43 protein-coding genes, 2 tRNA genes and 4 pseudogenes (1 of these 49 only partly in view) are annotated in these 57671 nt (G+C 43.2%); 22 read left to right on the forward strand and 27 right to left on the reverse strand.

Annotation, left to right across the window (positions count from 1 at the left end):
* The first annotated feature begins 940 nt into the window (after positions 1–940).
* The 3 genes from A0128_RS08210 (at position 941) to A0128_RS08220 (ending at position 4296) form a co-directional block, all read left to right on the forward strand.
* Entirely contained in the window at positions 941–3160 is a 2220-nt protein-coding gene (locus tag A0128_RS08210; RefSeq protein ID WP_069607061.1) for a sensor histidine kinase, read from the forward strand.
* A 38-nt stretch (positions 3161–3198) separates the two neighbouring features.
* On the forward strand, positions 3199–3606 hold the full coding sequence (locus A0128_RS08215; RefSeq protein ID WP_069607062.1) for a nuclear transport factor 2 family protein: 408 nt from the start codon (positions 3199–3201) through the stop codon (positions 3604–3606).
* Positions 3607–3717: 111 nt separating this feature from the next.
* Positions 3718–4296, forward strand: a complete 579-nt coding sequence (locus A0128_RS08220) for an NADPH-dependent FMN reductase (protein WP_069607063.1) — start codon at positions 3718–3720, stop codon at positions 4294–4296.
* Between the two features lie 5 nt (positions 4297–4301).
* Here A0128_RS08220 and A0128_RS08225 read toward each other — a convergent pair whose 3' ends face one another.
* The 5 genes from A0128_RS08225 to A0128_RS08245 all read right to left on the reverse strand — a co-directional run bounded on the left by A0128_RS08225 (position 4302) and on the right by A0128_RS08245 (position 9241).
* On the reverse strand, positions 4302–6374 hold the full coding sequence (locus A0128_RS08225) for a 7TM diverse intracellular signaling domain-containing protein (protein WP_069607064.1): 2073 nt from the start codon (positions 6372–6374) through the stop codon (positions 4302–4304).
* Between the two features lie 161 nt (positions 6375–6535).
* Entirely contained in the window at positions 6536–7414 is an 879-nt protein-coding gene (locus tag A0128_RS08230) for an alpha/beta hydrolase (RefSeq protein ID WP_069607065.1), read from the reverse strand.
* 136 nt (positions 7415–7550) lie between these two features.
* Positions 7551–7856 carry a hypothetical protein gene (locus A0128_RS08235; protein WP_156781799.1) on the reverse strand — a complete coding sequence of 102 codons (306 nt, stop codon included), beginning with the start codon at positions 7854–7856 and terminating at the stop codon, positions 7551–7553.
* Positions 7857–8079: 223 nt separating this feature from the next.
* Positions 8080–8385, reverse strand: a complete 306-nt coding sequence (locus A0128_RS08240) for a hypothetical protein (RefSeq protein ID WP_156781800.1) — start codon at positions 8383–8385, stop codon at positions 8080–8082.
* A gap of 235 nt (positions 8386–8620) precedes the next feature.
* Complete coding sequence (locus tag A0128_RS08245; protein WP_069607068.1) at positions 8621–9241, reverse strand: adenylate/guanylate cyclase domain-containing protein; 621 nt, start codon at positions 9239–9241, stop codon at positions 8621–8623.
* Between the two features lie 253 nt (positions 9242–9494).
* Between A0128_RS08245 and A0128_RS08250 the strand changes: the two genes are divergently transcribed.
* Positions 9495–10937, forward strand: coding sequence for a M20/M25/M40 family metallo-hydrolase (locus A0128_RS08250; protein ID WP_069609202.1), 1443 nt, complete (start codon positions 9495–9497; stop codon positions 10935–10937).
* A gap of 52 nt (positions 10938–10989) precedes the next feature.
* On the opposite strand, the gene A0128_RS08255 is transcribed toward A0128_RS08250, so the two are convergent.
* Both A0128_RS08255 and A0128_RS08260 read right to left on the reverse strand, forming a co-directional pair.
* Positions 10990–12351 carry a di-heme oxidoreductase family protein gene (locus tag A0128_RS08255; protein WP_156781801.1) on the reverse strand — a complete coding sequence of 454 codons (1362 nt, stop codon included), beginning with the start codon at positions 12349–12351 and terminating at the stop codon, positions 10990–10992.
* Between the two features lie 171 nt (positions 12352–12522).
* Entirely contained in the window at positions 12523–14061 is a 1539-nt protein-coding gene (locus A0128_RS08260) for an RCC1 domain-containing protein (protein ID WP_069607069.1), read from the reverse strand.
* Positions 14062–14258: 197 nt separating this feature from the next.
* Between A0128_RS08260 and A0128_RS08265 the strand changes: the two genes are divergently transcribed.
* Together A0128_RS08265 and lsa20 are read left to right on the forward strand one after the other, a co-directional pair.
* Complete coding sequence (locus A0128_RS08265) at positions 14259–15734, forward strand: NADase-type glycan-binding domain-containing protein (RefSeq protein ID WP_069607070.1); 1476 nt, start codon at positions 14259–14261, stop codon at positions 15732–15734.
* Positions 15731–16336, forward strand: coding sequence for an LIC11469 family lipoprotein adhesin Lsa20 (lsa20, locus tag A0128_RS08270; protein ID WP_069607071.1), 606 nt, complete (start codon positions 15731–15733; stop codon positions 16334–16336). Before A0128_RS08265 ends, lsa20 begins: the two co-directional genes overlap by 4 nt.
* Before the next feature lie 72 nt (positions 16337–16408).
* Here lsa20 and A0128_RS08275 read toward each other — a convergent pair whose 3' ends face one another.
* The 6 genes from A0128_RS08275 to A0128_RS08300 form a co-directional block, all read right to left on the reverse strand.
* Positions 16409–17134: an MORN repeat-containing protein gene (locus A0128_RS08275; protein WP_069607072.1), complete on the reverse strand. Its 726-nt coding sequence runs from the start codon at positions 17132–17134 to the stop codon at positions 16409–16411.
* Between the two features lie 44 nt (positions 17135–17178).
* Positions 17179–18888 (reverse strand): glycosyl hydrolase family 67, encoded by a 1710-nt coding sequence (locus A0128_RS08280; protein ID WP_069607073.1) that lies wholly within the window; start codon positions 18886–18888, stop codon positions 17179–17181.
* Positions 18889–19758 carry a DMT family transporter gene (locus A0128_RS08285; RefSeq protein WP_069607074.1) on the reverse strand — a complete coding sequence of 290 codons (870 nt, stop codon included), beginning with the start codon at positions 19756–19758 and terminating at the stop codon, positions 18889–18891.
* Between the two features lie 157 nt (positions 19759–19915).
* A complete protein-coding gene (locus tag A0128_RS08290) occupies positions 19916–20998 on the reverse strand; it encodes a fatty acid desaturase (protein ID WP_069607075.1) in 1083 nt (360 codons plus the stop codon).
* A 439-nt stretch (positions 20999–21437) separates the two neighbouring features.
* Positions 21438–22490, reverse strand: a complete 1053-nt coding sequence (locus A0128_RS08295; protein ID WP_245667217.1) for a helix-turn-helix domain-containing protein — start codon at positions 22488–22490, stop codon at positions 21438–21440.
* 181 nt (positions 22491–22671) lie between these two features.
* Positions 22672–22947, reverse strand: a complete 276-nt coding sequence (locus A0128_RS08300; RefSeq protein ID WP_002152104.1) for an RNA-binding regulator — start codon at positions 22945–22947, stop codon at positions 22672–22674.
* 47 nt (positions 22948–22994) lie between these two features.
* Between A0128_RS08300 and A0128_RS22470 the strand changes: the two are divergent.
* The 9 genes and pseudogenes from A0128_RS22470 (at position 22995) to A0128_RS08345 (ending at position 38307) form a co-directional block, all read left to right on the forward strand.
* Positions 22995–23215: pseudogene (locus A0128_RS22470) on the forward strand (hypothetical protein).
* 396 nt (positions 23216–23611) lie between these two features.
* Positions 23612–27157, forward strand: a complete 3546-nt coding sequence (locus tag A0128_RS08305) for a hypothetical protein (RefSeq protein ID WP_156781802.1) — start codon at positions 23612–23614, stop codon at positions 27155–27157.
* Between the two features lie 319 nt (positions 27158–27476).
* On the forward strand, positions 27477–30833 hold the full coding sequence (locus A0128_RS08315; protein ID WP_069607077.1) for an Ig-like domain-containing domain: 3357 nt from the start codon (positions 27477–27479) through the stop codon (positions 30831–30833).
* Between the two features lie 305 nt (positions 30834–31138).
* Positions 31139–31832 (forward strand): annotated as a pseudogene (locus A0128_RS22535) (7TM diverse intracellular signaling domain-containing protein); the annotation flags it as partial.
* Between the two features lie 137 nt (positions 31833–31969).
* A pseudogene (locus A0128_RS22540) lies at positions 31970–32731 on the forward strand (BTAD domain-containing putative transcriptional regulator); the annotation flags it as partial.
* A gap of 221 nt (positions 32732–32952) precedes the next feature.
* On the forward strand, positions 32953–33966 hold the full coding sequence (locus A0128_RS08325; RefSeq protein ID WP_069607079.1) for a hypothetical protein: 1014 nt from the start codon (positions 32953–32955) through the stop codon (positions 33964–33966).
* Positions 33967–34012: 46 nt separating this feature from the next.
* A complete protein-coding gene (locus tag A0128_RS08330) occupies positions 34013–35020 on the forward strand; it encodes a putative solute-binding protein (RefSeq protein WP_069607080.1) in 1008 nt (335 codons plus the stop codon).
* Between the two features lie 11 nt (positions 35021–35031).
* Positions 35032–37005: a TRAP transporter large permease subunit gene (locus A0128_RS08335; RefSeq protein ID WP_069607081.1), complete on the forward strand. Its 1974-nt coding sequence runs from the start codon at positions 35032–35034 to the stop codon at positions 37003–37005.
* 450 nt (positions 37006–37455) lie between these two features.
* Entirely contained in the window at positions 37456–38307 is an 852-nt protein-coding gene (locus A0128_RS08345; protein ID WP_069607083.1) for a HipA family kinase, read from the forward strand.
* A gap of 422 nt (positions 38308–38729) precedes the next feature.
* Here A0128_RS08345 and rktP read toward each other — a convergent pair whose 3' ends face one another.
* From rktP to A0128_RS08360, 3 genes are read right to left on the reverse strand one after another with little or no spacing between them, the layout of a single operon-like run.
* Complete coding sequence (rktP, locus tag A0128_RS08350; RefSeq protein WP_069607084.1) at positions 38730–39824, reverse strand: Arg-Lys translocation region protein phosphatase RktP; 1095 nt, start codon at positions 39822–39824, stop codon at positions 38730–38732.
* 1 nt (position 39825) lies between these two features.
* Positions 39826–40623, reverse strand: a complete 798-nt coding sequence (gene tatC / locus A0128_RS08355; protein WP_069607085.1) for a twin-arginine translocase subunit TatC — start codon at positions 40621–40623, stop codon at positions 39826–39828.
* Positions 40624–40634: 11 nt separating this feature from the next.
* Entirely contained in the window at positions 40635–40889 is a 255-nt protein-coding gene (locus A0128_RS08360; protein WP_069607086.1) for a Sec-independent protein translocase subunit TatA/TatB, read from the reverse strand.
* Between the two features lie 220 nt (positions 40890–41109).
* Here A0128_RS08360 and A0128_RS08365 point away from each other — a divergent pair, with 220 nt between their 5' ends.
* The 7 genes from A0128_RS08365 to A0128_RS08395 all read left to right on the forward strand — a co-directional run bounded on the left by A0128_RS08365 (position 41110) and on the right by A0128_RS08395 (position 48049).
* Positions 41110–41286 carry a hypothetical protein gene (locus A0128_RS08365; protein ID WP_156781804.1) on the forward strand — a complete coding sequence of 59 codons (177 nt, stop codon included), beginning with the start codon at positions 41110–41112 and terminating at the stop codon, positions 41284–41286.
* Positions 41287–41448: 162 nt separating this feature from the next.
* Positions 41449–42261, forward strand: a complete 813-nt coding sequence (locus A0128_RS08370) for a hypothetical protein (protein ID WP_069607088.1) — start codon at positions 41449–41451, stop codon at positions 42259–42261.
* 50 nt (positions 42262–42311) lie between these two features.
* Positions 42312–42626, forward strand: coding sequence for a thioredoxin (trxA, locus tag A0128_RS08375; protein WP_069607089.1), 315 nt, complete (start codon positions 42312–42314; stop codon positions 42624–42626).
* Positions 42627–42647: 21 nt separating this feature from the next.
* Entirely contained in the window at positions 42648–44807 is a 2160-nt protein-coding gene (locus A0128_RS08380) for a cAMP/cGMP-dependent 3',5'-cyclic-AMP/GMP phosphodiesterase (protein WP_069607090.1), read from the forward strand.
* A 17-nt stretch (positions 44808–44824) separates the two neighbouring features.
* Positions 44825–45955 carry an acyl-CoA dehydrogenase family protein gene (locus tag A0128_RS08385; protein ID WP_069607091.1) on the forward strand — a complete coding sequence of 377 codons (1131 nt, stop codon included), beginning with the start codon at positions 44825–44827 and terminating at the stop codon, positions 45953–45955.
* Between the two features lie 42 nt (positions 45956–45997).
* Entirely contained in the window at positions 45998–47155 is a 1158-nt protein-coding gene (locus A0128_RS08390) for an Lsa36 family surface (lipo)protein (protein ID WP_069607092.1), read from the forward strand.
* A gap of 282 nt (positions 47156–47437) precedes the next feature.
* Entirely contained in the window at positions 47438–48049 is a 612-nt protein-coding gene (locus A0128_RS08395; protein WP_069607093.1) for a hypothetical protein, read from the forward strand.
* A 316-nt stretch (positions 48050–48365) separates the two neighbouring features.
* Here the strand turns inward: A0128_RS08395 and A0128_RS08400 are convergent, their stop codons facing one another.
* The 11 genes and pseudogenes from A0128_RS08400 to A0128_RS08445 form a co-directional block, all read right to left on the reverse strand.
* Positions 48366–49676: an MFS transporter gene (locus tag A0128_RS08400; RefSeq protein ID WP_069607094.1), complete on the reverse strand. Its 1311-nt coding sequence runs from the start codon at positions 49674–49676 to the stop codon at positions 48366–48368.
* 76 nt (positions 49677–49752) lie between these two features.
* A complete protein-coding gene (locus A0128_RS08405; protein WP_427854335.1) occupies positions 49753–50112 on the reverse strand; it encodes a phasin-related domain-containing protein in 360 nt (119 codons plus the stop codon).
* 102 nt (positions 50113–50214) lie between these two features.
* On the reverse strand, positions 50215–50787 hold the full coding sequence (locus A0128_RS08410; RefSeq protein ID WP_069607096.1) for a bifunctional nuclease family protein: 573 nt from the start codon (positions 50785–50787) through the stop codon (positions 50215–50217).
* 55 nt (positions 50788–50842) lie between these two features.
* Positions 50843–52714: an alpha/beta hydrolase gene (locus A0128_RS08415; protein ID WP_069607097.1), complete on the reverse strand. Its 1872-nt coding sequence runs from the start codon at positions 52712–52714 to the stop codon at positions 50843–50845.
* A gap of 1440 nt (positions 52715–54154) precedes the next feature.
* Positions 54155–54228 (reverse strand) — tRNA-Ile (locus tag A0128_RS08420).
* A gap of 103 nt (positions 54229–54331) precedes the next feature.
* Positions 54332–54441: transfer RNA gene (locus A0128_RS22075), tRNA-Met, on the reverse strand.
* 60 nt (positions 54442–54501) lie between these two features.
* The gene (locus A0128_RS08425) at positions 54502–55026 is read right to left on the reverse strand and encodes a hypothetical protein (RefSeq protein WP_427854336.1); all 525 of its coding nucleotides are present in this window, start codon (positions 55024–55026) and stop codon (positions 54502–54504) included.
* Positions 55010–55441, reverse strand: a pseudogene (locus tag A0128_RS08430) (LIC_11959 family protein); the annotation flags it as partial. The pseudogene A0128_RS08430 and the gene A0128_RS08425, both read right to left, overlap by 17 nt.
* 71 nt (positions 55442–55512) lie before the next feature.
* Complete coding sequence (locus A0128_RS08435; protein ID WP_069607099.1) at positions 55513–56832, reverse strand: HEAT repeat domain-containing protein; 1320 nt, start codon at positions 56830–56832, stop codon at positions 55513–55515.
* Entirely contained in the window at positions 56774–57256 is a 483-nt protein-coding gene (locus A0128_RS08440; protein WP_069607100.1) for a response regulator, read from the reverse strand. Before A0128_RS08440 ends, A0128_RS08435 begins: the two co-directional genes overlap by 59 nt.
* Before the next feature lie 114 nt (positions 57257–57370).
* Positions 57371–57671, reverse strand: the end of a protein-coding gene (locus A0128_RS08445; RefSeq protein WP_083244093.1) for a 6-hydroxymethylpterin diphosphokinase MptE-like protein. 1079 nt of this gene lie beyond the right edge of the window; 301 of the gene's 1380 nt are visible here — the last part of the coding sequence; its start codon lies beyond the right edge, outside the window; it ends in the stop codon at positions 57371–57373.

Below are 57671 nucleotides of genomic sequence, written 5' to 3' on the forward strand. Positions count from 1 at the left end.
GCGGCATCGATGCTCGTCTTTGACGACTTTTCATGCTTAGAATCTTTGCACAAAATGAAAATCATTTTTTAAAAATCGGAACAAGTTCTGAACTTTTTTTTAAGAAAAGGAAGCCTGGTAAGTATATTATATAAATTAAATAATATCTTCGTGTCTTGTTTGAGAAAATGGTTTGTGAATCGATTTGTATTTTTTATATTCTTAAAATTTAAAAAAGAAGAAAGGCGATTTTGTTATAAAGGATGACCTCTAGTCCTTTGTGAATTTAGGAATTTAATATTCATTTCTAGTTCACTATATAAGAACCTTCGGTTCTACTTTGGAAAACGGATTTTTTAAGGAAGAATCGGTTTCTCTTGCAAAGAGGAATTTGAATTTGGATCGGTTTTATTTTCTTAGATTAGGATTTCTGATTATAAAAATCATATAACAAGTCTTAAATGGAATGCCGTTTAAAGACGGCAAAAAAAGAGAAGCGGTCAATGGTTTTGCGATCTAAAACACATATCATTTCGTTATCGGAGGATACAAACAAATCGGAAAACTATCATTCTCACTTAGGCTCTATAAAAACCGTCAATCTTTTCCGAGGTTCTTGACTTCTTAAACGATTCCATTTTCTTTTTTGATGCGGAGTTGTCTTTATCGGCCTTCTAATTTTATTCTCTATTTAAGAATGAGGATCAACCTTGTATTCGATTTCGAACGTATTTGGAGAGGTCCGGAAATAACGTATCGATTTGTTGTCAAATGAGGATTTCGGTTCTTTTGCGGTCTCATTTTATCCTCGATAGAATCCGTTTAAATACTCGGAAAACGGATTCTTCGGACTTTTGCGCTTGACCTTCCTTTTCTTTGAATCGAAAATATACGGCGTTCCTTTGAAGATTATCGACTGATAATACTCAAGTATTCCGAAATTCTAACATTCGATGAAGCGATGATTCACATTCTCCAAACGATTCTGGAACAAGCCCACGCGGGCTATTGGGAAAAGGATTTTGAAAAAAATACCAGCTACCTTTCTCCGGCTTGGAAATCGATGCTCGGATACGAGGCTCACGAATTAGAAGATTCGATTCGAACCTGGCAATCTCACATTTTACCCGAGGACTTGGATAACATTCGAAACGAGTTTGAAGGTTATATCAAGACCAATACGCGTCAACTCTACGAAGCCGACATTCGTTTTCGACATCGAAACGGAAGTATCGTCTGGTTTCGGTGCACTTGTAAACTCGTGGAAGTCGATCCAAAAGGAAAGCCGGTTCTAATGCTTGGGACCTATTTTAACGTCACAGAATCAAAAAGGATTGAGTCGGAGTTAAAACTCACGGTGGATCGACTCGCACTTGCGACAAAGGCCGCCAAGGTCGGAATCTGGGATTTGGATCTGATCGAAGATCGTCTAACGTGGGACGACGCCATGTATGAATTGTACGGAGTAAAGGTTGATACTTTTTCGGGAGCGTATAAGGCTTGGGAGGCGGGGCTTCATCCCGAAGACTTGGAACGTTGTAGGATCGAACACAAAAACGCGGTCGAAGGATTCAAAGATTTTGATATGGAGTTTCGAGTGATCTGGCCCGACGGAGCCATTCGACACATCAAAGCGATCGCAATCGTTCAGAGAGCCGCTTCCGGGAAAGCGTTTCGTATGGTCGGAACGAACTGGGATATCACGGAACATAAGGATTCGGAAACCGCTCTCAAGGAAAGTTACGAACTCACAAAGGTTTTTATAGAAAAGGCTCCTTCTGCCATCGCAATGTTCGATACTAACATGCGTTATATGGCTGCCTCGCAACAGTGGTTTGCGGATTACGGTTTGATAGGAACTCCGATCCTCGGACGTTCTCATTACGAAATTTTTCCGGAAATAGGAGAAGAGTGGAAGCAGATTCACAAGGAATGTTTGGACGGTAAGGTTCAAAGAAGGGATGAAGAACTTTTTGTTCGAAGAGACGGGAGTTCTCAGTGGATCATCTGGGAAGTGCGTCCCTGGTATCGATCTCAGAATGAGATCGGCGGTATTCTGATGTACACGGAAGACATCAGCGCGCTCAAACGCAAAGAATTGGAAAGAAGTCGATTGGAAGAAATTCTTACTCGAACAAACGAAGCCGCACAGATCGGTTCCTGGGAATTGGATCTCGAAACCAACACGAGAGTTTGGAGTAAGGTCGCGAAGGCCATTTTCGAATTACCGGAAGATTACATACCGAACGGACAGGAAGGAGCTCGTTTTTTTAAAAGCGAACTGGAAAGAAAAAGATCCGCCGAAATTCTCGCCGAGTCGATCGCTTCGGGAAAACCGTTTGATTACGAAGTGGAGATCGTTACCGCAAAGGGAAATTTTGTTTGGACCCGTTCTGTCGGGAAACCGGAGTATCTCAACGGAAAGTGTATTCGTGTTTCGGGTACGTTTCAAAATATTCAGGAACAAAAGGAACGAGAATTTGCGCTTCAGGGAACTCTGAATATCGTCAACGATCAAAACGAAAGACTATTAAACTTTGCTCATATTGTTTCTCATAACCTCCGCTCACACGCCGGAAACATTACGATGCTTCTCAAAATTCTGGAAGAGGCGACGACCGCCGCGGAAAAAGAAGAAATGATCGCGTATATTAAAAAGGCTTCTGATAGTCTGATGGATACAGTCTTGAACTTGAACGAGGTCGTATCCATACAAACAAATAAGAATATTCGAAATACTGAAATTTCTCTGAGGGATTATATCGAAAAGGCGTCTCAGACGATCAGCGGCGATATCCAAAAATACAACGTCCAGATTCGCAATCTAGTTTCGGAAGCGGTTCAAGTAAGATGTAACGCTTCCTATATGGAAAGTATTCTTCTTAATTTTTTAACAAACGCGGTCAAATACAGAAATCCTCAGAGAAACCTTGAAATCACTCTCACAGCGGAATATCAAAGAAGTCGCCTTGTCTTGAGTATCGAGGACAACGGGATCGGGATCGATCTGAATAAAAACGGGGATAAACTTTTTGGGATGTATAAAACCTTTCATAACAATCGGGACTCGAAGGGAATCGGGCTGTTTATCACAAAAAATCAGGTGGAAGCGATGGGCGGAAGGATAGAAGTAGAAAGCGCCATCAATCAGGGAACCGTCTTTCGAATTTTTTTTCCCTAAGGGTATATTAAAAAATTAGAATTTAGTAGAAGGTAAGAATGAGTCTTGAAGAAAATAAGCAGATCGTCCGGAACTATTTCCAATTTATGAATGAGAAAAATTTTTCGCAAGCCGTAGAATTGTTAAGCGACGAGCTCGTCTGGTGGATCATCGGTAAAACCAAGGTTTCCGGAAAAAACGACAAAAGAACCGTTCAACTCGGTTTCAAACTTTTACACAGAACGTTCTCCGATTTTCATTTTATTCTTCATGATTTTACCGCCGAGGACAATCGTGTTTCTCTCACCGCGGAATCTAAAGGGAAACATTCGAACGGAAAACTCTACAACAATCACTATCATTTTCTTTTTACGATCGAGGACGGTAGGATTCAGAGTGCAAAGGAATATCTGGATACGGAACACGCGATTTGGATCGATCAAGCCGAAACTCAGCCGATCTCATGAGGCGCAAATTGGTTTTCCGCCTTTTTAAATGCAATTCTGACAGGCAGGAAATGCAGTCTTAGGAATTAATTTTAGCCCGATCTTTGATTTTTCCGATCTAATTTCTACACTATGAAAGTTCTTGCGATCTCGGGAAGCCTCCGTTTTCAATCCACAAATTCCGCCTTACTTCGAGCCATCACAAAGGTGGCTCCGTCTGAAATGGAGATCATCACCTACGAGGAATTAGGCGAGCTTCCTCATTTTTCACCGGACATCGACGGAGAACATTCTCCGGAAGTGGTGGTAAGATATCGAGAAGCTCTTAAAAACGTTGACGGAGTTTTGATCTGCACTCCCGAATACGCGCACGGAATTCCAGGGGTTCTAAAAAACTCGTTGGATTGGGTGGTCGGTTCGGGCGAATACGTGGACAAGCCGGTGATGGCTCTGAGCGCTTCTCCTTCTTACATGGGGGGCGATAAGGCTCACGCTTCTTTATTACAGACTCTCAGCGCGATGAATGTGCCCGTCGTAGAGTCCGCTTCTTTTCCGATCACTCTGGCCCGTAAAAAGATGAACGATCAAGAAGAACTCGTAGATTCTGAAACCAAGGAAACGTTTCAAAAGGCTTTTGCCGAATTTGCAAACGCGATTCTTTCTTCGCAACGGGCTGCAGATAGAAACACGGAAACTACAAAGAGCGCATAACGTATTTATCCTTTTCTGAGCGCGGAGGTTTTACGCAACGCCTTGAGATAGGTCTCCGCTGCGTAATCGGTAGGATCGACTCGTAATACTTTAGCGAAAGAATCCTGAGCTCGATCGAATGCTTTCAATAGGAAATTTGTAACTCCTTTTTCAAAATCATATTTGGTTTCGTTGCGAAGATCGATTTGAAACTGAGAAAGTCCTTCGTAGACGTCGAAGATTACTACTTCGTCTTCTTTTCCTTTGACCTTGGCTCTTCCGATCAAACGCATCTTGTAATGGGTCGGGTCGGAAATCTTCTGCAATGTTTTTTCGCTGATCAGAATGGAAGAGTCGAATTTTTTTGTGAGTCCTTCGATTCTCGAAGCGAGATTGACCGTGTCCGAGATCACCGTGCCTTCCATTCTTTCTTCCGTGCCGATGGTTCCGAGCATCAGATGGCCCGTATGAATTCCGATTCCGATCTTAATCGGTTCGTATCCGGTTTTCAGACGGTGATGATTGTAGAGTCGTACTTCGGATTGCATTTCGATCGCGGCCTTGAGGGCGTCCTCTCCGGATTCCGGAAAGAGGGCCATGATCGCGTCTCCGATAAACTTATCCACAAAACCGCAGTTCTTAATTACGAGAGGATTCATTCTTTTGAGATAAGAATTTAGAAAATTAAAATTGTCCTTTGGATCCATCTTCTCCGATAGATTTGTAAAATGTCTTATATCGGAAAAGAAAATGGTCATCTCCTTGCGAGCTTGATCTCCCAATCGAATATCGATGATATCGTCTTTGCCGAGATGATTTAAGAACTGTTTCGGAACAAATCTTTCAAAAGATTGAGTCATAACCGTCTGCTTTTCCAGAGCTTCCTTCTGACTATCGATCAATTTTTTCTGAGCTTCTTCCTTTTCTTTTTTGAGAATGTTGATTCGATCCGCGAGTGCCAGAGACAATAGAAGAACTTCGAACGAAGAGCCGAATTGAATCGAATATTCCGTTACGAAGTTCGAAGGGAATAGGGTGAGAGTTTTAAGGATATAGGTGACAATTCCTAAGAGAAGAAATATCCAAGCGGAAAGATAAAAACGCGCTGCTCTGTATCCTTTTAAAATGGAAACGATTCCCGAAGAAATGAGAAGAACCACCATAAAAAATACATAAGCAATCGCTAATTTAATTCCTATCGAAAAGTTTAGCCCCAAACTCAAAACGGACGCAATCATTCCAAAGACGAAGTATGCGAGCAGGATCCGATCCAAGGTCGAATGATAAAACTTCATTCTTAAAAATTCCCTCGAAAACTGAGCTCCCCAACCTCCGCCGAAAAACATAAAGAAGGGAAGAGAAGAATTTGCCCACCAGATCGAATCGGGCCAGAGATATTGAAAGGCAAGACCGTTCAAACAGGCCTGAAATAGAACGTAACCGGTCAAAAACAAAACGTAAAAAAGATAAGATCGATCTCTTGTACCTACGAAGAGAAAGAGATTGTACGCCATCATGGCTATCATAATTCCGTAATAGAGTCCGAAAGTTTTTTGTTCATCCACGATATGATTGTAAAATTCATTGGAGGACCAGAAGGTCATCGGAAACTGCACCGAACTTTCAGTAAGGATTCTTACCATAATTTGGTAGTCAGTCTGAGCCGCGAGACGGATCGGAAAGATAAAATTCTGATGTTTGATTTCTCTGCTATCGAACGGAATTCTATCTCCGGCTATCGATTTTTGGATTTCACCGGTATCCAAATTCTTTACATACAATTCCATAGAATCGATGAGAGGATAGGATAGTTCGTAGAGATAGAGTTTACCGATCTTTTCTTTATTTTCGATCTTAAACCTAAGCCAGTGAGCGGAAGAGGAATAACCTAAGTTCACTTTGTTTACTTTTTCAAAGGAGACATTTTTTTGTTCCAAATCTTCTCGAGTGAGAATCGTCCGATTGTCTTCGTATCGTTCTACGATTCCTATTAGATTGGATTTTCGAAATTGAGAATCGACGATCAAGCTCTGTGATAAAAGGGGAAATTCGAAAAGGAAAAGAGAAAAACAAAAGGCGGGAAAAAACTTCGATCCCATGATTTCGCATCCTTAGCCAAAAGGTCGCACTTTCGCTCTAAACCTTTCAAGCGTAAAGAGATGGAAGTCCTATTTTATAAAAAATCAATAATAAATTGACTAAACGTTCGGAAAAATCCCCCGAATTTTTAGAGAAGCTTTATTAAACGAAATGAACGTTTCTATTTTTTCTTTTTCTTAGGTTTTGTTTGCTTCTTAGGAATCGGTTTTGTTTTTTTGGCGGATGTTTTTGTTTTGGAAACGTTTCTCACCGGTGATAGATAGGAATCGATCTTTTCAGCGACGTTCTCCCAACCTTCGTCCAACATAAGATTGTGACCCATGTTGGAAAAAATTTCGGGTTCTACGCCGTAAACCTTTGCAGTACGTTTTACTTCCCAAGGTGGAAAAAATCGATCCTTCTCTCCACCGATCACTAGGAGCGGCGTTTTCACTTTTTTAGTATTGGGAAGAGAGAGAATCAGCATTCCAAGGAAAGCAAAAAAGGATTCGTCTTGCAGACGGGAAGCGTATTGAAAAGCCTTTGTGTCGCTTATCAATTTAGAAAAGAAAAGTTCTTGGCTTAGTTTCGGATCTTCCACGAGAGGAAACAAAGAAAGAGTTCCGAGAACTCTTAAAAAACGAATCGGATGTTTGAGTAATAATTCCAGTGTGATCCTAAACACCCCGTGCGGAGGAACACTCGCCAACAACACCGCCTTTGGAATATCAGCGGTTTCTAATGTCTTTTGAACGACCAAACCACCCATAGAATGTCCGACTAAAACCGTAGATTCCGGTAATTGGTCTAAAACTTTTTGAACGTCTTGCACGTAGTTGGCGATAGAGGTCCAACGAAAGGAACCGATACTCGGACTTTTCCCGTGACCTCGGAGATCCAGAGTATAGACTTCGTATCCCGCTTTTTGAAAATAAGGAACAAAGTTTTCCTTCCAACACCAGGCACCGTGCCAAGCTCCGTGGACAAAAAGAATCGGAGGTTTATCGGATGAAGACGATTTAGAAGATTTAAGGGCGGGGTTGTGTTCGTAGTGGACCATAAGCGAATGAAATCTCTTCGATCCTATTTGGTCTGCAACGAAAAAACGAAATCAGAATGGGTCAGAATTTAAAAATAGACTCTTGCAAAATGTTCGAACGCGTGTTTGCTGGAGGGGACAGTGTCTTCCTTGGCGATTAAAAAAGAAACTCGTGTCCGGAAAACCTTCCCTCCGTAAAAACGTAACGCTCCCAGTCTCCATTTTCAAATTCTACAATCACGTGATGGCGATTTCGATCCGTGATTCTCCCCTTTAGGAGTCTCGGAATGGAATCGACGGGCGACTGGGAATCCAGTCTCGCAGTGACAAAAATTTTCTCCCCTTCCTGTTCGATTAAGATAAAGAGATCTACCGGTTCTGCGTTCGGAGACGAAAGAATTGGAACCGTGTAGGTTCCAGTGAGATCTGGAAAAGGGCCTTCCGTATGGATTGATATGCTCATCTGTCTTACCACCATCTAAAACAACAGTTGGAGCCGTTGAAATTTGATCTTAGATTGTGTGAAAGACTTAGAATTGTATTGAAGAATTCGATCGATTTGTAAATGGAAAGAAAAATGGCATAGGGTTTTGCCCTATGCCGTCTCATGATGCTTGAGATAAAAGTGTGAGGGGAATATTTAAAAAATATTCAATGTCTGGAAGAGTTGATTTTCTCAATCTATTTTAGATCGGACAATTTTTTGAGTATGTCCCTTGGATGAGTTTTTCCCCTTTCTCCGCGAGATTGGGAAACAACCGGATATTGATTCCGTATTTTTTCTGAGCGTCTTCGAGTTTTCTCAAACAGATGGAAACTTCTTCCGATTCGGCGCCTTTGGCTCTTTCGATTTTTTCACATTCACATTTGGTTTCTCCGAGCACGGTCGCGTATTCAACGAGCGCGGTAAGCTGAGAATCCGACTTCGTTTTACAATTTCCACAAAGAAAGATCGCAAAGACGATACAACAAAGAGAGAAAAATTTTCTCATTCTCGAGTCCTTATCCAATTTTATATTTATGACGGTCGTCCAAAAGATCGGATCGATCAACTATCTGATGAAAAAGAAAATCGACCGATGGGAGCGCTTCAAGACGATACGCTTTTCTAAAAAGGAGTCAAGGAGGAATCCAACTTTGGTTTCGATTCCAGAGTCGAATGACATAGGGCCTTTCACCCTATGTTCAAGGGAGATAGTATCTATATTCTAAAATTAGAATATAGATTTAATAGACGAGTCGGTAGGCTTTCGGGGTTCCAGCAGGAGCTTCGGGTAATTCTTCAAAACGAAGGTGTTTCTCCCGGACTTGTTCGAAGACGGATTGTGTGACTAAAATCTCTCCGGCTTCGGCCGTATCCTCTCCGAGTTTGCTCGCGGTGTTGACTTCGGAACCGAAAACGTCCGTATCTCCGATCTTTAAAACCTTTCCAAAGCCGAGTCCGACGCAGAGAAGGATCTTTTCTTCCGGGATCTTGTCTTGGTTGTAGTTTACAAGAATCTGTTGCATCTTGATCGCGGATTCGATTCCCTTTCCAACGTTTCGAAAGATCACGAGAAAACTATCTCCTTCCGATTTCAAAAGGATTCCGTCGTGGTCTTCGATGATCGGAATCAGAATTCTTTCGGATTCGTGGATGGTTTGCAAAAAGTGAATGATTCCAAATTTTTCCACTCCTCTCGAAAAACCGGAAAGATCCGTGAACATGACACACCATTCTTCGCCGAAAAGATCCCAGATCCTCTGATCGACTAAGGTTTTGTCGGCTCCGGGTTGCAATCGATCTTGAATCAATTTTTCCAATCTATCTTCGGAAGCGCTTGCTCCGATCGTTCTTCGAAATGCCATAAAACCTCTTAGGAGAATTTAGAGATGAATCCTGGAGAATTCAGAATCCAAACGTTATATTCAGAATTCTCTTTCTGTCAACGGGAAACTGCGATCTACGCCGAAAAATGAATTTTTGGATCTATACTTTCGAATTCCACCCCTGATCTCTCGTGCGCTTTATCTATCTGAAATTTTTCGAGTTCAATTTTGGATCGATGAAAATTCGAACGAAGATTTGATTGTCTCTTTGATAAAAGATGGAAGGTACATTATGATTTTCGTTCGCACATCTTCGTGGATCCTGTGTCTTACTTTGATCGGTTGTTTTTATTCTTCTCCGATCCGGACGATTCCTCTCAAACCCAACGCGGTTTCCGTCAACTGGGAAGAACGAACGAACGAGGCGGTTCAGATTCTTCAGGATTTGATTCGGATTCGAACGGAACGAAAAAACGAAATCGAAGTCGTTCGTTATCTCCAAGCCCTTTTACAAAAGGAAGGAATTCCTTCTAAGATCTATGCTTCGAAAGAACATCCCGAACACGCAAACTTAGTCGCGGTTCTCGAACCCAATAAGAAAAGTTCACTCAAAGGAATCATCTTAGGAAATCATAGCGACGTAGTGGAAGCGGACGCATCGGAATGGACAGTTCCTCCTTATTCCGCTCAGATCGTAGACGGAAAAATTTACGGAAGAGGGGCTTTGGATATGAAAGGCCTCGCCGTGATGCAACTCGTCGCGTTCCTAGAATTAAAACGTTCTAATATAGAACTCAAACGAAAAATAATGTTTTTATCCCTCGCAGACGAAGAAAGCGGGAGTCTCTGGGGTGCGCGTTATATGGCGAAAGAGCACAGAGATATATTCGAAAATTATGATACAATGTTAAACGAAGGCGGGGTCGCAACCAAGGACGTGGGAATTCCGGGTTCAACGATCTTTAACATCCAATACGCTGAAAAGGGAAACCTCTGGTTAAGACTAAGAGCAAAAGGTCAGAGCGGTCACGGAAGCGCGCCGACTTCCGACTACGCCACGTTGAATCTGATTCGGTTTTACGAAGAAGTTTTAAGTTACGACGTAGGAGTAAGAATCACGGAAGAGACCAGGGCTTATTTCTATCAGTTGGGAAAGGTTGCTTCCTTTCCTACTTCCTTCTTTTTAAAGAATGCGTCCAATCCATTGGTCAAACCGCTTCTCACCGGAACTCTCAAAAAAAGCAAACACCTTTCCGCGATGACGAGCAACACGAAAGCGATCACTGGAATTCAATCCTTGGAAGGGAGCGGTTACAACGTTCTTTCCGGAGAAACATTAGGAAAATTGGATATTCGAGTGCTTCCGGGTTTTGATACGAAAGAATACTTCGAAAAAATTAGAGAACTCGCCAAACCGTACGGAGTGGAAGTCGAAATCGAGGACGAGATCGGACCGGATGATTCTCCTCTCGAAGACGAACTCTTTCAGATTCTGGCGAGTGTTTCCGTTTCTAAGGTTCCAGGAAGTGTCGCCGCTCCGTTTATGTCTTCGGGAAAGACGGATAACGCGCGATTTAGAAGAATCGGGATTCGTTGTTACGGACTCAATCCTGCGATCCTGACTTCGAAGGATACGGAAACTCTTCACGGAAAAGACGAAAATATCAGCATTGAAAATTTAAAACTGGGATCTCAGATTCTTTTTGAAACGCTCTATCAGTACGTTACTCCTTAGAGGCTTTTCAAGCGGGCGCGGAAAATTTAGGCTTGGTTTTTTTCCGCGCTTCTTACAAGGATTTTAAAAAGTTTAGAAGATGGGTTCTTTCTCTGATATCTAATTTTAGAACGTAGTTTTTACTTTTTTCAGCTTCTCCTCCGTGCCAGAGAATCGCTTCGGTCAAATCTCTCGCTCTACCGTCGTGCAGATAACGAGTGTGACCGTTGACTTCTTCAAAAAGTCCGATTCCCCAGAGGGGAGGAGTCCTCCATTCTCTTCCGCTCGCTTCTTCGTCCGGTCTTTGATCGGCGAGACCTTCTCCCATGTCGTGTAACAAAAGATCCGTATAAGGACGGATGGTCTGGTTCGAAATTCCGGAAAAACCGGCATCCGGACCAGTTAACATTTTTGGAATATGACAATTCTTGCAACCGGCTTTGAAAAAGATTTCTTTCCCGGAAAGGACGCTTGTGTTCGAAGCCTTTCTTCTCGCGGGAACGGCGACTAACTTCATATAAGTCGTGATCGCTTCGATCTTGGACTGAGGGACTTCCGGAGATCCTCCGTTAGCGGCCGATTGGCATTGAGTCTGGCCGGTCATACAATTTTCATTGGGAAAAAGGGGGGATGTGATTCCCAAATCGCCTAAGAATGCTGCGGAATTTTGGCGGATCAGACTCGGATTATTCGCTTTCCATCCAAATCTCCCTAAGCTCGTACTAGAACCGTCGAGATTCGGAATATAATTCGGTCTTCCCGAAATCCCGTCCCCGTCGAGATCATCTGGATCGGCAAACGAAAGAATCGTCTTTTCGGGGATCGCTTCTAAAAGTCCGAGACCGATCACTTGTTGAGGAACCCGCAGGGAAGTTTTAATATCGTTTGCGAGAGGACCGTATGCTAAATTCGAAAAATTGAATATAGGAGAACGAAGGGCGTAGGCGGAACCGTCTTCAAATTTTCCTTCGATTTCTTGGTAGGTAAGAATCACGGTGCCTTCCTTGGAAACTCCCGAAACCGAGTTTGGTTGAAACTGACCCCCATACTGAGGATCGGGAGAATGAGAATCCGAAGCCGAGCTCAGGCGTACAAGGCTGAACGTAAGAGGTTCACCGTCCTCTTCTAAGGCTCTTCCGTTTGCGAAGTGACAACTAACGCAGGAATTGGAATGAAAGAAGGGACCTAATCCGTCTCGATCCGGTAGAGAAGCCGAAAAGCCGGGGGTCCAAGGAACTTCAAAGACGGCTTGTCCGACCGTAAATTCCGAGATCACGTTCAGAGAAGAATCGGGAGCAAACTGACGAAAGGCGGAACTTCCCGATTGAAAGCTCGTCATTCCGGTTCCTCCTTGGTATTCTTCTCCCGCCTCGTAATCCCAAGGATTGGTAGAAGGAAGATTGTTCAGAACGAACCATGCGGCGGTGAGTTCCATACAAGATGGGTCATAGGAGCAATTTTCTTCCTTCTGAGTTTGGCAACCCCAGAAAAGAAAAAAAAGTAAAACTCCAAGGGGAAACCGGATTCTCCCTAAAACGTGAGCTTTAGAGAGAACGAATGAAAGTGTTCGAATTACGTTCTTAAAATACATTCTAAAAATGAAATATTAGGGAAGGTTGATGGAGACAGGAGTCGCCGCGCCCCAGTTTGTCTGAAGATCGGGTCTTCCCAGAGAACCTTTGAAATTCCAACCCCAACCATAAACGGAGCCGTCCCCTAAAAGAGCAAAGTTATGAGTGGCTCCGCATCCAAAATGAACAAGACCTTTGATTCCGATAACGGCGCTACCGGGCGCGTAAACCTTGGACGTAGTAGTTTCTCCGATTCCAAGATTGGCGGTGGTCCCGTTGGCTCCCCAGCCCTTTACGGTTCCGTCGTTTAACACCGCGAAACTCTGGGTTCCTCCCGCCCAAACGGATACTGCATTTTGAATATTCAAAACTTCTGTTGGAGTTGCGGTGGGTCCGGGAGATCCGCTTCCTCCGATTCCCACTTGTCCGCTTGCGTTCAAACCCCAAGCAAACACCTTTCCATCCGATCGAACCGCGAGAATATGATCTCTTCCGTTTGCGATCTGTTTGATTTTACTGAGACTTGCGACTTTGATAGGGGTGGATTGAATCGCGGTCGCGGTATCGATCACTCCGTTTCCAAGATTTCCGAATTGATTTCTACCCCAGACATAAACGTCCCCGTTTGCTGTAAGCGCCGCAGAATGTTGAGAACCGGCGATCACTTGAATTACATTGGTCAAGCCGACGACCGGAACCGGGTTCGAAGAGATGGTGGTCGCGCTCATCCCTGTGGCTCCGTTTCCTAACTGGCCCACGTTGTTTAAACCGAAGGAAACTACGGTGCCATCCGATTTCAAAACGAGTGCGTGATCAAAACCGTAGGCGCCCATGACCGCGTCGTTGATACCGGGAACTTCCGAGGGCGGCAATCTGGTTCCCGCCGCAGAAGGAGTCGCGGGATCGGTATTGTTGCTTCCGATTCCTAACTGACCGTTTGCGTTGGTTCCCCAGGTGAAGACCTTTCCGTTTTTTTGAATCGCCATCGAACTGTTCTGAGCAAAGTGAATGCTCGAAATATCTGTGATCGAATTTAACTTTGTGATACTATCGTTGATCCCGTCTCCGGTCGATGTTCCGGTTCCTAACTGCCCAAAGTTATTTCTTCCGACCGTATATACGTTTCCGTTTTTTAAGAATCCGGAATGGGCCGCACCCGCAGTGAGTTTTGTCCCAAAGTAAACACGAATTTCTTTTTGTAGGATCTCCCCGTTTGGACGTTTCCAGCGAAACTGAATCGTATTTTCTCCGTTTGTGGGTTTGAAAGCGGGGACGTTGATCCTGTTCTTCCCATCCGAATTTACGGATTCAGCGTTGATAGAAACGATTTTCTCTCCGTTTCTAAGAACTTCTAAAGTTCCGCTTTCCTTTGTGGAAACGGAAGTCTCCAATTGATAAACGGAAACGATATCTCCGTCCTTTGGGGAAACGATTTCTAAGTCTCCGGAACTTGCCGACGCGTTGGCCGGGCCCAGGGCGAGGCCTAAGAATGCCAGAGAACTCGGATCGGATGATTTTTCCCCACAACTGAGAATCCAGAGAAGGCTCAAAAGGAAGAGTAATTTGGATTTCATGATTTCCTCTTTATAGATTGATATCGAGAATGAATCTCAATATCAATCTAGCCATTCAAGGGAAACCACATCTAACGTCAAGGGTTTCTTTCAAGAGGGAAAAGGGGAGAATCGTTTTTGACTCTGGATTCCTTTGCGTTTGACAGGCGCAAGAAGATCCCTAAACTCGTGAAAATTCTTTCCTGGAGAATTCTTAGATGAATCGTAAAACCGGTATTCTTATCCAAATCCTTCTTTTGGTATTCAGTCTTTGGAGTTGTAAAAAAGAACTGAGCGTTTCGATGGCGACTTCGACTTCGTTAAGCGACAAACTCGCGTTCGCTGCGTTAGGCGGCGGTTCCTGGAAGCCGGAAGCGGGCGCAGAATTTGTAAAGATGCATTTTTATCCCGACGAAGGCTTTCAATTGAAAAAAGTGGAAGTCGATTCTTGTAAGGGAGAATTCAGCGACGCTGTGACGGCTTACATCAACTTTGACGAGCTCAGCGCATCCGCAACGTTAAGCGGAACCAAGGCGATCGTCTCCTTTGAAAAACCCGTCTTCTCCAGATCGGTGACGATCAACTTTCGAAAGAACAAGGATCTCTGTATCGGAGAGATTCGTTTTTATGACGAAAGAGACAAACCATTCTCCCTGAAACTTCCTAAGATCGTGGAAGGTTCGGCGAAAGCCTCCGAAACCGCAAACCCCGTTTTATCCTATGACGTGATGAATCTTTTTGATTCTCGTTACGAGTATGCCTGGGCCTCGGATAAAAAGGGAAAGGGGGTAACTCTCGATTTTAAATTCAACGAACCTCAGAAAATCAATACGATCAAGATCTGGAACGGTTATCAAAGATCGGATCAACACTGTTATTCCAACGGAAGATTGAAGACTGCAACTCTCACGGGGGACAACGGTTACGTTCAAAAGATTCAAGTTCAGGATATCCTCGGTCCTCAAGAAATCTCTCTGGAAAAAACCTTCGAAGGTTCTTCTCTTCGTCTGACAGTGGATGATATCTACGCAGGAAAGATGTACAAAGGATTGGTGCTCAGCGAGATCCGATTCGGAAAGGATAAAAACTGGATTCTTATCAATCCGATTTCAAGATCTCAGAGTATCGCCGAGCAGAATCATCTTCAATTTACTCCTCCGGATTTGGATACGATTCTAAATCACGGACTCAGAGGAACCGATGTTTCTACTCTTCCGGAAGAAATTCAAAGTACGGAAACCGTCGCTGAAGCGGAACCCGCAGCCGCCACGGAAGAAACCAACGGAGTAAGAATCGAATCCAACTGGTCTTTGAGGATGCGTTCCGACGGTTCCTTTTTTATGGAAGGAAATACACAGGATCAGAAAAGCGACGACATGGGTTATGTAAACAAGACGAGTAAGTTTTACGCGATCGGTAACTACGAAGTCAAGGAATCATCTGCGGATTCTTTGAAGTTGAGGGTCTTTGGGTATATGCGAAAATACTCATCTTCTTTTGAGGAAAAATACGGAGATATGGACTGCAACGGTTGTGGAAGAGACTGCAATATGGCGGAAACCGATCCGGATAAAAAGGAAATCATCTTTCAGGATTTTATCACGATCAAAAAGATCAACGGAAATATCTACGTTCAGAACACGAGTCCGAGTCGTAAACTCGACTTCAAAACCTTGGAGATGGCTCTGGAGTGAAGTCGTTTCAAATTTTCATCGGGATCTTTTTTTCTCTCCTTCTCATCTTAGAATGTAAAAAAGAATCTTCTAATTCCGATTCTGAAAAATTGGTGCCGGCAGAAAGTGACCCGAATCGTCAGATCCAAGTTTCGGTTCTCTGGGAGAAAAAAGAATTTCCATTCGAGATGGAGCTCTTCGAAGGAGCTTCTCAAAGGCCCGTGGATCTTTGGGCTACGGGCACGGTGAAAAGTCTTTCAGAGGCTCCGGTTTCTTCACCGATCGACGGGAACAATCTCTTTCTCAGGCCGGGTTCGAAAAAGAAATTTGTCTTGGTGGTACGGAATACGAGCGATCGAGACTTTTACTTTTTTGCGGCCCCACACTCGATGGAACCCGCTGAAAGTTCTCTGGGTTTTAAGTTCAAATGTCTTTGTATCAACCACGCGTTCTACATTCCTCCGAAAGAAACCTGGTATCGGGTCGTTGAACTCAGAACCGGCGCCGAAGCCTTGGGAAAAGAATTAAGAATTACTCATACACTCGTCGGAATGGACGAAAACAGGATTCAACTCTATCAAAAAAGGATGGGATCCGGGACATCTTCCTCGAACGAGGATTAAAATTTTGTTAAACGAAGTGGGAAAATCGGTCTTCAAACGGACTTTACAGCCCGTTTTTCATAAAATAGGAAATCAATTTTTTCCGTAAGGGGATTCTGCTCCGCGTCCGCCGCCGCAGAGGACGATCTTATTTTGGATTCTGCAGTTTTGTTTGGATCCGTCAAAGGAAGAACTCATCGTTCCTTCCGCGGAGTTTCTTTCGTCTTGAAAGTCGCCTTCATAAACGCTTGTGTCCGGGAATCGAACCTTTCCCGGTCCCATCATGGAACCCGCTTGGAAAGTGCCTTCTAAAAGAGCCCCGTTTCTAAAGATATAAGTGCCTTTTCCTTCTTTCTGATCGTCTTTAAAACTTCCGTCAAATCTGTCTCCGTTGGCGTATTTGATTCTTCCGGAACCGTTTCTGAGATCGTTCTGAAAGGAACCTCTGTATTCATCCCCGTTATCGTAGACATAAGTTCCTGTTCCGGAGCTGCAATTTCCCTCGATACAACCTTTCGTCGGTTTTGCATCCGGGTCCACGTTGGCGGAACGATTGGAAGCCGAAGAATTTGTTTCTTCTTCTTGATTGTTCTGTGCTTCGTCTTCGGCGTAAGCGGATCTGCCGGCGCCGCTTGCGGATTCGTTCGGTGGGGGCTTCTTATCTCCCGAGGAACACTGAGTGAAAAGAATCAAAAATACCAATGCACTAAGAAGCGTAGTTAACTTAGAATTTTTTAAAGAGACAAAACGAGTCTCAAAAGCTCTAAAGAGAATCATAATTTTCGAATACTGAATGGAAGCGTTTCTACCGGAGTTCATAGTCAAAATATTATTAAGTAACCCGAAATCTGTCAAACCGATTTCTATTTCAAGAGTTCCGAGACGGGCATCGCTTGCTGATTGATAAACGAAGGAAGTTTTGAACGTATCTTTTGATATAAGAATAAATAGAAATGTCTCATTGAAGGAGAAAAAAGAATTCGATCTAGGATTCTCGTGTCTTTCTGTCTTCGAATAAATAATTTCAGTAAAAGTTTAGACATAAATCCAGGAATTTTTCTGCGGGAAAGAATTCTAAATTTATACGCGTTCGGATAATTTTCCGCGTAGATCTTTGCAAGATGAATCGTCTCCTCTAAAAGGTAGTTCTGTCTTTCCGGATCGGGAAGATAGAGAAGTTCCCGACAAAAAGCAAAGAGCTGAAACGTATCGTATTGAAAACGAAAATCATACGAGAGAGAAATTCGTTTTGCGATCCTTCCCATTTCCTTTAAACTTTCAATCGATTCGTATCCCTTTTTTACAGAAAGCTCTTTGTCTTTGCAAAAAGAATCATAGAGAATTCTAAAATGATCGCTGATCGTAACCCGATCCCAGGTGATATGGAGCAGGGGTGGAATCCTGACTCTGTGAATATAGAGTTGTTGATCCGCAAATTCGGGATCATAGAGAAGATTCAAGATGACACGATCGGAAAGCCGTAAGAATCGAATCAACTCTGTGAGATTTTTCTTTCCGTAAAACTTACGAAGACTCTTTTTTACACTCCAATCTTTTTTGAAAAGACCGAGACATACGAACGTATTGAGTTCGTTCCAATAGGAAGTATTCTTTAAAAACGTAATATTCTGAAAAGAGGACCAACCCCCGGTTTGACACCAAACGCTGAATCCCACAAGGTTTTTTGCTTTTTTTAGTTCTTCTTTGTAGGACGCGTATTGCCAGCCGACAAAGGAAGGAAATTCTCCAAAACCCTCGTATTCCCTTCTTGCTTGGAATTCCACGAGTTTGGGTCTTTCGTCCTGAAAGAAAAGAGGATTGAGTTTCAGATATCGAAAAAAATCTCCTTCTCCATATTTCATAGAAATGATCAAATTTTCCGTTGGAATGTTTTGAAAAACCTTTTCGTAGGTTTTCGGATTCCAGATCAGATCTCCGATCGGATACGCGCCAATCGTCCAAGTTCTAAATATTAGAGTTTTAGAATGTTTTTTGAATACGGGTAGAATTTCTTTCAGAAGTCGATTGGCGTCTTCCGGAGTTTTTAAAAAAAGTTTGCTTCTGAAGTCGCCTTTGACGTCGACTCCGTCCGATTCTCCGATCCTTAAAATGATTCCGTCTATGTTTTCAAATTCGGAAAAAAGGTTTTCAAGAACCAGACGAAAAAAAGAAACAACTCGATCAAATTCTCCTTTCGTTTCTTTTTCAATATAAGAATTGGAAAAAAGAAAGTCACTCGTAAGAAAGACCTTCATCCCATTCTTCTTCGCCGTCTTAAAAAGTTTGCGATATGATTTTTGATAGGATTGAATTTTGGAACGAAGGTTGTCCGGATAAAAGGAAAGATCCGTAAGAAAGGAAAGTTCGTCGATGGAAACCGCGTTGTATCCCATCTTACTCACTCTTTTTACGTAAGAATCAAAATTCTCCCGTATTCTTTTGTGAGTTTTTTTTCTGAACTCTTGATTTTTTTCCAAAAGTCCGATCGGAGCCTTGGACCAGTTCTGCGATCTGCCGGGCGCCTTTACAAAAAAGGGCGCGCTGGAATCGATAAGAGCCAGATCCAAGTTCATCTAAGGACCGTCCTTTTTAAAACGAATCGTTTCTAAGGTTCCCGCGATTAAAATCAAAACACCTCCCGTGATTTCTCGATAACCCGGAATGTCGCCTAAGATGATCCAGGCGAGAAGAATGGAATACACGGGTTGAATACTCGAAAGAATCCCGGCGGTCTTTAGTTTTAATTGAAACATGGATTTCACGTAGAGCGTATGAGCGAAGGCCGTGAAAAAAAATCCGAGCAAAACCATAAGACCTAAAGAATGAAAGCTCGTTGGAATCGGATCCCAGTAACAAACGGGAGCGAGAAAGAACCCAGCGGTAAGGGATTGTAAAAACATCACCTGCGCGCTTCCGTGATGGGAAAGAAATTTTTTTGTGATCAGATTTCGATACGAAAACGTAAACGCGGAAAGAAGTCCGGAGAGAATTCCTAAAAACAAATCGTTCCCGGGTTTCAATTCGGGGATGAGAATTCCCACTCCCAAAAGAACCAGAAGCGCCAGGAGAAGATCCGTCTTTCTGGGACGAGTCGCAAAGTAGATCGGCTCTAAAAAGACTGTGATGACCGGATGTGTAAACAATGTGAGAACCGCGATCGCGGGCGAGGCGAGTCTCGCGGAAGCAAAAAAAGTGATCCAGTGAACCGCCAAAAGAATTCCACTTCCGAGAGAGGCCAGATTCTCAGTCTTGGAGGTAAAGAAGACGGGTTTGCCCCTCCATTTCAAAAAGAGATAGAGGCCTGCGCTTGCAAAGACCGTTCGGCTGAACGTAATCATCCAGACGCTTTCGTCGATCAACTTTGCAAAGAGAATGTTTCCGCTGATGAGAAGCATCGCGAATTGAAATTCGAGGAACGTTTTTGTTTTGGATTCGGAGGACATGGTGCGGACTCTTCAACCAAAAGACGAGAAAGCTTTCTCCTGGAAAACAAAATAGATTTTTTTAGAACGAAAGAAAATCGAAAAAGAGAAGAAACTGTTTTGAATTTGTAAAACTGACTTTCCCGCTTTTGGATAAAAACGGGAAAGCCCGGTTGTGTTAGGCGACTTGAGATTCGGTCGGATAGTAACGATTGGCGCGGAGCATACTTTCAAAATCGTTAAAACGAATTCCGTAACGTTTCATCGCTGGATGAACAAAAGGAGCCACCATCTGCCGGAGATAGAAGGGTTGGTTTACGACGAAGTGATGGATTCCGTGAGTGCTTCCGAAATTAAAACAAAAAAGATGAAGAGGGGCCAAGAACCAAACGTTCAAGACTTGAGTCTGTTGATTGATATTCTTTACGTCTCCGTAGTAGTGCATATTGGAGGAAACGATTTGAATGCTCGATTGACGGATCCAATTGGGAATCATATAAACGACCGCCGCGACGTTGAGAAAGGAACGAGCCGATTCTAAAAGTTCAGGAAAGGGAAGAGAAAACGGAGAACCTAAGAATTGATTTCCAAAATGGAGAAGATTGAGTCCGAGAAAGTTGTACCAGAGAGTGTAGTAGACGACGAGCCAAGGCCAACTTTCTCTTACGATTTCCTTTCTTTTAAACTTGGGTGCGTCCCTGACGAGCTTTCTAAAATTAAGAATCGCTGAAATGTTTCCGTCGATCATCGCAAAAAAACGGAACCAACCGGCCTTCATGCCGTTGCCGATCAGTCTTTCTTCGATATCGTCTTTGTTTCCGGAAACCTTGTGATGTAAGGTATGAATCATTCTTCGATACCAGGGGCTGATCGTATTTCCACGAAAGATCCATACGGTCCAAAAAAGAAGGTTCTGCATTCTTTCGTTGTCTTTGAAGTAGAGGTTGTGGATCGTATCGTGTTCGATTTCGTGTAAGAGTGAAGCAAAGATCGCATTTGCGACTATAGCCGTCCAAGCCGGAATTACGTTCGCGACGTAAAGTCCCGCGGTGAAAATCATCATCGCAGCCGAGCCGAAAGTGATCGATGCTCCCAAAAAATCCTGGTGTTTGAGAATCGAAAATTTTTTTCTTAGATTTCGATCTCGAAATCGGATCCAACGCATAATCTTAATATTCTTTTCGCGTAGTTCGAGGGTTTCCCATTTTTTTGGTTTTCTTTTTGGAAGAATTTCATTTTTCGCAATTGTCAGAGTGTTCATCTGGACCTCTTTTTCGTTTGAAAGTTGGATTGATCTTACTCCCGTTTCCTAAATCAGTCGTCCCATTCTATCGATTCGGTCGGTGGACAAAGTCAGAATCGATAAATTGCCCCTTTGTAAGTCGGTCCATTTTTGGAGTTTTGAAAGAGAATGCTGTGAAGTTTGCTTTTTATAGGAGTTCCTACGAAGAACCGAGGACAGAATTCTACTTGCGAAAATTAGGATTCTGTGATAGAGGAGAGTTGGCCCGGGGTTTTCCCGCCTCCGCTCCCCTCCACCCAAGTTCAGGGCGGGGCGCGCGAGTTTCACGGAGGATTGTCGTTGTTCCGACAAATTGCCCTTGCGATACAATTTCTTTGAAGGAAGAATTTAGGCAGATTACAAAAGATTTTTTCTTCTCTCCGAATTCTAAGATTCAAATGTCTTCGATTTTTAAAATTCAGCTTTGGTTTTCTTGCAGGGACTTCGAACGGAACTCACTCGGCGTGACTCCGGTATGTTTTTGAAACGCTCGATTGAACGAGGACTTGGTTCGAAATCCTACGGAATAGGCGATATCCAAAATACTCTGTGCAGGTTCCGTTTTGAGAAGGTTACAAGCTTCGGAGACTCGGAAGTCGTTCACGAAGACTGAAAAATTTTTACCCAATTCTTGATTTAAGAATTCGGAAACCTGATGTGTGGAAAGCGCGAGTTCGTCGGCGAGATCGCCGAGTCCGAGGTCTTCTTCCCGATACAAACGATCCCTCTCCATCAACTGAAGTAAGTTTTCTCTTAAGACATCGCGATCGATTCCAACAAGAAGAGAACGTGCATACTTTTCTCTCGTTGCTTGTGTGACTTCTTGGAGTTTCTGAAAAAAACCGGGATTTCTATGACCGATCAGATACGCCGCGCAAAGAGCGAATCCCATTCCTCCGGTCGTCAAAATCAGAAAGTCTGGAATCTTTGTTATAAAGAAGCATGCTCCGAGTATAAGATGCAAAAGGGAGGTTACAACGAGGAAGCTGAGAATCCTCGCGGTGGGTTCCGATTTCCAAATCTCCCATCTCCAGAGATCCTTGGAACTTTTCAAAACGAGAGAAACATAAAATCCGATTCCAAAAACGGCGGGAAGTAAAATCCAATCGAGAGGGCTGGGAAAGATTCTCTCTACAAAAGCTCTAAAGAGAATCGAGTGAATGTCTTGATAGAAAAAGAAAATTCCGAAGTAGATGAGAATTCCCAAACTGGGAAGAATGCTGTGAAGCGCACCTTTGATCTTAGAAGACGGAAAGGATTCTCCCGTACTCACTTTGTAAATCCCGTATAAGATCGGACCCACGGAGTAGAGCGCGGGGATATGGAGAAGAATCAGCCAAGAAAAAGAAACATCTTGCGTGGAAAGAATCGAGATCGAACTTCCTTGCAAAATGGACATTCCTAGGAAAAGAATTCCCAATAAATAATTGAGTCGATTTTTATGAAGTAGAACTATCTGTCCCAAAAACATCAGACAACCGAGAGAGGTTCCGAAGATTCCCATCCAATAAAATATAGAATGAACAGTTTTGGGGAGAAAATGAACAGACTGCAGGAAGGGGAAGCCAAACTCGGACACAATAGCGAAAGCTAAAGGGTTGAGTGACTTCTGTCAAGGGAGAAACGCGAGAGCTTCTCCCCCTTGAAAAAGATCAATATCTAGATCGAGATTTTTCTGGAAAAGGTTTCTTAGGAAGGGCTTCGTTGACTTTGATTTCTCTTCCACGGATCTGAGTTCCGTTTAAGCCGTCAATCGCCGCATTTCCTTCGTCTTTGTTCGCCATTTCCACGAAAGCCAGTCCCCGGGATTTGCCGGAAAGTTTATCAGTGATGATGCGTACAGAGGTTACTTCTCCAAAAGATTCAAAAGCTTTTCGGAGATCGTCTTCGGTTGCCTGATAGGCGAGGTTGCCTATGTAAATGTTCATGAGAAAGGGTCCTTACAAAAAATTACTGGCTTTTAAATCTGAATAGGATACTAGGTGAGACCAATCAATCAGCGGGGTTCGAGAGAGAGATGACCTTTCCTGGTTGCTTACATAGTTCAAAAGTTCTCAACTGACCCGGGAAAAGGCAGCTAAAAATTCCAGTCGCGCTCACAGTAGTCATAGTCAAAAAAATGTCAAGAAAATCTCACATTTTATGTTCGGAACTATGAAAAATCAAATTCAGAATGATTCTTTTTTTCAATTTTAAGAATGAAATCGGTCCTATGTCTCTCATACGCGAGTATTTACTCTCGTTTTTTCTAAACTTTTTACAAAGAATTTCGATTTCAAAATTCTAAAATTTTTTCTCCCGAGTTCGATTCCATTCTTTCCATCGATCTTTGTTTTTTTAGAAATAAAAGATAGGGGCTTTTATATCAGAAAAATGGAATCTCTTTTTATACATTCAGATTTTTGTGAAAAACTCTCCGGATTCTAACTCGAATGTATAAAAATATCGGTCGTTATATTTAAAAGAATCCGAGTAGAACTGATTTCCCTTTTCCATTTTTTTTTCAATTCTTTCGGAATATAAGCCTGAAATAAGAGAACTGTATCCGATCTCCGTATTCTTTCCCATGCGATTTGAAATGGAGATTTGAAAATGAAACTCTTGTCTTGGAAATACACGGCAGTCCTTTGGATCGTTTGTGGACTTCTTTCCTGCAAATCAGAGGATAAGAAATTTGATGCGCTTTCCTTTTATGACAACATAGCCGACGACGGGGGATTGAAACTTTTCAATCTTCTTAACGAATATCCTTCTCTAAAAGCCGGGTTTCAGAGTCTCCAGCCGGAACAGTTCAACGTTAGGCTGGACAGTTCTATGAGAAAACCCGCTCGTCAGGATATCACCGGTTTTTTAAGAGTTTCTTCGGACATGCTTTTGAAGCCGGAAGCTCGCGTCAGAGAATCCCTTCTCAAAGCAAATACTCTCATTCATCGTCTGAAAGACGCTCCTTCCGGCGCCTTCGAAGGAATCATTCCTTGGTTGGAAAGAATTCGCAGATATCCCGGTCAAGTCGTCCGCAATCTTTCTCCGATCAGTCAGAAGGCTCTGATCTATCTCTATAACACGTTTAACACGGGTGATACAGAAACCAAATACAAGGAACTCGCTTCGGCGCTCGCCGATCCGGATATGATCGAATTGTTTCAGGATTTGGAAACGATTCTTCACAAAGCCTTGGTTCAAAATGCAAACGCGAGAAACGGAGTGGAATCGATTCTCAAAGGAATGATCGATCCTACCTTGAGCGCGGACAAGGTTCTCAAAAATCAGATGATCAATCTGATCGCCGAAATCGGAAATACGTTTCAGCAAAGAGCTGGGTTTAGCGATTTCAAATCTTCCGATACGGCTCTAAAAGATCTGATCGTAAATTTAGAAAAATATTATACGATCGGAGGAGCGGTTCACGATTCTCCGGGGATAAACGATTATCGAGATCCGGATTATCCTTCCGATTTCGCGATCGTCCTTACCGAAGTTTTTCGTTATCTGCGACCCATGTTGACCACGGGAGGAGTTTATACAAAAGATCCTAACGTTCTTTTAGGAAAAGAATTGAGTAAGAATCTTTTCAATCTCGGTTTTCTGACTTCGATAGAGGGCGTCGATTTTTCTCTGAAAGAATTGATTCGTATGGATTATCTCGGCAGAGATCGCGCATACGGAGGTTTTGAATATAAGATCTCGGCTCTGGAGCATTTGATGTTTCTCCTAACGCTTGCGGATACTTACGGTTTTCGATGGGAGAATCCTGCGGATACTACGATCATGAGTTTGGAGCCGAGCGCCGGCAACGGCGGTCCGATGACGGGAGGTGTTCTCACCGTTGGAGACAGTATCTACGCTCTGGGTTCCGCGATGACGGGCAACCTCGGTGTCAAAGCATTCTTAAATCAAAGCTCGAACGATCAAGCGGTCTTTCGAAATGGGGACGCAAGTTCTCCCGTACCTTTTACGATGGGAATCAACACTCCTACGTTAGCTCTTCTCGAAGCTCCCGATCCTTCCACCGTTCCATCCGCTAACGATCCGGTATTTACAAAGACCATTCCGTTTATGATGAAGTTGATCGCGAACGTGGTCCTATCCGGAGGTGGTCCATACTATAACAAAAATAGAAAGGATACGAACGGAAATATCTACAGCCTCGACGGAAATCTTTATATGGATTCGTTAGGCAACGATCTGATTTATAAATCTTCTTGGTCCAGTTCCGAGTTTAGAATTAAGGTTTCGGACACGGGTTCCGGCACTTGTACAAACGGTAGTCTTTGTCGTTGGGTCGGTCCGGGAGGAAGAGAGTCTAACGCGAGTTATCTGAACAATCAATTTACTTCCGTGGCTTCCGGCGCCAATGCGAGCGGATCCAAGGGTTGGAGTATTCCCATTTGGGAAATTGAGAAGTCTAGTTCAGAACGAGCTCTGGAAACTGACGAAGAAGTGATCTATAAGAATTTTCAGTGGCTCCTTTCAGAAAAGAGAATGGTCGCCGTGATTCCTCTCCGTGCTTCCTTGGGTCCGGGGGTTCCGTATAAGATGGCAGCCTTTGTTACCGTGATCGCAAACGGACTCAAAGGATTGATGGGCGCAAAACCTCAGTTTCAAGACGGAGGGAGTTGTGCTTCTAAGATCAATGGAAAGTGGAATCAACTCGGTTCTCTCTGGAAACCTGGATGTGCTTCTTCGACACAACCGAATTTTAGAGTCGCTGGAATTCCAGTTCTTGAGGAGAATTTTTCAAGTCTTCCCGGAGATAGTATGTTCTTTTTGGAAGCGTGGGATTACGGAACGAGCGGGAGTAATCCGATTACTTTCAATAGTTTAGGAGATTCTAATGTTTATAATATCTTCTACCCTCCGAGTTCTCAATACGGGGTTTTGCCTCCCGTATTTGCTTTCAATTTTCCCGTTATGGAAAGACTATCCTTTCTTACTCCCGATTCCGTTACGCCGTCTCAAGTAAATACCTATTGGGATCAGAGAAATAAACTTCTTCCTTTGATCGTCTCTCTCGCAAAAGTCCTCACCGATCAGAGCGATTCGCTTAACAATAAAAATCCATTTCAACTCCTGACCGGACTGAGCGCCGCCCTGACTCGTCCGCTTCTTACAAAGACCGTCGATTTAGAAACAAATTCCGGCGGAACTACGATTACGATCGTAAAGACCGCGTTACCGAACGGAAAATTTCGAAATCGACTCGCCGGACCCGACGAATATCTTTTTCGTCAGAGTGATCCGATTACGGAGGAGCCGATTCGAAGTCCGCTCTCAGTGCTGATCGAAAAGGAAAGGGGTTTTCAAGACGGTCTTTTGAATCTTGTCTCCAAGACAAAACTCTTAACCAATCTAGTTCAGATGCTCGCTGAGATGGGAAGACCGAGCAGACAGACTGGAGCCGATTTGTTTTTTGCGGGTCTTGCTTCTCTTTGCGGTGAAATTAAAGTTTCTTCGGAAAACCCCACGCAAGTTCAGTTCAATCTTCAGACATATCTTGAAAGATTAGGAAGCGACTTGGCCGTCTATCCTGATACAAGACCGACTAACGTATATGATCCTCTTTGGGACGATATGGGAGTTGTGGCAGTAAGACTGAGGGATTATCTTTCTCGGGACTCAGTTTATTCATTGATTCCTATGATGGACTTTTCAATGGATCTTGTTTTGGAAGTGACTCCGAGCCAAGAAGAGATCGTATATCTTCTCAATCTTTTGGGTTCTATCTTTCAAAACACTTCCGGTAATAGGGATTTTCTAGTAACCTCTCTTTTGACTTCCGATACTTCCGCGCTCGTTCAAGTCTCGGCGCCCTATGGAAGAAGTATCAACGGAGTTCTGATGGGCCTTTCACTCACGGGAGAATTTTTCAGCTACTTGGAAGCGGATATGAACACGCCGTATACGATTCGTGATATTTTTGACGATTTGGAAAGACTCACGATTTCGGATATGGTGCAGAATCGTTCTGGAAATCGTTCTCTTCTCTATAACGCCGGGATCTTGATGAATCTTTTTGCAGACATTACGGAGAAAGGTCGAAAGCCCTTTCCGGACGGAACTGTATTTTGGGATCGTTTTAATAAGAATGAAGATTCCACAACATACTGGGATAATTTGACCAGTATCTTTACTCGCTAAGTGATTGTATTTACCTCAATCTAAATCTCTAAAAGTTTAACTGCGTAAAGCCGGTCTCCGAAAGGGGCCGGCTTTTTTTTGGGGGAATGGGTTTCTGGCCCTGAATTCGGATTCTGAATGGATTGTTTTGTTGTTCTTGTAAGAGGAGTGGAGGAGTTCCTACTTTTTTCTTAAAAAAACAAACGTTATAAATAATCTTTTTTATTCGAACATTCGAAAAAAAACCAAAATATAAGTACTCCATAAGTATGAAATCGATCCGGTCCGTATTCTTACTCTTGTTTTTAAGAGAAATAGAACGAGACGGACGGAGTTTCAGATGCTAATTCAGAAAAATAAATTCATCGGAATCTTAATCTTTTTGAGTATCCTTTGGGTCAATTGCTCGGACAAAAATAAAGATTCGGGTTTTGATCTTTTGGCGCTTTTCGATTTGGGTGGTACGTCGGGAGGACAAAGCCCAAACGCATCCGTGATCCCCGCATACAACAATGTGGACAATAACGTCGCGACGCTTCCGGCGAACTTCGGACAAACCGGACCACAGGCTCATCTTTTTATCAACTCTTACGAAAACGTAAATCGATACAAGGACTTGGAGATTCAATTTTCAAAACCGATGAACCGAGCTCTTACCGAAGCGAGCATAACGTTGCAAGGAACGACCGGACCTTTGGCGGGCCCTGGAATCGGAGTGGAATTTTACTGGGCAAGCGAACAAAGATTGATCCTCAATCCTTATAGAGAATTGAAACCCGGTGAGAAATATACCCTTTCGATCAATCCGGACGCATTGACCGTTTCGAACAAACCTCTCATTGCTTATTCTCAAGAATTTAAAACGACATTGAATTATTCACTCAACAATTCGATCGTTCAAGGTCCGATGACCCGCGCCCTCAACGGAACCGATGATATCTCCTTGGACACTTCCGCCGACGTTACGATCAATTCAACGTTTCAAAATCCGGTGAGTGGAGAGAATCATATCGATTCCGTATTTCTAAAAAAGAGCGGAAGCGGTTCTTCCATCAAGATTTGTCCGAGCGCGGCGCCGGGTTCGACGTGTTCCATGAATCCGATCAGTCTGAATCTTTCGAGTTCTTCACTTCCTCCTTCGATCGGAGGAAACACATATTATTATGAGATCCAGACCAAGTTTGGGCCGAGTTACAAAAAGTATTTTAGTTTCAATTTCGGAAACTTGACAAATCCGAACAATCTTCTCGCTAACATTTCCAACGGGGTCATGGATGAGGCGCAGATGCTTCCCTTTCTTGGAAAGGTGATTCAAAAATTTACGACGGGCGCGTTTAAGGTGCAGGACATCAATGGAACTCCTCGAACATTTCAAGAATTTTTAATCGGACTTCCGGATCATTCCAAAAAGAAATTTTATGACAACGGTCAATGGAATATCGGAGAAGCTTGTATTCGTCCAGGACAAGCCGGATCCGGCGGAACCAACAAGATCGATGATTTTAAGAATCAAGAATTTATTTCTGTGTTAGGTGCGAAACCCGGCGCGGAAGGAAGAGGATATTGTTGGGTTCCTTCTTCCACTTATCCAACGTATCCGACTTCGATCGTAGGACCTAAGGGCGCTGAAGACCAAGGAGAATGGGCCTTTGATAAATGGCCGAAAGCGGCGGCGCCGTTTAGCAGATACAATGCACCCTTGGAAGATTCTTTAGGGGCCGCGAGTATGACGATGGATGTTTACGTGACGGACATGCGACTTCCATCCTTTGTGAAGAATTCCTCCGGAACTCAATTGGGAAACATCGCCGCGGATCTTAAAGTAAATCCTGGAACTGCAAACACGGCTCCCGGTCTTGGGTTGGATTTGAGTTCACGTTATGTGGAAGTGGATCTTTTTATCGTTTCTCGATATGAGGACTGGTATACGATTTTTATTTCACCGGGCACGCTCATGTATTTTAAGACGACGGCTCGTTTGAACTGGGATCCGAACGTGGACCCAAACTTGAACGGAGGAAACAATGTTCTTCCGAATATTTATCTGACAACTCCTTCTTTAAGAATGGCAAGGGCAAGAAACTCAATCACCGTCGATTCGACCGGGACGGTTTCTATGGCGGTGAGATCTCCATTTGCGGTAACCAATTCTATCTTTCCGAATTTTCCAACCAACGCGGACATCGATTCAGTAACTAATAACTTCTTTGTTTTGCCTTGGTCCAACCCGACCTTTCTTCCTATGGGAATCTATTCCGGCGCGGAGGATACAAAGGATTTTATGTATACGGCTCCTATGGAATACATCGCTTCCAACGAAGGAGGTGTGGACAATATCCTCGTTCCTCTGATCGGAAGGGGAACCGTACAGAACTTGGCCGGAGGAACGGTTCCTTACGTAAAAGGAATCATCACTCAGTATATGTTAAAAGATATCGTTCAAAGGATTGCGCCTAACGTGTTGAATTCGGTTGTGGGAGCTCTGAGGGACGACGGAGTTACGATTCAACTTCCGAGTTATTTGCCGGCGCCTCTGAAGAATTTTCCTCTCACGGTAAAGATGAAGCTGAGAGAGGAAAGTGTGATCAAACACGACGGAACCAACAAGGGACTCGTGAGTAATCTGGATCTTTCGTTTTCCAGCAACTACGTGGATCCGCAGGGAAGGGGACTTAGGACACAAGCGGCGAAATCAGGAATGATTCTTACTCGAAACTCGGCAACTCCCTTTCCTTCGACGTATCAATTTACGCAGAGCAATGCAAACCCGGGGTTTTTACTTTCCCTCCATTCGGATACGATTTCGCAAGCGGCCTTTCATCTCTGGCAAAGAAGGGGCTTGGACATCAATATGAACAAGGCATTTATCGATACGATCAACAGTTATTCCGGAGGCAATCCGCTCTTTCAGTTGACCACGACCTTGCTCAAGGCTTCTCCGATCATAACGATCTTGGCGCCGGGCCGTGAAAAGTTACAAGGTCTGAACGGATCGAATGCCTTGGCTCCTGCGGCAAAACCTTACGACGATATCGAGATGATCATGGAACCCGTTCTAGCTCCGAGCGTAAAATTCAAACCGATGACGGGGCCGGGAATTCCAAAACTGCGTCTGTATTTTACGGAAATGCAGCTCAAGATCGTAGCCAAGAAACCTGCGAGTTGTACGGGACTCACCGGGGCTGAGTTGACCGATTGTGGGAACGATACTCGGCCTAACGGTTATTCTTACACGTTAGGCGCCGTTCGTATCAGTCTTTCCGCGGACGCAGATTTTAAGTTTATCACATTCTCCAATCCGAACAACGATCCTAATTTACAAAACTTGAATGCGCTTCAAGTGGTTCTTTCCACATCGAACTTGGATTACACAGTGGAAGTATTGGAAGGTCAGACATACAATCCTTTCGGATTGGATCCCGACGGAATCTTTAGCGTGATCGAACCGTTGGTAACTTCCCTCGTAGTTCCTCTGATCAACAGTATCTTAAAAGAAGTTCCGCTTCCGCCGCAGATCAATTTTCCGAAACTTCGACATCCGACGAACAACACCGCGTGTGCGATCAACGCGAAAAGTAATGTGATACAATTCTTTACTCTTGCAACGGAGAATACGTCCGATCCGTATATGTTAGGCGGGATGCGATTTGTAGGAGCTGCGGCAAGTGATCCAAGTTCTTTGATCATCTGTCCGTAAAAGATCCCGATCGATAAATCGGGATCTTCGTGAACTTTATCGAAGAGGGATCCTAAGAATGGTTCCCTCTAAATCCAATGCTTGCTCGAATGCAGGAAGTCCTACCTTTATCTACAGAGAGAACAACGTTCATTTTGTTATTAGCTCTCTTAAAAAAACGTAAGTTTCTCTAAAAAACTAATTTCAAAATCAGAATTCTCTGCATTCTAATACAGGCGAAAGAATTTTGGTTGATTAAAAAATCATGAGCATTTATTCACAATTTAACTGAACGGTTGTAAGATAAAAAAGGTATTTGAAAATCAATGAATATAACGCTCTATCAAATCTCGTGCTACTTAGTTGCGACTATACTAGCCTATAGAACCCTCCATAATTTATTCCTCTTTTATAAGAATAGAAAACAAATCTACCTCCTTCATTTCGCATTTCTCCAAGTTGCGTATGGATTTTATCTCTTATTTTTCACGAGAACGATCAATGCGGTCAGCGCACAAGACGCTCTGATCTGGGAACGTTTTGAAAACGCGTGTATTCCGATCTTTGGAATGAGTTTGGTTCTTTTTGTAAATAGTTATCGAAGAATTTTTAGTAAAGACTTTGTATATCTCTACATTCTTCTCAATGTACTTTTATCGGGTGTGATTCTTGTGGATCCGAATTCCTATCATATCGGACTTGCTCACGAACGAAAGTTTCCGGCTCTGGGAATCGTAATCTATGAAACGGATCAACCGCTTTTAGTTCAGTATTTTTATCTTTCCGGAATTCTTATGATCATCTGGACCTTGTTCAAGGTCATCACTCAGTTTCTTCGAAATCTATTTCGGAATCTGTTTCTTTTGATCGGTTTGATCATCTTCTGCACGAACGTTTTGTTGGATATCTTGGTCGCAATGGACTTGCTTCCGATTCCATACACTTCTCATTTTAGTTTTTTGATTCTTATGTTTTCAGTGGATTCTTTTTTAACCCTAAACAAATCGGGAAGAGAGATTCGAGAAGAATTAAAACAAGCCTTGGTTTCTCCGGAAGAATTTGAGTTGAATCCGGATAAGAGGACGACTCATTCAAAGACAAAAGCAGAAAACATTAACACCACTTATGCGAAGATCGGTTCTTCGCAAGGGGAAGGAGATCAGATTTTTATCCGCGCTCTAGGAAGTTTAGAATTGGAGAAGGGCGGAGTTCGAATTCCTCAGACCGAAATTTCCAGTAAGAAGAAGATGCTCAAACTCGTGAAAATTCTTCTGATTCGTTTTGAAAAAGGCATTCATAGAGAAGAACTTTTAGAACTTTTGTGGCCAGGAATGACCGATAAGAACGCGCTCAACAGTCTTCACGCACTTTGTTTTCGTTTGCGGAGAATCATCGGAAATCCGGAGGCCCTTGTTTTTTCGGAGGATCGTCTTTTTTTTAGACAAGATCTTGTTCAGACAGATTTTCAGATGTTCGAGAAACACTACGAAGGCGGGGCCAAAGCGCTTCGAAAAGGCGACACGGAGTTGGCGATTCAAGAATTTCGTTTTGCAAGAGCCTTCTACCGAGGAGATTTTTTCGACTTCGATCTTTACTTTCCGGAATCGGAGATTCGAAGAGAATACATACGTAAAAGTTTGATCGAAATCTTTCGTTTTCTTTGCGAGAAGGACGTGGAAAGAAAAGAGATGGAAGGACTTTTGGAAGATTCTGCGAGTTGGATTCGTTTGGATGATCTGGATGAACGCGCTTGGAGATTCCATTTCGAAGCGCTCTTGCAATTGGATCGTAAAAATGAAGCCCTTCGGAAATACGAAGAGTTTAGAAAATCCCTTCGAAAGGAATTGGGTGTGGACCCGGAATCCGAAACTCTCAGTTTGATTGAAAGAATTCGCTCGGGCGCGGTGAGTCGTGCTTAACGAATTGTAAGTCAGGAATCTTTATCGTTCTCGATGCTTTCCTTTGCGGAAGGGGAAGCATTTCCTGGAAAGATAACGACCGTTCTTCTATCCGGATTCTTCCGGTCAGTTTATAAAGAATGACTCTGAAATAAAACGACCATTCTATAAAAAAATCATGGACGGATCCGACGCCGTGATTAAGTTTCATAAAAATCTCTTAAGCGATAAATGTGTCCCGAATGAAAATTCAAAAGTTAAAATTTGGTTTTTTCTTATTTGTAACGATTGTTACAATAAACGCAGTCTCCTGTTCCTTGGTTTACAATGTCACAGGAAGAACGATTTCTTCTTACGCAGAGGATCATCTGATTCCTTACATGCTTCAATCTAAGGATTTGGATTCGGTTTGTAGCGCCGGAGTCAGCCTGGCCCCGCTGATTGCTTCTTTTGAAAGAGTTAGCAGAAGCCCCGATCTTCCGGTTTTAGTTGCGATGCTCGGCGCCGGAATGTGTGCGGAGAAAAATGCGCAGGAAGCCGAACTCCACTATCTCGCAGCCGTTCGCAAAGGAAAGGGCGACGAAGCGACCGATCACCAAGCCGTGGAAATTCGAAATCACGGTCTCGCCGCGAAACGATACGGAGAAGCGTATCGTAGATTCAATTTATACTTTGGAGAATGGAACGGCAAATGTCCTTCGCTTTCCAAAGACGATCAGTTCTATTATTTAATCGGACTTTCTGCGAGTCTTCTCGCGATTCTTCACGACCGTGCGGCGCAAGGTGTGGGTAACGTTTCCACGGATATTCCTTCAATCGTGTCTAACGCGTCCAAATGTCTGGATCCGGAAGAATGGTGGGGAGTTCCGATTGCGTTGGAAGCTATCATCTGGCTTTCGATTCCTGGCGCGACACCGCCGGGAAAAGATCCCTTCCAACAACTCGATCGTGCCGTCGCGTTAGGCGACAAGGCCGGAGTCAGTCTTTCCCGAGCATTTCAAATCCAAGCTCTGGCCGGAAGAGGAAACCAAGACGCGATCAAGAAGGCGGTAAAAGAACACGCCAAGCTCTTGGAAAAAGGTCAATCCAAACCGGACTATCAACTTTTGGAAGCCTACGCAGAACAACTTTCGAGACACGAGTCCGATAAGATCTGGATCAAGGAGAAGGGACACAGAGGTCCTTTGCTTCTCGGAAGTTTTCCACAAGGAAAACGAGACATGAAAGAAGACGACGATCTTCTGAAGGGTCTTTGATTTTTTACGCCATTCTAATTTGAATTCAATTGAAAGGAGAATATCCATGAAAAGAATCCGTATCTTTTTAATCGCGACTTTAGCTCTTCTGCTAACGTCATCCGTCTTTGCGGCAGATCCGATCAACAAAACGATCTGCGTCTTTGATCCTTCCGGAACACACGGTGATATTTTTAAGTCCGCTCTTCGTTACCAAGCTCAGGCTCTAAACTGGGGAATTCGTTTGGAACCGAAGGCTTATACCGACGAGGTCGTCGCGAATTCGGACTTCAAAGCGGGGAAGTGTAACCTCGCTCTTCTCACGAGTCTTCGTGTTCGCGGTTACGTTCCTCAGTCGGGTTCGCTCGAAGCGATCGGGGCTCTTCCTTCTTACGATCTTCTAAAAAGAACGATCGACGTTTTGTCCAATCCGAAGGCAAGACAACTGAACGTTTCCGGAGAATACGAAACGATGGCGATGTTTCCCGGTGGCGCAGTTTATCTTCTTTTGAGAGATAAGAATCTTCGTTCGATCAAGGACCTCGCCGGTAAAAAGATCGCGACCCTGACCTATGATCAAGCTGCGACTACGATGGTGGACGTCGTCGGTTCTTCCATGGTTCCCGCGGAGATCGCTACGTTCGCTGGAATTTTTAATAACGGACGCGCGGATGCTTGTTATTCTCCGGCGGTAGGTTTTAAACCTTTGGAGCTCATGAAAGGTGTTGTGCCTAACGGAGGAATCGTAAAGTTCCCGATCGGACAACTTACGTTTCAGATCGTCGGAAAGACGGCGGATTTTCCCGCAGACTACGGGAATCAATCCAGACAGTGGGCGGCGACTCAGTTTGAAACGATGCTTGAGTTGACTAGAAAAGCTGAGAAAGAAGTTCCAGCAAAGTATTGGTTGGAAGTTCCGAAAGAAGAAATCAAAGGTTACTTTGAAAAATTCAGAGAGGTTCGTATTAAACTTAGAGATAAGGGTGTATATCACGCATCGATCTTAAAACTGATGAAAGGTGTTCGTTGTAAGGCTGACGCTAACGCGCAAGAATGTTCTGATTCCTTAGAATAAAACAAAAAAACATGGCAAAAAAAATCGTATCTTGGGCAGTACTGCTCTTTCTTTTCGTACCTCTGGTTCAAAGTTTCGGTCAATTGGTCCAAGCTCGAATGCTCGAGCTCGGAGAAACCATCTGGCCGCGTTATGCGGAGATTAGAATCAGTTGTATCGCTTCTGAAATCAATTCCTTGGAAAAAGTCGAAGTAAGCGCTTCCGATTCCGCGCTTTTAGAAGAATTGGATTTGGGCTCCGGAAGCTCCACGAGTTCTCCAAAAAAAGAGAACGTTCCCGCGACGGCGGTGTTGACTCCGTTGGAATTGACTTTCGGACAAAAACTCTATTGTGGAACGGAAAGAAAACTTTCTACGATTACGATTTTTGCAATCGACTACATTCCGATGACGATGGTGATTCTTCTCCTTGTTGCGGGGATCGTATCCACCACGAGGCGTTATCATATCGCTCTGAAAAATCCCGAGAATCGAAAGGAAGAATTAGCTTCGGAGATCAGTCAGATCGTTGCCAATTTGATTTTGGTTCTTTCGGCTTCTTATATGCTTCCGTTTAGCAAGGGTGTGGAGGCCCAGATTCAGATCCTTTGGATCGGAGGATTGCTCTTCCTTACCGCATTGAATGTCAATAATATTCGAAATTCTGAATTTAAACATCTTTCGGAAGGTCAGGCGACGAGTAGGTTTTCCGAAATTCTTCTTGCGATTCCTTTGTATTGCTGGATGGCTCTTATTTGTGGAATTTATTTTACGTTGATCGAACATCATCCTGCGGGTCTTGCTATCTATCTTCAAAAGTTGACGGCTCACGCGACTCTTTATATTCAGATCGGTCTTTACGTCTGGACTGGAATTTTACTCAGAGATACTTCTTTAGGAAGAAGGTTCTTTGATCTTTTGAAACCGTGGAAACTTCCGGCGGAGCTTTTGGCCGTGATCGTAGTGATCGCCGCCGCGCTTCCGACCGCTTATAGCGGGGCTTCCGGAATCGTCGTTTTGGCGTTAGGCGCTACGATCTTTGTGGAACTCAGAAGAGCGGGGGCTTCTCAGGAAAGAGCGTTAGCCGCCACAGCGATGAGCGGAAGTCTGGGAGTTGTGTTGCCTCCTTGTCTTCTTGTGGTCATCGTAGCTTCCTTGAACTTGGACGTTACAACGGACGAGCTTTTTCATTGGGGTTGGAGAGTCTTCGCGGTTTCGACGACTCTCTTTTTAGTGGTGAGTTGGTTTTTGAGAAAGGGTTCTTGGAAAATTGAGCCGGAAACTAACGCTCTTGGAAAAACATGGGCGGTTTTTAAACCGTTTAGCCTTTATATCTTGATCGCCGTGGTAATCGTTTTTGTTCTTGTGTTCGGTTTGAACACTCATTTTGACGAGCACACGGCGCCATACATGCTTCCCATCGCAATGCTCGCATTGATCTTCTGGGATCATAAACAAAGTCAAAAGGAACATCACCCGGCATCGGGAGCAAGAGACGTGATTAAGATTTCAAGAACTTCTTACGATACTGGTTCCCATCTGGGAGCGCTCTTGATGTTGATGGGTCTTTCCGCCTGTATGGGAGGCGTGTTTGAGAGATCGAACGTCATCAATCTTTTTCCGACTCAGTTAGGTTCTCCACTTTCTGCGATGATCATTCTTACTTTTGTTCTTGTGATCATAGGAATGCTCATGGATCCCTACGGCGCGGTGATTTTGGTTTCCGTGACTCTCTATCCGATTGCAAAGGCGAATGGAATTCATCCTCTGAATTTTTGGATGACTGCGCTTGTCTCTTTTGAGTTGGGATATTTGACTCCTCCCGTGGCTCTCAATCATCTTCTTACTAAACACGTAGTCAGGGATTATCTTGAAAAGGAACCGAACCTGCACCACGCGAGCTTCTTTGCCAGATACGAAAGGGTTATCGTTCCGATTATCGTTTTATTTTTGACTTTGATCGTGACTGCGTTTGGTCCGCTCTTATATCAGAGCTGGAATTCTTAAAAAAGAGACTGCATAAACATATTCTAACTTTCTAAAGTGATTTAAGAATCGAACCCGGATTTTCCCAAAAAAAGTCCGGGTTTGTCGTAAAAAAATGCGGTGTGATGAAAAGCTTGATCATTTTTTCTGGTTAGAAAAGATCGAAGAATTCCTATTCAAGTAAACTTTTTTCTTTCCATCAGTCTGTATCTTTTCTAAATGAAATGAATACGCAGAATTTTCCGTGATTGTATCTCTAACGGACTTTAAGTCCGATTTTAATCCTTTTTTGGTAGCGAACAGCGTGATCGGAGAACCGACGACAGTCGAAAGAAATTGGTTAGAACGAATGGGCAGATCGGGCACGGGCGCAAGTCTAAAAAAATAGATTCAATCCCTCGATTGCCTTTCAGAAAACAACAAAATATACAATAAGAATGGAATATGGCCGATTCTGATTTTTAAGAATCTATGAACGAAAAACAAAACAATCCAGAAATCGTTAAAACAATCAAGATATTGAATGTGATTAAATCCGGTTCCACGGTTCCGGTCCACTTAGAAACTTCAAAGGGGGAGATGATCGCCAAGTGGACCCGGACAGCGCAGGGCCCAATCAATAATATCTCCGATTGGATCGGACTGAATCTGGCCCGAGAGTTTGGTTTGGATTCTCCGAAGACGTATATCCTCGAAGTCGGAAAAGAAGCGGCTGCTTCCGTAAGAGAGACTGAGATTCGTGAGATGATTGAAAAAAGCGAGGGGCTCAACTTAGGGATTGAATACTTGGAACGTTATGCGCAGTGCGATTCCGAACAACTCGACCGAATCCCCAAAGAACAAAAGGAACTCTGTTTTCTTTTCGACGTTTTATTTTTAAACTTCGATCGAAGTCTGAGCAATACGAACATCATCGGAAACGGTTCCGCTTATTCCTGGGTCGACTTTGCTTCCCTCATGGAAATCATTTGTCTCGTCACAAAGCAGGCGGAACCTCCTATGAGCGTCTGGGAAAGACTCCGTTATCATCCGTTTTACCAGTTAGAATTACATTCTTCCTCTTTTAAGAAAATTGAAAGTAGCACGATTCGAAAGATTCTTTATCAAATCCCGAATGAGTGGTTGGGGATCTATGATCTTGATGTAGAATTTCTAAAGAATGAGTTGTTTGCAAGAATCGTTTTTTTGGTAGGAAATTCCGAGACTGTTTTTCGAGAACGGATCAAGAAAATTCAGAAAATTGAATATAAGACCAAAGAAGAAATTAAGGAAGAACAAGGGCGAAAAAGAAGAGAGTTTGAAAAGAAGTTCGGAAAGTTTTAAGCTTGCAGACGATTGAATCTAATTTTGTGAGATAGAAACTTTGACCATATCCGCGATCGTCGTTTCTGCGCGCCGGTTTTAGAGAAGAGTGAAGTAAAGAATTCAGATCCTCTTCTGGGGACCATCCGGAGAAAACGAGATTCATGTGTTAGAAAAATCGCAGGTGCCGCTTGCGCTTATGCAGACAAGGAGAATCATTGTTTTAGGAGTTCCTACGCGGGACTTTTTTCTTGCAAAATTAGAATTTTGTGATATAGGAAAGTTTCCGGAATTTTTCCACCACCCACCCCTCCGCCCAAAATTTGGGTGGGGCGCGCCGAAGTTTCAAGGCAAATCGTCGGAACTACGACGGACTGGCTTAGGATTTCAGTCTTACAAAACGTTCTGGATAAGATTCTATTCTCGGAAAAGTCTAAGCTTTACTACTGCTTTCTCGTTACCGCTAAAATTGCAGAAGTATCTAAAACATTCTTCCCGTATCTTTTTTCGATGATCCTTCCACAGTCCAAAACCAAGTCTCTCGAGTTGGAAAATTTCTTTCCGGCGAGGGACATCTGAAACTGTTTCGTAAATTCGGAAGAAGGGATTCCGATCGAAGAATAGATTCGATCCGAAGTCAGAACCCAGTATTCTCCCATTTTGAGGGTGATCTTTTTTAGATCCAGTTCTACGGCCTTATAATCAAAATAACGAATCTTTGATTTTTCAAGAGGAACCAACTCTTCATTCTTATAAGTAAACGCGGTCATCTCTTGAAACGTAACGTAACCGAGTTCTCCGGTTTTGGATTCGAGATAAAAAAGAGAAAGGTTTAAGAATGGGATCGGCATCTTGGAAAGAATTTTCCCGATCTTAAAGAGCCATTCTTCTCCTCTGATTCCGTTTCCTTCGTTGGCTAAGGAAAAAATTCCTTCGAGCCTTGCTTTAAAAGCAGATTCTAAAACTCCGGGACTTGGAAATCCCGCGAGAACTCCGATACAACCGTCGGCGGTAGGAATGACGTTCACATAATCGCAGTTAGAGTCTCCGCTCATCCTTGGAAAAAGAGAAATGTCTAAGTTTCGAATTTTGGGGAGTTGAATTCTATAAAACGCTCTCTGAATCGAGTCGGCGATATCTCTTGTTCTTTCGTCGACCGTGTCTTGCGCTGGGTTCGCTTCCAATTCTTTTTGTTGAAAGAATTTCAAACGAAACGCACGAACCAATTCTCCGATCTCGTCGTCTCTCTCCGCGACCGGGCTTTCTTCATAAACGTCGCTTCCCCAGTCTTGGACCAAGGTGACAAGCGATCGCATCGAAGCGTAGATCATCTTTACGGAATAAAAAACGAGCGAGGCTAACAACGTAGAAAAGGAAAGCGAGATCGCGAGTCGGATCGACAAAGAGATCGCCTTGTTTTGTCCCAAAGGGGATTTGAGAATGATATCGTCAGTAACCGTATAAACTAAAAAGAATAAGAAACTGAGGACAAAGACGGCTACTGGCAGTTTGAGTTTGGAAGGAATTCTAATTAACAATTTATTCTCTCTCTATCACCTTCATCAGCACGATCGAAACGGCAAACAGAATGGTCAAAGGAACAAATAAGAACAACATGGAAATCAAATCCGGTCCCGGTGAAAGAACCGCGGCCGCGACCGCGAGTCCGATGATCGCTTCTCTCCATTTGGAAATCAAAAAAGAAGCTCTGACGATTCCTAAACTTCCAAGAAGAATGAGTACAATAGGAAGCTGAAAAGATAAACCGAAAATCAAATGGATGTTAAAAAAAATTTCGTAGTATTCGTCGATCGGAAGTCTCGATTCGATATCGGGAGGACGAAAGTTGACGAGAAAGATTCTTAATAGATTTTCAAACGCTTCCGTCCAACAAAGCCAAACCCCAAACCAAAAAAGAAGCGTGCTAAAAAGAATCAAAAATTTTCCATACCGATCCATTTTGGAATCCAGAGCCGGAGAAACAAATCCCCAGAGAAAAAACAAAACAAACGGAAGTCCCAAAAGAATCGAGATCATAAAAGAACTCTTCAGATAGATCATAAACGGAGCCATCAGTTTGATCTGATAGAAAGTCGCCTGCGGTCCCAATACATTCTTGTATGGTTGGGCTAGGATCCTATGAATTTCTTCTCCGAAAAAAAGAGAGATTCCCATGATCACCGCTACGAGTAAAAGAGATCGAATGAGAACCATCCGGAGTTCTTCCAGATGGTCTCCTAAGGTCATAAACTTTTCTCGATCTCGAACGAGAGACTCTGTCGAACGTTCCGGTTGGGGAAGAGAAGTTGGTTTGAGCTTTTTTTTAGTTCCGGCCATTCCGCGGATGGTTAGGCAGATTTAGATTTTTTGGACTTGGAAGCTTTCGCCTGAACTTCTTCTTTTGGAGCTTGTTCTTGACTGATCTGCTGAGAAGGCTCGTCCGATTCTCCCGTTAAGGATTTGCGAAACGATCTGATTCCGTCTCCGAGGTCTTTCGCGAGAGAAGGGAGTCTCTTTCCTCCGAAGAGTAAGAGCGCGATAAAAAGAATGAGAAGGATTTCAGTCCATCCGAGTGATCCGAAGACTGCGAGTGGTGCAAACATTGTAATACCTCAAAAATGGGCCCTTGGAAAGCCATCGATCCGAAAAACGGATTTTTTAGACTTTTGAAAGTCCGATAATTGGACTTTTTAAGCCGGACACTTATCTGTCAAATAGTTAGTAATTCGTCCAAGAAGGCTCGAAAAATTTGCTTTTCTTCGTTTTCGAATTCGAAGCGGAAAACGGTTTCTTTTTTTGGGAATTCCTGATAAAGCTGACTTTATGGAATTATCTTCAATCGGTCCTTCTTCGGGCGCTTCTCTTTCCGAGCTCCCATCGATTCAAAATTCGTCTTCTTCTCAGAATGTGATTTTGCAAGGCGCTCCCGAAAAACAGGAAGGAATCGTAGTTTCCGATCCGATCGCTTCCACGGGAAGTTTTGTAAACGTCGAAGCATAAAGGGAATTTAATTTTTTTAAAAGAATGGCGTGGGCTTCCCGAAAAAGAAAGCCCGTAAAATTCTCTGAAAATGGGCCGATTCTCGGCGGTTGTATTCTTTGAACTCTTTGGAACTTACCGATACTTTCAATATACCAGATTTGGAAAAAGACTGATTTTAGTATGGCATTAACCAAAGAGCAAAAACAGGAATTCGCGGAAAAGCTGACGGACTTCAAAGTCTACTTAGACGATCTAAAAAAGGAAAGCAATCTTTTCAAGTCTCAGTTGAGAAAGGATCCGAGATTGGAACCTTATTATCAGGTCGCTCTTTCGATCAACGCAATCAAAACCATCAACACCTGTCTTTTAGTCAATGACTTGAGTGTTGCGATCTTAGACATCAAAAGTGATACCTACCTAAATACGGGACGTAAAGAAGTCTACAACGCAATCTCCTATATGGAGAAGATCGTAGGCGTGGACTACGAATCGGGACTTGCAGAAAATAAAGACATGCTCGTCAAAATTTCCGAATTTACTCCGGTCCAGAGATTGAATTTTGTAAAAGCGATTCGTCAGGTAACTAACAAAACGATCGAAGCGTTTGGAACAAATAGCAAATGGAAATGGAGTTTTCCCGAAATTCATTTCAAAATCGGAGTTCTTTGTAAAAATCTTTTTGACTTCCGTGCCTTCGAAAAAGAACGAGATTTGGAAAATCCAAACTACTACATACGCCAGGAACACTTCAATTTAGTCTTAGAACTTTGCAACTACGCCGCCCAAGAATACAGGGCTAAGTTCGACCTTTCGACTCAGGACGTCGGGGATCTCAAAAAGTCCATCGGTATGCTCGAGGTAAACCGGAAGATTCTCCAGACAACCGGAGACGCAACGGAGGATCTCGAAAAAACAAAAACATTGATCGAATCCTTAAAAGAGAAAGTCGAATCATTAGAAGCGGATAAAGAGAAAAAGAAAAAGAAAAAATAGACCGAACGAGTCTGATATATATTATAGGAAAAAAGGAGACTGAATCAAAGATGGCATTGGCAGAAGTCAACGATTCAAATTTTAAGACGGAAACATCCGGGGGACTCGTCCTCGTGGATTGTTGGGCAGAGTGGTGTGGCCCTTGTAGAATGGTTGGACCCGTATTGGAAGAACTCTCAGGAGAACTATCCGGTGTGGTGAAGATCAAAAAACTCAACGTAGACGATAATCAAGATACGGCTCAGAGCTTAGGAATCTCTTCTATCCCGACGTTGCTCCTTTACAAAGACGGACAACTCGTGGACAAAGTGATCGGAGCTCTCCCAAAAGCGCAAATTAAGAATTTTATCGAAAGACATAAATAATTCTTTTTCCTCTCACAACTTATGCTGAAAGAAACATACAAAGGTTACACGGAACTGCCTAGAGGAGGGTATCTCATCGATACCACCGAGGGATACCTTCAAATTGGCTCTCCGCCTGAAACGATCAAAGATACAATGGGGTTTGAAAAAAAATCCCCATTGGTCTTCATTCTTCCAAACAAATTCTTTCACGTAGAAAAGGGAATCAGTACGGCTGAACTCGAATTCCCGATTTATTATAATTTCTTTCTAAGACAAAAAAAAACATTCATCGTCTGTACCGAAGAACAAAGAAAACAGCTCATCACCGTACTCAAAGAATCTTTGATGGGTCCGGAGAACATCAACTTAAAGAGTGAATTCTTAAACGGAGAAGAATCTTTCGGTTTTCCCGATATGAAAGCGGAGATGGCTTATTTCCGAGGCTACAAAGGACTCGAAGACGTAGTCGATTTTAAAGTATTCGATTCGGAGAATACGGTTAAAATCGGAGAAGTCGCAATCATCAAATTAGAATCCGGAGACTTTCTCATCGAAGACGGTGACAGAAAGATCGAAGTTCCCGGAGAAGTCGGATTCAATATTAAATACGATATCGGAGAAAGACCGACCGAACCGTTCCAAGCTCCGATCATAGGAATCACTTGTCTCGGACCTTCTCACGGATTTGATCCCGAAGACAACACTTCCGGTTTTATCATCTGGTTGAATCACCAAGGAATCATGGTGGATCCTCCGGTGAATTCTACGGAGTGGTTGCGTCAATCGAACGTAAACCCAAAACTAATCAACCACGTCATCTTAACTCATTGTCACGCGGATCATGACGCCGGCACCTTTCAAAAGATCCTAGAAGAAAATAAAATCACCATTCACGCGACGGAAACCGTGATGGACAGTTTTTTGCGGAAGTATTCCGCACTTACGAAAATTCCAAAAAAGGAATTACAGGAACTCTTTCACTTCCAACCGATCATCATCGGAAAAGCGACGATGATCAACGGTGGAGAATTCAATTTTCATTATGCACTTCATTCGATCCCTTCGGTTGGTTTTGAATTTTTCTTTCAAGATCAATCCTTTATGTATACCTCCGATCACCTAAACGAACCTGAAATTCACGATAAGATGTATGCCCAAGGAATTCTTCCCGAATCCAGATGGAAGTTTTTTAAGGAATTTCCTTGGGATCGTAGAATCATCTATCACGAAGCGGGCATTCCTCCGTTGCACACTCGAGTGAGTTATCTCGCTTCTCTTCCGGAAGAAATTCAGGAAAAGATTACGGTCTATCATATCGCAAGAAAGGATATGCCGACCGGAACCAAACTCAAACTCGCTCGTTTCGGAATCGAGAATACACTCTATCCGGAGATCACGCCTCCAAAACATATCGAAGCCTACAACCTTTTGGACGTGATGACTCAGATCGATATCTTTCACGGATTCCCGATCGAAAAGGCAAAAGAATTTTTACTCATCGTCAACGAAGAAAGATACAAACGCGGAGATCATATCATTCGAAAAGGAACTCCGGGGGATAAGTTTTATATCATCGCATCCGGAAACGTAAAGTTCGAAGGGCTCAATCAGGATGGATCCGAAGGGGTTCCCGTAAAAAGATACGGAACTTACGAATACTTTGGAGAAGCTTCTCTTGTGTTGGATCTTCCCAGAGCCGCGGACGTTTACGCCGAAACCGACGTTCTCGCTCTAACGATCGAAAAAAATAAGTTTTTACAATTCATCAGAAATTCGGACTTAAAGAATAACCTAACGCGTCTCAACGAAATTCGAGATTCTAATTCTTGGAAGGCGCTTGCCGAATCCAGACACTTTAGAGGACTGACGAGCCACCAGATTACGCAGCTGGAATTGATCATGACCTTGCATAAAGTGAACGCAGGTTCAATACTTGTGAAAGAAAAAGAATTTTACGGTGATGCGTATATCATTCGAAATGGAAAAGTAAACGTCTATCAGAACGGTAATTTACTAGCCGAACTTACGGACGGGGATTTCGTTGGAGAGATCTACAATATCTCCAAGAATTTTGTATCGAATTATACGTTTCAAGCTGAAGTAGATACGGAATTATACTCCATTCAGCAGAATGACCTGATCGATTACGTAAAGAAGAATCCCGGCGTTTACATGAGAATGAACACAGTCTATTCGTAGACGTTAGGGAGATTAGAATGGAAAGAGTCCTACAATTCACGGAAGAACACGAAGCGTTCCGTGGAATGGCGAGAAAGTTTTTTGAGACGGAAGTCGCTCCGCATCACGAATCCTGGGAAAAAGTCGGAATCGTTCCGAAAGAAGTTTGGAAAAAAGCCGGTGCGAGCGGATTGCTTTGCCCCAATATTCCCGTTGAATACGGCGGATCCGACGCCGATTTTCTATACAATGTAATCATAATAGAAGAATCCGCGAAAGTAGGGAATAGCGGATTCTTTATTTCCTTACACAACGACGTGATTGCTCCTTATATTTCGACTTACGCAAACGATGAACAAAAAGCGCGTTGGTTGCCAGGTTGTGCGAGCGGAGATAGTATTCTTGCGATCGCGATGACGGAACCGGGAGCCGGGTCCGACCTCAAAAGTATTCGAACCACAGCCATTGAAAAGAGCGATCATTACGTCGTAAACGGACAAAAAACATTTATTTCCAACGGACAGTTGGCAAATTTAGTGATTACGGCTGTTAAACATGACAGTGGCGCGATGTCCCTCCTCATGGTGGAAGAGGGAATGAAGGGCTTTGAAAGAGGAAGAAGACTCGAAAAAATTGGTTTAAAAGCTCAGGATACTTCGGAACTCTATTACAACGACGTAATCGTTCCAAAGGAAAACTTGATCGGTAAACAAGGACAAGGTTTTCGATATTTGATGCAGAAGTTAGCTACGGAGCGTTTGGTCCTCGGACTCGCCGCCGTGGAAGCGACTGCGCTCGTTCAAAGAATTACGCTTCAGTACATCAAGGAAAGACAGGCATTCGGTAAAAAAATCGGATCCTTTCAGCATATCAAGTTTAAGATGGCTGAGATGGCGACTGAGCTCGAGATGTGCCGGACTTTCGCCGATAAGGTCACTATGGAGACCATGGCCGGAAGATCGGATACTGCACAAGCCTCGATGGTAAAGTGGTATTCGACTGAGATGCAAAAACGTCATACGGATGAATGTTTGCAGTTCTTTGGCGGTTATGGTTATATGATGGAATATCCGATCGCCAGAGCGTATCTGGACGCGAGAATCCAGACAATTTACGCGGGAACGACGGAAATCATGAAGGAGATCATAGGAAGAAGCCTAGGACTCTGAAATTAATTTCCAAAAGTTCCCGTCGAATAAAACGGGATAAAAATGAATACCTGCCGCAAATCAGTTTTAGGAAGAATTCTTCCTACATTAATTCTTTCCATTGCCGGACTGGTTCCGGCGGGTTCTCTCTTCTCGCAAGTAACCTGTACGGGACAAGCTTGTTCTGTCATTCCGAGCAGCATTACTTCTCAGTTCAACGGACTGGAAAACGAGGTTCGAACCAAATACTTAAACGAAGTCGTCAAATCGATGGCCGATTCCGCACTTCTTACCAATATCAATTCTTCGATGATGGGTCCGGGAACGATCAATCGATTTCAGGTGGGCGCTGGAATTTCGGGCGCGGGCACTAAGAACGACGATATTCAGATTCAGTATGCGGGGATCAATCTTCCGAATCTCCCGAACGGTGGAGCTTCCATCAGCCCTTCTTTTATGGCCGGAGTGAATCTGGGATGGTTGACCGCAAACGGTCCGTCCGATCAGGAAGAAGAAAAGAGAAGCTTCCTACATAGAATCAACATTTATGTTCACGGGTTTCAGGGAAAATTGGGTCAAGGCGATTTGAGATCCGCCAATTCCTCCGCCTCGAACGATTTTAAACTCGCAGGAAATTTTAATTCTTTTGGAGCGACGGTTCGCTTTCAGCTCATTAAAGAACGTTATACACGTTTAGACTTTTTCGGTTTTACCGGGCTCAGCCTCGGACTCGGATTTCATAGCAAGACGGAAGAACTTTCCATGGGATATTCTCCGACTTCGATTCCGAAAGTCTCCTTTGGACCCGCTACAGGACGTTGGGACGCAGACTTTCAGATGGATTATAAGGCAAAAACTCAGTCTCTTCCGATCGACATTCGAACGGGAGTTCGTCTTTTTTATCTTCTTACAATTTTTGCGGGAGCGGGAATTAGTCAGAACTCCGGAGGTTCCAGTATGAACCTTCTCGTCTCCGGACCTTTCGCACTCACCTTGGATGCGGCGGCCGCCGGGTTGCCTTACGATTTCTTAAAGGGATATCAGAATACTTCCACGGGAAATCTTTCGATTCGCACTCATGGAGACGCCAAGGTAAAAGACAGCGTGAACTATTTGATTGGCGGTGTGGAGCTCAATCTACTCACATTCAAGATTCTTGTGGAAGGACTTGTATCCGAGAAGTTTTATTCTGCAAATGTGGGTGTGAAATTCGCGCTTTAGTTTCTACGGCACGGTTTTTGCATTCCTTTCTACAGATCAGTTTCAATTCGAACGAGGACATATAAAGATCCTCGTTTCGAAAGAATCTGGAATCTTCTTTAAAACGGATTCTTTCGTGCTTTCCGATCGCTTTTAAGAAGATTCCTCTTCAAATTTGGAAAGAATTTCAAATTTTGATTCTTAAATTACGAATGGAAACTGTGATTTTTATCGGCCTCATGAAAATGCGATTTATGAGGAGAATGCTTTAGAACTAAACAGAATGTGCTTGAGGAAACCGTTATGATTCAAACAACTACAGAGTCTTCCATTCATATCTCTTGTATTCCGAGAGACGGATCCTATGCCCTCAAGGTAAATATTTCCAATAACGAGATCGGAATCATCTATCGAGTAACGGCCGCTCTTTTTGTAAGAGGTTGGACGATCGAGGAAGCCGTCGCGGAAACTTCGCAGGACGGATATATCAGCGATATTTTTATCATCAAAAACGTGGAGAATCTTCCGATGACTGACGAGATGCTTCAGGTCATTCACTCCGATTTGAAGGAGATGTTTTTTCAGGGAGTTTCCGTTCTCAATTACTTGGAAAAATTTCCGGAGAAGGCCGAATATCTAAAGAACAAGGAAAGATCTCAGATTGAACTTTTCTTGTTCAATTCTCATGGAAGCGATTGCACCGTGATGGATCTTAGAATGAAGGATCGCCCCGGGATTATTTTTGAAGTGTCTCAGCTTCTCTTTCTGTATGGAATCGACATTCTTTCTTTCAAAGCGGTTACTGATTCGGGATCCGTTCGAGATACGTTTCTTTTAAGACTGGAAAACGGAAGTAAATTGGATGAAGGTCTTCATTTTGAACGATTGACCTTGGCTCTGAAAACGATTCTCTAAAGAATTTTCTGAAAAATCTATCCACTTTGAAATCGGTCGGCTTGCATTAGAGAGCTTGCCGATTTTCAAAAAATCTTCGACCTTACATTCGATTTGCCGCGAGCTTTTACGGACCTTTCTTTTTAAGCAGATTCTATTCGTTTGTTCCGACAAAGTTTTTTTACGGAAAAATTGCTTGAAAACGGACTTAAAGTCCGCTACCAGTAAAATTTACGGCAGGATCTACGAGTCATGAAAAATTACATTCAAGTTTTTGAATGTATTAAGTCGTTTTGATTTGTATGTCTACGCAAAACAAAATTTTTAGATAAAACTTCTAATCGTTTGTCTGCGAATGGGCGTGAACGGGTTGTTTTAATTTCCAGATCAGAAGTAAGAAAAAGAAACAGATGATTCCGGACGTGAGAAAGGAAATCGCAGGCCCTTTGCTAAAATAGATAAGACAAAACGCAAAAGGAGCCAATCCTCTTCCTAAAGAAGCCAGACTTCGAAACATTCCCAAGTTGGTTCCTTGTTCTTCTTTTCCCGAAACCAAAGAGACTAACGTGGAAAGAGAAGGGTGTAGGAGCGCGCTTCCCGAAGATAAAAAAGTCAAAGCGATAAAAAGCTGATAAGAATTGGAAACAAAGTAGAGAAGTGCAAAACCCAACAAGAGAGAGAGCGAACCGGCTCTTACGAGACGTGTTTCTTTTACTTTACCGGAAAGTTTTCGGAAAACACCACCCTGGATGAGAACGATAATCATACCGATATAAACAAAGGTAAAACCGATCTCGCTCGGAGAGTAATTCAAAAATTGACTCAGATAAAAATTGATCGAGAATTCAAATCCCGAAAATGCAAAAACAAAGATAAAGTAGAGAAGGGAATACAAAACTACTTCTCTATTTTTGGAAGTAAAAACTCCCAGAATCGGATGAGTCTTTTTATGAGTCGTCGTCGCCTGTGGATCCGTTTTTAACGTTTCTCGAAACCAGAAAAGAATCATCAAAAGATTGAGAAAGGCGACGACTGTCGCAGCAAGAGCGGAAGCAGGAAAGGCAGTCAGAGTGATTTCCGGAAACATGAGCTCAATAAAACTCAAGTCCACTTTCGCAAAGAGTCCACCGATCGGTGGACCTGCGATAAAACCCAAGCCCACACCGGCGCCGATCAATCCCATTCCTTTGGCGCGATCTTTTTCGCTCGTGATATCTGCCATCGCTGCGGAGGCAACGGAAATGTTTCCACCCATCATCCCCGTGATGACTCTGGAAAAAACGAATAGGGAAAAACTTCCCGAAAAAAGCCAAACCGCATAACCGAAAAAACTTCCGAGACTTGTAAAAACAAGAATCGGTTTTCTTCCGATACGATCCGAAATTCTTCCCCAGATCGGTGCAAAGGCAAATTGTAAAAGGGAATAAAGGCTCGCGACGATTCCACCGAAGAGGGCCACAAATAAAGACCAATCTCCTCCGGAAGCTTCCATAAGAATTCTTGTAAGATCCGTGAATTTATCTAAGACCGGATCGCCGGATTTTGCGAGGAATATCTTAAGGGTTTCGGGAAAGATGGGAAAGATTACGGAGAATCCCATCATATCGATGAAGACTGTAAAAAAAAGTACGAAGGATAGTTTATTCATGCTCAGGAAGAATGGCCTGAAAACAATACTCTTTCAAGCCATCCGCCTTGTCTCAACATTTTCAAAAAAAGGAAAGTTATTGTTTTCTACTCAAGAGCTGCTTCAGTTCATCCAGAGTTGTTCTTGCGGCGGCCTTGAATTGTTCCGGAATGGAAGATTCGATTTCCGCGGAAAGACGAATGAAATTCTCCTGAAGTTTGACAAGAGCTTCCTGTCTTCCTTCTCCACTTTTGGAAAGAATTTCGGTCGCGTCCTGAACGGTTTTATTGAGAAGTTCGCGAACTTGATTTGCTTTAAAGCTCTGGTTCGCTTCTCCCTTTTCTCTGAGTTCTTGGTAGATCTTGTCTAGTTCGGCCAAGGATTGTTTGACTCTTCCTTCTCCGTTTTGAAACAACGCGATTCCGGCGTTAAGAATGTCCATCAGTAGTTTTTCCAATCTGCTTCTCCTCTCAATCGGAATTCAAAAATCGAATTCGATCTTTATTTTTTCGAACTTTTGCACCGATTCTATCGGGCTCTTTTTATTCTTTCGAGTAAATTATGAATTTTCGATCAGCTTTTTGATCTGATCTCTGAGTCTCGCTGCGGTCTCGTAGTCTTCGGTTTTGAGCGCGTTGTTTAAGGATTCTTGAAGAATTTCGAGCTGAGTCTTTGGGAGTTGGGAAATCTTTTCCCTCGCGATGGATTCTCCCGGAATCTCCTCGTCTTTCATTTCGATTCCTGCCTCTTCGATTACTTTTTTTGCGAGATAGATCGGAGCGTTCGCGCGAAGTGCGAGGGCGATCGAGTCGCTCGGTCTTGCGTCCAAAATGATCACGTCCTCGTCTTTTCGAAGCGTGATCTTTGCGTAAAAAGTATTGTCTATGATTTCTTCGATCGAAATTTTAACGATGCTTACGTTCAGAGTCGTGAGGAGAACGGTCATCAGATCGTGAGTCATGGGTCTCGGAGGTTTGGTTCCGTCCAAAACGGAAGTGATGGAATGCGTTTCCAAAGGTCCAATGAAAATCGGAACCACTCTGGAATCAGAATCGTCCTTCGTTTTTAAAAAAACCGCGAACCCAACGTTTGTCAGGGAAATATCTGAAATTTTTGCTTCTACGAGATCCATTCCCTTTGGAGGCTATCTTTGCAAACCTTTGGTGTCAAATGCTTTCCCGCAGAAATTAATCCAGTTTCTGAATCCAATCGTGAAAGCCAGCACACATTTCCCGAACCGTCGGCATGTGAAAAAGAATTCCCAAATGTCCCTGATCGAATTTTACGATTTGATTATTTTTAGAAGGAAGGGCTTTTAATTCTTCTTCCACGGAATCCACGGGAACGATTTTGTCCAGAGTGCCTAAAACCGAATAAATCGGGAGTTCGAAATTTTTCTGTAACTCCGTGTAATTGATCGAACCGTCGAAAGAAAAAAAAGCGTGATCCTTACTCAACTGAGAACGAATGAATTGCAGAATGACCTTTGTGGATTCTTCACAAAAAATATCCTCTATGAGAAAATACCATTCCGGAGGGGAGATCTGTCTGTAACCTACGAAGTCTCTGAGGTTTACAACCTTCGTACTGAGTTCGAAAGAAACCGTTCTCAAAGAAGAATGGAGTCCCAAGAGAAATTTAAAAAACTTATTTAGGTCCACCGTCGGAAGCGTGGATTGAAGGGAGAATGTCGTAAGGTCAAAGATAAAATCGGAAATCGATTTTGTGGGAAGAAGGCTGAGGCCCGTTTTGATGGCGTTCATTCCCGGGATGTTGGTTCCTACCGAAACGAAGTTCGGAGAGGTTACTGAAATAATTCCGGAGATCGCTTCTTTCGGATCGGGGAGAGGAACCTTGGTCTGAGGATACTTTGCGACAAAGGTTTCATAGGCCGACGCGTAGTAGCGGGGAATCATTCCTCCCATACTGTGTCCCATCACGACGATCTTCTCTTTTGGAAAGCTTTCACGAATCCAATTTAAGACCGCGGGAAAATCTTCTTGGATAAAGTCGTCGATCGTCCAACCTTCTTTGATTCCGTTGTAAGGAAGAGTCTGTCTGGAACGACCTCTCATGTCCATCGAGAAGACACGGTAACCGTATTTGAGAGCCATCTCTCTCGCCACCTTATCCATCACCGATCTTCTACAGAAAAATCCGGGAATCAAGAGAAGAATCTTTCCCGTATCGTTTGTCTTTTCCGGTTCAAAACGTTTGAGACTTACCGAAAAACCGTTGCTAGACGGAATGATATAACTCGCGTCGAGCCGATAAGAACAGTTGTATGTATGGCAATCGAAAATGATCGACGTTACCGGATGAACCTGGCCGGAAGTTCTCGTGTAATAGAGATGTTTTGCGTAAGAATGAAGATCCGATTTTTCGATATTCTTCTTTGCGATATAAGGATCGGCTTTGTTGTCCATCTCTCTTGCGACGACAAAGTCAACTACGTCGTAGAGGGAACTGAGTTGTTCTTTGACTTCTTCTCTTTGTTCGTCCGTCATTCTGTCTCGACGGATTCCCCAGATCATACCGATCGGATTTCCTTTTACAAAAAGTGGAATTCCCGCTGCGTAGTTCATGGTTCCGGAAAGAAGGTGTCTGAGGTTCGGGTGAATCTTCTCGTCTTTCAAGCTACTAAAGACGACCTCGGGACGTTTTTTGGTTTCTACTGCGATGATCGCTTCTCGGATAAAGTTGGCGGAGAGATTGTCTTGGTCTTGGATCGAAACCGGAAGCGCGCGGTTAATAAATTCTTGAATATCTTTGAGTCCGATTCGGGTCGCGATCTCTTTCATTTTGAAATGAGTCGCAGAACTTACGATCTTTAGATTCTTATCTTGAATCGCTTCGAAGACTGCATAGTTGAACATCGGTTGGTTGTTTGTGAAAGTCAGGGCGACGATCTTATTTACAAACGCGGACCAGACCTTTTCTAAAAACTTATAGGTATAATCCGGGACCGGAAAAATAAAAATATCGTCGGGAGAAACGTTAAGTCCGCTTTTCCCTCTTCTCTTACGAACGGCAGGTTTTTTTTCCAAGAGTTCAGCCATACTGGTGTCAGAATTGTTAGTAAAAACTTCTCTGCCAACCTGGATTTAAAGTTTTTGAATCTTTTTAAAGGAAATATTTTGCGAAAATAAATAGGCAATAAGTGTTATTTGAGAATTTTTCGTCCGAGTTTTCGAGTGAATTTGATAAGCGAAATGTGAGGGTTTGCGTAGGGTTTCCATTTTAATCAAATCATTCGGGCACTCTATGCAAGATTTCGAATTTTTATCAGGAAGAAGATCGATTCGCAATTTATAAATATGGGTGGCTGATTTTTTTCAGGTCTCGATTCTTTTGTCAGGAATGCCTCGTATCATTTTGTTAAGCGAAAATCTTTAACTGGACAAAAAAATAGATTCATCTTTTTGAATTCGATTTTAGGATCCTTTCGGAAGATCGATTGAAGGCTAAAAGATTTTTTTGAGAAGGGAAATTAAGGACTGAAGGGTTTGGATCGAATCGATTCCAAAGGTTACTTTGATTCCATCGAGGCCGATTCGTTCGATTTGAAACGGCAATGTCAGTTCATTTTTTCATCCTCGGAGGGTTTTGGTTTTCTGTGGGTTTTCTTTTCTTGCGTGAGATCTCGTTTTCTATTGAGTGAGAATGTCGTAAGTCCTACGTTTTACTGTGAAAGTCGCGGAGGGACCCCGCTCTCATTGCATAACCTTTACCACAAATTGAGGGAATCTTAAGATGAACTGTCGGAACTACGACAACTCTCCGTGAAAACGCGCGCCCCACCCAAATTTTGGGCGGAGGGGCGGGTGGTGGAAAAATTCCGGAAACTTTCCTATATCACAAAATTCTAATTTTGCAAGAAAAAAGTCCCGTGTAGGAACTCTAACAAAATCCCTTCCTCGTGGGACGATTCTCGTTACAGTTCTTCTCAACTTGCGGGTAAAGGTGATGCTCATTGGGTGGAGGAGGCGGGCTCGCGTGAAAAAATCGGCAAATTTTTCTCTATCAGAAAATCATTCTTTTCTCAACTCAAACTTTCGCTCTTCAGTTGTCGGAACTCCGACAACTGGATTCTATAAATACTTCTCGATGGGAACTGGGAGAGCAACGTAATTTGAAATTGGATTTTGTTTTAAGGAAGGCTTTACTCCATTGGGCCCAGAAGATGAATTCCGACCCATAGGGAGGAATTCGCTGAGTTCTCTTGAACCTTCGGGCGGAAAATAGGAGCCTGCTGAATTCGGACTTGCCGTTTGGCAGTTTTTCGTCGTAAGCGGATAGAAACTCAGCAGATTCTTCCCTATGGGTCAGAATCTATCACGGCGTCTTTTTCGTGCTCTCGCCATCCGTGGCTCGAGTCGCCTTTGTTACGCTCTCTATGGATCGCTACAAAGGCTCTCACGAAAAATCTTCAAGTCCATCTGGGCGACTTTAGTTTAAGTTTAAAGATTGAGTTTGAAGAAAGAAAAGGTCTTCTCCATTGGGCCCAGAAGGACTTGAACCTTCGACCCGCAGATTATGAGTCTGCCGCTCTAACCAACTGAGCTATAGGCCCGGAGAGTTTCCAGTTTTTCTGGGAAGTCTTGTTCTTCAAGTGAATTTCTACAAGAAGTTGCATTCAGAGGTTTGAATTTAAAAAGAGGAAGGCTTTACTCCATTGGGCCCAGAAGATGGATGCCGATCCGTAGAGAGGCATCCGCTGAGTTTCCTTGAACCTTCGACCCGCAGATTATGAGTCTGCCGCTCTAACCAACTGAGCTATAGGCCCGGAGTGTTTCCAGTTTTTCCGAGAAGACTTCTTCTTCAAGTGAATTTCTTTTGTAAGGATTTAAAAAGAATCTTGAGAAATCGGTTCGAGAAAGTTTTTCGGAGTTTGAAAAAAGTCAGAGATCGTTTTGTTCTCAGAATCGAAAGCGAGGTAGATCGAGACGATCTTTTCTTTTTTTTGAAAGAGATAATAACGAACCGTGAGTGGATTCCCCGCAACAATTTCTTTTCTTTCGGCTCCGATGCCGAGCATCCCGCCCAGTTTGGGGATGGTGAAGTTTTTGGAATTCGGGAACAAATCTTTCAGGAGCGACTCTAAAGATTCTTCTCGTAAGGGGCCTTCCCATTCTCGAAGGATTAACATCCAAGCCCTTCCTTGAGTTGGAATTACTTTCCAGTGATTTCCGTTTCCGTTTGTTTTGACTTCCCCTTTTTCCGGAAAACGGATTTTCAAAAGATTCAAAACAAAGGGAGTGGACGGAGAGTAATAAGCAAGATTTGGATCCAACGGATCTAAGGCCGGAGTCTCTGAGAAAGACAAAAAACAAAAAAGAAAAAGAATCAGACTTTTAGTATATGATTTCATCCAGAGCGAGTTCTCTAAATTCTCCCAGATCATAAACCGGGATGGAGAATCTTCCTTTTTTGTCTTCGAGTGTGACTTCGGAGGCTTTTTTGAAAAGTGGAATCGTGGAAACCTGATAGACGATCATTCCTTCCCATCTTCCTCTTACTTCATAGGCCGCGCCTTCGGCGAGTTTTCGAACCATTCTCGCCCGCGACTTGTCGAATTTATTAATTCTATATTTGTAATATACGGTTTCTCCGTTCCAGTCGTAAAAGACCGCGTAGTTTCCTTTCAGTTCTTGGAAGAATAATTTGATCGTCTCCGGAAAATTGGAGGATTCGGTAGTTAAGGATTCTTTAATGTCTGCTACTCTTTTTTCGTCAAAAGAAATAGAACTCCGATAAGTCGCCGCGGCTCTGTGGACTTCTTGCGCAGAAAAGCCGGAGATACAAACAAAAAAGAGGATCAAAACGATCCCCTTTTTGGATTTCAGAATTTTAGAATTCAAATTCCGTCCTCTAATTCTTCCGCTTCTCCTTTTCCACCAGGGGAAGCGCCTCCGCCTCCGGAAGAAGGTGAACTTCCGCCGTCGGAAGGAGCGGTAGAAGTTCCGGGAATCGGAGAAGGATCCCCCGAGCGAATCGGTCTTTCTCTGTTTCCCGCTTTGTATTTTGGAGAATCGGATTCTTTCAGATCGATATCGCTTCCGGATTCTCCTTTTTTCAATTTCTCTATGGCCATCTTCGCGGCTTTTTTTACTTTTTCACTCGGATCTCTCTGAGCCTTATATTCTAAAATTTCAAGAACTGACATATCTCCTGTGTCGGTGAGATGTTTGATCGCTCTGAGTCTCACGACCGGATCGTCGTCTCTTGCGTAAGCATACAATTCTTCTAATATATCCTTGTCTCCCATGGAAACAAGAGCGGTGATCGAATGGATTTTCAGAGGCTGGTAGTCTTTTACTTCGTTCTTACTTTTGATATTTCGGATCTTATCCAATTCTTCTTTGATCGTAGGCATGGAAGAAAGAGCTTTCATTTTTCCTAATGAACTTACGGAAAAACTTCTTAAGGTAATCGGCTCTTTTGCGTCCTTGTAAATTTCAAGAAGAGCGCCTTCCGCTTTTTTATCCTTATTCTTCCCAAAGAAGAGGGCGATCTGAGCGCGGATTTCCGGATCGTTGAAATTTTCGTTGAGTCTTGCGAGAAGAAACGTGGAAGCCTCGTCTTGAGGAGGAAATTCTCCGAGTGCGTCCAGAACTCCGACTGTGAGATTCGAGTTTTTTGTAAAATCCTGCGTTTTTAGAATCTCAAAAAGAATGGGAGCGCCTTTTTCGAGTTTTAGTTTTTTTGTCGCGTAGATCGATTCTCTCTGAATGTCCGGTTGTTCACTTTTTAAAAGTTTAAGAATTTGATCGCTGAACTGTGAAAGTTTGAGATCGGAAACCGTTCGGATCGCGTAGACTTTCATCATCCAGTCCGGATCTTTTTCCAAAATTTTTCCAAGCTGGTCTATTAGAACTCCGGAATGTTCGGGAGGAAAGTCCTCCAACTCCCGAAGAGCCATCGCCCTTTCCTTTGTGGTTCCGAATTTGAGAACCTGAAGAAGGATGTCCTTCTTTTTTAGGATCTGTTCTTCCGAAAGTTGTTTAGCGGGTTTGGATTGAGGAGCTGAGAAAACCGTCTGACTTATAAAAAAAATCAGAAGAGTATATGCAAAAAAATGAATGTATTTCACAAAGTTTGAAACTTTTTTTTTCGGATTATTTTTGGAGTTTGGAATTTTGATCTTCCAGTTCTTGGATCTTTCTGTTGAGTTCATTGATTAAGTGTTGGTTTTCTAAATTTTGACGGAACTTTTCGATCAGGAATCGAATGTCTCCCGTGAGTTCTTCGATATTCCAAGGTTTCTCCACATACCGGCTCAGTCCCCCGTAATTGATCGCGTGAATCGCAGAATCCAAACCGGCTTGACCCGTGAGCATGATCTTGATCGAATCCGGAAGTCTTCTATGAACTTCCTCTAAAAACTGAGATCCTTTCATTCCCGGCATCACCTGATCGGCGATGATCACTTCGATCACGTAACCGGAGTCTTGGATCTCTTCCATCAGGGCCAAACCTTCTTCCGCGCTGCTCGCGGTTTCGATTTCGTGGCTCTCTCCGAATTCGTTTCGGAGTTGCTGTTGGATCGTTTCCAAGACCGATACTTCATCATCGACACAAATGATATAACCTTTATTCATAATCCCGTTCCCATACCGGAAAGTCTCTTCAGAAGGAGAATTGCGTCGCTTTCTCTGAAAATGTCAAGAGGTTATATCGATCGTCGCGAGAATTACTCAAAGAAGAATCCGGACTTATCTAAAAACGATTCTTTGGATCCGGGAAGAAAGATAGTTCTTTAGATCTAGTTCCGAATGTGCGATGCAAAATTGAATCCAGTTTTCCATCCGGATTTTTTTAGGATCTTCCAAGATCAAACCGGAACGAACTTCCTTTTTTTCAGCCTCTGGAAGGTCAGACACAAGTTCGGTTTGAAAAAGTTCCGGCGCGTCCCGTTTCAGAATTTCTAAAACGGAGAATCTTCGGTCCCAATCGTCCGATTTCTGATAACGAATTCCAAAAAGGGTTTTCTTCCGGGAAAGATGGAGCCGGTCG

Source organism: Leptospira tipperaryensis (assembly GCF_001729245.1).
Lineage (GTDB): Bacteria > Spirochaetota > Leptospiria > Leptospirales > Leptospiraceae > Leptospira > Leptospira tipperaryensis.

What these genes read in the sequence shown, in the direction of transcription:
- A0128_RS08210 (WP_069607061.1), top strand. Translation starts at nt 941, where the DNA reads ATGATTCACATTCTCCAAACGATTCTGGAACAAGCCCACGCGGGCTAT.
- A0128_RS08215 (WP_069607062.1), top strand. Translation starts at nt 3,199, where the DNA reads ATGAGTCTTGAAGAAAATAAGCAGATCGTCCGGAACTATTTCCAATTT.
- A0128_RS08220 (WP_069607063.1), top strand. Translation starts at nt 3,718, where the DNA reads ATGAAAGTTCTTGCGATCTCGGGAAGCCTCCGTTTTCAATCCACAAAT.
- A0128_RS08225 (WP_069607064.1), bottom strand. Translation starts at nt 6,374, where the DNA reads ATGGGATCGAAGTTTTTTCCCGCCTTTTGTTTTTCTCTTTTCCTTTTC.
- A0128_RS08230 (WP_069607065.1), bottom strand. Translation starts at nt 7,414, where the DNA reads ATGGTCCACTACGAACACAACCCCGCCCTTAAATCTTCTAAATCGTCT.
- A0128_RS08235 (WP_156781799.1), bottom strand. Translation starts at nt 7,856, where the DNA reads ATGAGCATATCAATCCATACGGAAGGCCCTTTTCCAGATCTCACTGGA.
- A0128_RS08240 (WP_156781800.1), bottom strand. Translation starts at nt 8,385, where the DNA reads ATGAGAAAATTTTTCTCTCTTTGTTGTATCGTCTTTGCGATCTTTCTT.
- A0128_RS08245 (WP_069607068.1), bottom strand. Translation starts at nt 9,241, where the DNA reads ATGGCATTTCGAAGAACGATCGGAGCAAGCGCTTCCGAAGATAGATTG.
- A0128_RS08250 (WP_069609202.1), top strand. Translation starts at nt 9,495, where the DNA reads ATGATTTTCGTTCGCACATCTTCGTGGATCCTGTGTCTTACTTTGATC.
- A0128_RS08255 (WP_156781801.1), bottom strand. Translation starts at nt 12,351, where the DNA reads ATGGAACTCACCGCCGCATGGTTCGTTCTGAACAATCTTCCTTCTACC.
- A0128_RS08260 (WP_069607069.1), bottom strand. Translation starts at nt 14,061, where the DNA reads ATGAAATCCAAATTACTCTTCCTTTTGAGCCTTCTCTGGATTCTCAGT.
- A0128_RS08265 (WP_069607070.1), top strand. Translation starts at nt 14,259, where the DNA reads ATGAATCGTAAAACCGGTATTCTTATCCAAATCCTTCTTTTGGTATTC.
- A0128_RS08275 (WP_069607072.1), bottom strand. Translation starts at nt 17,134, where the DNA reads ATGAACTCCGGTAGAAACGCTTCCATTCAGTATTCGAAAATTATGATT.
- A0128_RS08280 (WP_069607073.1), bottom strand. Translation starts at nt 18,888, where the DNA reads ATGAACTTGGATCTGGCTCTTATCGATTCCAGCGCGCCCTTTTTTGTA.
- A0128_RS08285 (WP_069607074.1), bottom strand. Translation starts at nt 19,758, where the DNA reads ATGTCCTCCGAATCCAAAACAAAAACGTTCCTCGAATTTCAATTCGCG.
- A0128_RS08290 (WP_069607075.1), bottom strand. Translation starts at nt 20,998, where the DNA reads ATGAACACTCTGACAATTGCGAAAAATGAAATTCTTCCAAAAAGAAAA.
- A0128_RS08295 (WP_245667217.1), bottom strand. Translation starts at nt 22,490, where the DNA reads ATGTTTTTGGGACAGATAGTTCTACTTCATAAAAATCGACTCAATTAT.
- A0128_RS08300 (WP_002152104.1), bottom strand. Translation starts at nt 22,947, where the DNA reads ATGAACATTTACATAGGCAACCTCGCCTATCAGGCAACCGAAGACGAT.
- A0128_RS08305 (WP_156781802.1), top strand. Translation starts at nt 23,612, where the DNA reads ATGAAACTCTTGTCTTGGAAATACACGGCAGTCCTTTGGATCGTTTGT.
- A0128_RS08315 (WP_069607077.1), top strand. Translation starts at nt 27,477, where the DNA reads ATGCTAATTCAGAAAAATAAATTCATCGGAATCTTAATCTTTTTGAGT.
- A0128_RS08325 (WP_069607079.1), top strand. Translation starts at nt 32,953, where the DNA reads ATGAAAATTCAAAAGTTAAAATTTGGTTTTTTCTTATTTGTAACGATT.
- A0128_RS08330 (WP_069607080.1), top strand. Translation starts at nt 34,013, where the DNA reads ATGAAAAGAATCCGTATCTTTTTAATCGCGACTTTAGCTCTTCTGCTA.
- A0128_RS08335 (WP_069607081.1), top strand. Translation starts at nt 35,032, where the DNA reads ATGGCAAAAAAAATCGTATCTTGGGCAGTACTGCTCTTTCTTTTCGTA.
- A0128_RS08345 (WP_069607083.1), top strand. Translation starts at nt 37,456, where the DNA reads ATGAACGAAAAACAAAACAATCCAGAAATCGTTAAAACAATCAAGATA.
- tatC (WP_069607085.1), bottom strand. Translation starts at nt 40,623, where the DNA reads ATGGCCGGAACTAAAAAAAAGCTCAAACCAACTTCTCTTCCCCAACCG.
- A0128_RS08360 (WP_069607086.1), bottom strand. Translation starts at nt 40,889, where the DNA reads ATGTTTGCACCACTCGCAGTCTTCGGATCACTCGGATGGACTGAAATC.
- A0128_RS08365 (WP_156781804.1), top strand. Translation starts at nt 41,110, where the DNA reads ATGGAATTATCTTCAATCGGTCCTTCTTCGGGCGCTTCTCTTTCCGAG.
- A0128_RS08370 (WP_069607088.1), top strand. Translation starts at nt 41,449, where the DNA reads ATGGCATTAACCAAAGAGCAAAAACAGGAATTCGCGGAAAAGCTGACG.
- trxA (WP_069607089.1), top strand. Translation starts at nt 42,312, where the DNA reads ATGGCATTGGCAGAAGTCAACGATTCAAATTTTAAGACGGAAACATCC.
- A0128_RS08380 (WP_069607090.1), top strand. Translation starts at nt 42,648, where the DNA reads ATGCTGAAAGAAACATACAAAGGTTACACGGAACTGCCTAGAGGAGGG.
- A0128_RS08385 (WP_069607091.1), top strand. Translation starts at nt 44,825, where the DNA reads ATGGAAAGAGTCCTACAATTCACGGAAGAACACGAAGCGTTCCGTGGA.
- A0128_RS08390 (WP_069607092.1), top strand. Translation starts at nt 45,998, where the DNA reads ATGAATACCTGCCGCAAATCAGTTTTAGGAAGAATTCTTCCTACATTA.
- A0128_RS08395 (WP_069607093.1), top strand. Translation starts at nt 47,438, where the DNA reads ATGATTCAAACAACTACAGAGTCTTCCATTCATATCTCTTGTATTCCG.
- A0128_RS08400 (WP_069607094.1), bottom strand. Translation starts at nt 49,676, where the DNA reads ATGAATAAACTATCCTTCGTACTTTTTTTTACAGTCTTCATCGATATG.
- A0128_RS08410 (WP_069607096.1), bottom strand. Translation starts at nt 50,787, where the DNA reads ATGGATCTCGTAGAAGCAAAAATTTCAGATATTTCCCTGACAAACGTT.
- A0128_RS08415 (WP_069607097.1), bottom strand. Translation starts at nt 52,714, where the DNA reads ATGGCTGAACTCTTGGAAAAAAAACCTGCCGTTCGTAAGAGAAGAGGG.
- A0128_RS08425 (WP_427854336.1), bottom strand. Translation starts at nt 55,026, where the DNA reads ATGAAATCATATACTAAAAGTCTGATTCTTTTTCTTTTTTGTTTTTTG.
- A0128_RS08435 (WP_069607099.1), bottom strand. Translation starts at nt 56,832, where the DNA reads ATGAACTCAACAGAAAGATCCAAGAACTGGAAGATCAAAATTCCAAAC.
- A0128_RS08440 (WP_069607100.1), bottom strand. Translation starts at nt 57,256, where the DNA reads ATGAATAAAGGTTATATCATTTGTGTCGATGATGAAGTATCGGTCTTG.